General features: G+C 40.7%; 53 protein-coding genes, 1 pseudogene and 1 other annotated feature (2 of these 55 only partly in view). Of the genes and pseudogenes, 33 read left to right on the top strand and 21 right to left on the bottom strand.

Annotated features, from left to right (window positions below; all coding sequences use genetic code 11):
- The 6 genes from AA980_RS03815 to AA980_RS03840 form a co-directional block, all read left to right on the top strand.
- On the top strand, window positions 1-578 hold the end of the coding sequence (locus tag AA980_RS03815; protein ID WP_024030041.1) for a peptide ABC transporter substrate-binding protein. 1,063 nt of this gene lie to the left of the window's left edge; the window shows 578 of its 1,641 coding nt (coding positions 1,064-1,641); the start codon falls outside the window, past its left edge; it ends in the stop codon at window positions 576-578.
- 64 nt (window positions 579-642) lie between these two features.
- Entirely contained in the window at window positions 643-1,566 is a 924-nt protein-coding gene (locus AA980_RS03820; protein WP_024030042.1) for a S66 peptidase family protein, read from the top strand.
- A gap of 16 nt (window positions 1,567-1,582) precedes the next feature.
- Entirely contained in the window at window positions 1,583-2,683 is a 1,101-nt protein-coding gene (locus AA980_RS03825; protein WP_024030043.1) for a dipeptide epimerase, read from the top strand.
- On the top strand, window positions 2,676-3,593 hold the full coding sequence (locus AA980_RS03830) for a C40 family peptidase (protein ID WP_024030044.1): 918 nt from the start codon (window positions 2,676-2,678) through the stop codon (window positions 3,591-3,593). The genes AA980_RS03825 and AA980_RS03830 overlap by 8 nt, the downstream gene beginning before the upstream one ends.
- Before the next feature lie 2 nt (window positions 3,594-3,595).
- Window positions 3,596-4,600, top strand: coding sequence for an ABC transporter ATP-binding protein (locus tag AA980_RS03835; protein ID WP_024030045.1), 1,005 nt, complete (start codon window positions 3,596-3,598; stop codon window positions 4,598-4,600).
- Between the two features lie 3 nt (window positions 4,601-4,603).
- Window positions 4,604-5,377 carry a serine hydrolase gene (locus tag AA980_RS03840; RefSeq protein ID WP_024030046.1) on the top strand — a complete coding sequence of 258 codons (774 nt, stop codon included), beginning with the start codon at window positions 4,604-4,606 and terminating at the stop codon, window positions 5,375-5,377.
- A gap of 79 nt (window positions 5,378-5,456) precedes the next feature.
- Here the strand turns inward: AA980_RS03840 and AA980_RS03845 are convergent, their stop codons facing one another.
- The 3 genes from AA980_RS03845 to AA980_RS03855 form a co-directional block, all read right to left on the bottom strand.
- Window positions 5,457-6,914: an alanine/glycine:cation symporter family protein gene (locus AA980_RS03845; protein ID WP_024030047.1), complete on the bottom strand. Its 1,458-nt coding sequence runs from the start codon at window positions 6,912-6,914 to the stop codon at window positions 5,457-5,459.
- A 188-nt stretch (window positions 6,915-7,102) separates the two neighbouring features.
- Window positions 7,103-10,267, bottom strand: a complete 3,165-nt coding sequence (locus AA980_RS03850; protein ID WP_024030048.1) for an MMPL family transporter — start codon at window positions 10,265-10,267, stop codon at window positions 7,103-7,105.
- Window positions 10,268-10,271: 4 nt separating this feature from the next.
- Window positions 10,272-10,733, bottom strand: a complete 462-nt coding sequence (locus AA980_RS03855) for a MarR family winged helix-turn-helix transcriptional regulator (RefSeq protein WP_024030049.1) — start codon at window positions 10,731-10,733, stop codon at window positions 10,272-10,274.
- A gap of 192 nt (window positions 10,734-10,925) precedes the next feature.
- Between AA980_RS03855 and AA980_RS03860 the strand changes: the two genes are divergently transcribed.
- From AA980_RS03860 to AA980_RS03895, 8 genes are all read left to right on the top strand, one after another.
- Window positions 10,926-11,894, top strand: a complete 969-nt coding sequence (locus AA980_RS03860) for an efflux RND transporter periplasmic adaptor subunit (RefSeq protein ID WP_024030050.1) — start codon at window positions 10,926-10,928, stop codon at window positions 11,892-11,894.
- Window positions 11,894-12,604: an ABC transporter ATP-binding protein gene (locus tag AA980_RS03865; protein ID WP_024030051.1), complete on the top strand. Its 711-nt coding sequence runs from the start codon at window positions 11,894-11,896 to the stop codon at window positions 12,602-12,604. Before AA980_RS03860 ends, AA980_RS03865 begins: the two co-directional genes overlap by 1 nt.
- Window positions 12,582-13,748: an ABC transporter permease gene (locus AA980_RS03870; RefSeq protein ID WP_024030052.1), complete on the top strand. Its 1,167-nt coding sequence runs from the start codon at window positions 12,582-12,584 to the stop codon at window positions 13,746-13,748. Before AA980_RS03865 ends, AA980_RS03870 begins: the two co-directional genes overlap by 23 nt.
- Before the next feature lie 82 nt (window positions 13,749-13,830).
- Complete coding sequence (locus AA980_RS03875; protein WP_024030053.1) at window positions 13,831-14,502, top strand: response regulator transcription factor; 672 nt, start codon at window positions 13,831-13,833, stop codon at window positions 14,500-14,502.
- Window positions 14,503-14,513: 11 nt separating this feature from the next.
- Complete coding sequence (locus AA980_RS03880; RefSeq protein ID WP_024030054.1) at window positions 14,514-15,770, top strand: sensor histidine kinase; 1,257 nt, start codon at window positions 14,514-14,516, stop codon at window positions 15,768-15,770.
- A 112-nt stretch (window positions 15,771-15,882) separates the two neighbouring features.
- Window positions 15,883-16,413, top strand: a complete 531-nt coding sequence (locus AA980_RS03885; protein ID WP_024030055.1) for a PepSY-associated TM helix domain-containing protein — start codon at window positions 15,883-15,885, stop codon at window positions 16,411-16,413.
- A gap of 224 nt (window positions 16,414-16,637) precedes the next feature.
- A complete protein-coding gene (locus AA980_RS03890) occupies window positions 16,638-17,102 on the top strand; it encodes a DinB family protein (protein WP_024030056.1) in 465 nt (154 codons plus the stop codon).
- A gap of 387 nt (window positions 17,103-17,489) precedes the next feature.
- Window positions 17,490-18,626: a cadherin-like beta sandwich domain-containing protein gene (locus tag AA980_RS03895; RefSeq protein ID WP_024030057.1), complete on the top strand. Its 1,137-nt coding sequence runs from the start codon at window positions 17,490-17,492 to the stop codon at window positions 18,624-18,626.
- Window positions 18,627-18,715: 89 nt separating this feature from the next.
- Here the strand turns inward: AA980_RS03895 and AA980_RS25630 are convergent, their stop codons facing one another.
- Window positions 18,716-19,609 (bottom strand): cupredoxin domain-containing protein, encoded by an 894-nt coding sequence (locus AA980_RS25630; RefSeq protein ID WP_024030058.1) that lies wholly within the window; start codon window positions 19,607-19,609, stop codon window positions 18,716-18,718.
- Window positions 19,610-19,738: 129 nt separating this feature from the next.
- Window positions 19,739-19,867: a hypothetical protein gene (locus tag AA980_RS27990; protein ID WP_268926666.1), complete on the bottom strand. Its 129-nt coding sequence runs from the start codon at window positions 19,865-19,867 to the stop codon at window positions 19,739-19,741.
- 133 nt (window positions 19,868-20,000) lie between these two features.
- Window positions 20,001-20,216: a binding site (T-box leader), on the top strand.
- A gap of 81 nt (window positions 20,217-20,297) precedes the next feature.
- On the opposite strand from AA980_RS27990, the gene proS reads away from it, so the two are divergent.
- On the top strand, window positions 20,298-21,695 hold the full coding sequence (proS, locus tag AA980_RS03905) for a proline--tRNA ligase (protein ID WP_407937451.1): 1,398 nt from the start codon (window positions 20,298-20,300) through the stop codon (window positions 21,693-21,695).
- A gap of 340 nt (window positions 21,696-22,035) precedes the next feature.
- Here the strand turns inward: proS and AA980_RS03910 are convergent, their stop codons facing one another.
- Both AA980_RS03910 and AA980_RS03915 read right to left on the bottom strand, forming a co-directional pair.
- Window positions 22,036-22,623, bottom strand: coding sequence for a YdcF family protein (locus AA980_RS03910; protein WP_407937452.1), 588 nt, complete (start codon window positions 22,621-22,623; stop codon window positions 22,036-22,038).
- A gap of 135 nt (window positions 22,624-22,758) precedes the next feature.
- Window positions 22,759-23,610 carry a DegV family protein gene (locus AA980_RS03915; RefSeq protein ID WP_051427132.1) on the bottom strand — a complete coding sequence of 284 codons (852 nt, stop codon included), beginning with the start codon at window positions 23,608-23,610 and terminating at the stop codon, window positions 22,759-22,761.
- 272 nt (window positions 23,611-23,882) lie between these two features.
- Between AA980_RS03915 and hmpA the strand changes: the two genes are divergently transcribed.
- The 6 genes from hmpA to AA980_RS03945 all read left to right on the top strand — a co-directional run bounded on the left by hmpA (window position 23,883) and on the right by AA980_RS03945 (window position 29,308).
- Entirely contained in the window at window positions 23,883-25,097 is a 1,215-nt protein-coding gene (gene hmpA / locus AA980_RS03920) for an NO-inducible flavohemoprotein (RefSeq protein WP_024030062.1), read from the top strand.
- A gap of 263 nt (window positions 25,098-25,360) precedes the next feature.
- Window positions 25,361-26,002, top strand: a complete 642-nt coding sequence (locus tag AA980_RS03925) for a DedA family protein (protein ID WP_024030936.1) — start codon at window positions 25,361-25,363, stop codon at window positions 26,000-26,002.
- Window positions 25,995-26,771: an SGNH/GDSL hydrolase family protein gene (locus AA980_RS03930; protein ID WP_024030935.1), complete on the top strand. Its 777-nt coding sequence runs from the start codon at window positions 25,995-25,997 to the stop codon at window positions 26,769-26,771. The genes AA980_RS03925 and AA980_RS03930 overlap by 8 nt, the downstream gene beginning before the upstream one ends.
- A 13-nt stretch (window positions 26,772-26,784) precedes the next feature.
- A complete protein-coding gene (locus AA980_RS03935; protein WP_024030934.1) occupies window positions 26,785-27,699 on the top strand; it encodes an ABC transporter ATP-binding protein in 915 nt (304 codons plus the stop codon).
- The gene (locus AA980_RS03940) at window positions 27,692-28,672 is read left to right on the top strand and encodes an ABC transporter permease (RefSeq protein WP_024030933.1); all 981 of its coding nucleotides are present in this window, start codon (window positions 27,692-27,694) and stop codon (window positions 28,670-28,672) included. Before AA980_RS03935 ends, AA980_RS03940 begins: the two co-directional genes overlap by 8 nt.
- Window positions 28,673-28,939: 267 nt before the next feature.
- On the top strand, window positions 28,940-29,308 hold the full coding sequence (locus AA980_RS03945; protein WP_024030723.1) for a VOC family protein: 369 nt from the start codon (window positions 28,940-28,942) through the stop codon (window positions 29,306-29,308).
- Between the two features lie 144 nt (window positions 29,309-29,452).
- Here the strand turns inward: AA980_RS03945 and AA980_RS03950 are convergent, their stop codons facing one another.
- Entirely contained in the window at window positions 29,453-30,679 is a 1,227-nt protein-coding gene (locus tag AA980_RS03950; protein WP_047771256.1) for an NAD(P)/FAD-dependent oxidoreductase, read from the bottom strand.
- Between the two features lie 280 nt (window positions 30,680-30,959).
- On the opposite strand from AA980_RS03950, the gene AA980_RS25635 reads away from it, so the two are divergent.
- Window positions 30,960-31,532: a hypothetical protein gene (locus AA980_RS25635; protein ID WP_156351211.1), complete on the top strand. Its 573-nt coding sequence runs from the start codon at window positions 30,960-30,962 to the stop codon at window positions 31,530-31,532.
- Window positions 31,533-32,569: 1,037 nt separating this feature from the next.
- On the opposite strand, the gene AA980_RS03960 is transcribed toward AA980_RS25635, so the two are convergent.
- The 8 genes from AA980_RS03960 to corA all read right to left on the bottom strand — a co-directional run bounded on the left by AA980_RS03960 (window position 32,570) and on the right by corA (window position 39,501).
- Window positions 32,570-32,785: a twin-arginine translocase TatA/TatE family subunit gene (locus AA980_RS03960; RefSeq protein ID WP_024026906.1), complete on the bottom strand. Its 216-nt coding sequence runs from the start codon at window positions 32,783-32,785 to the stop codon at window positions 32,570-32,572.
- 79 nt (window positions 32,786-32,864) lie between these two features.
- On the bottom strand, window positions 32,865-34,061 hold the full coding sequence (gene dltD / locus AA980_RS03965; protein ID WP_024026905.1) for a D-alanyl-lipoteichoic acid biosynthesis protein DltD: 1,197 nt from the start codon (window positions 34,059-34,061) through the stop codon (window positions 32,865-32,867).
- The gene (dltC, locus tag AA980_RS03970) at window positions 34,058-34,294 is read right to left on the bottom strand and encodes a D-alanine--poly(phosphoribitol) ligase subunit 2 (RefSeq protein WP_024026904.1); all 237 of its coding nucleotides are present in this window, start codon (window positions 34,292-34,294) and stop codon (window positions 34,058-34,060) included. Before dltC ends, dltD begins: the two co-directional genes overlap by 4 nt.
- 5 nt (window positions 34,295-34,299) lie before the next feature.
- On the bottom strand, window positions 34,300-35,466 hold the full coding sequence (dltB, locus tag AA980_RS03975; RefSeq protein WP_024026903.1) for a D-alanyl-lipoteichoic acid biosynthesis protein DltB: 1,167 nt from the start codon (window positions 35,464-35,466) through the stop codon (window positions 34,300-34,302).
- On the bottom strand, window positions 35,463-36,980 hold the full coding sequence (gene dltA / locus AA980_RS03980; protein ID WP_024026902.1) for a D-alanine--poly(phosphoribitol) ligase subunit DltA: 1,518 nt from the start codon (window positions 36,978-36,980) through the stop codon (window positions 35,463-35,465). The genes dltB and dltA overlap by 4 nt, the downstream gene beginning before the upstream one ends.
- 16 nt (window positions 36,981-36,996) lie before the next feature.
- Window positions 36,997-37,146: a teichoic acid D-Ala incorporation-associated protein DltX gene (gene dltX, locus AA980_RS03985; protein WP_024026901.1), complete on the bottom strand. Its 150-nt coding sequence runs from the start codon at window positions 37,144-37,146 to the stop codon at window positions 36,997-36,999.
- A 298-nt stretch (window positions 37,147-37,444) separates the two neighbouring features.
- Window positions 37,445-38,500 carry a M42 family metallopeptidase gene (locus AA980_RS03990; RefSeq protein WP_024026900.1) on the bottom strand — a complete coding sequence of 352 codons (1,056 nt, stop codon included), beginning with the start codon at window positions 38,498-38,500 and terminating at the stop codon, window positions 37,445-37,447.
- 50 nt (window positions 38,501-38,550) lie between these two features.
- A complete protein-coding gene (gene corA / locus AA980_RS03995) occupies window positions 38,551-39,501 on the bottom strand; it encodes a magnesium/cobalt transporter CorA (RefSeq protein ID WP_024026899.1) in 951 nt (316 codons plus the stop codon).
- Window positions 39,502-39,705: 204 nt separating this feature from the next.
- On the opposite strand from corA, the gene AA980_RS04000 reads away from it, so the two are divergent.
- From AA980_RS04000 to AA980_RS04010, 3 genes are read left to right on the top strand one after another with little or no spacing between them, the layout of a single operon-like run.
- Window positions 39,706-41,040, top strand: a complete 1,335-nt coding sequence (locus tag AA980_RS04000) for a spore germination protein (protein WP_024026898.1) — start codon at window positions 39,706-39,708, stop codon at window positions 41,038-41,040.
- Window positions 41,041-41,063: 23 nt separating this feature from the next.
- Entirely contained in the window at window positions 41,064-42,137 is a 1,074-nt protein-coding gene (locus AA980_RS04005) for a GerAB/ArcD/ProY family transporter (protein ID WP_024026897.1), read from the top strand.
- Entirely contained in the window at window positions 42,134-43,234 is a 1,101-nt protein-coding gene (locus AA980_RS04010) for a Ger(x)C family spore germination protein (protein ID WP_024026896.1), read from the top strand. The genes AA980_RS04005 and AA980_RS04010 overlap by 4 nt, the downstream gene beginning before the upstream one ends.
- 223 nt (window positions 43,235-43,457) lie before the next feature.
- Here AA980_RS04010 and AA980_RS04015 read toward each other — a convergent pair whose 3' ends face one another.
- Entirely contained in the window at window positions 43,458-44,642 is a 1,185-nt protein-coding gene (locus tag AA980_RS04015; protein WP_024030680.1) for a TIGR04053 family radical SAM/SPASM domain-containing protein, read from the bottom strand.
- Between the two features lie 286 nt (window positions 44,643-44,928).
- On the opposite strand from AA980_RS04015, the gene AA980_RS04020 reads away from it, so the two are divergent.
- The 6 genes from AA980_RS04020 to AA980_RS04045 all read left to right on the top strand — a co-directional run bounded on the left by AA980_RS04020 (window position 44,929) and on the right by AA980_RS04045 (window position 51,117).
- The gene (locus AA980_RS04020; RefSeq protein ID WP_024030681.1) at window positions 44,929-45,549 is read left to right on the top strand and encodes a TVP38/TMEM64 family protein; all 621 of its coding nucleotides are present in this window, start codon (window positions 44,929-44,931) and stop codon (window positions 45,547-45,549) included.
- Window positions 45,550-45,911: 362 nt separating this feature from the next.
- The gene (trhA, locus tag AA980_RS04025; RefSeq protein WP_024030682.1) at window positions 45,912-46,559 is read left to right on the top strand and encodes a PAQR family membrane homeostasis protein TrhA; all 648 of its coding nucleotides are present in this window, start codon (window positions 45,912-45,914) and stop codon (window positions 46,557-46,559) included.
- 328 nt (window positions 46,560-46,887) lie between these two features.
- Entirely contained in the window at window positions 46,888-49,206 is a 2,319-nt protein-coding gene (locus AA980_RS04030) for a xanthine dehydrogenase family protein molybdopterin-binding subunit (protein ID WP_024030683.1), read from the top strand.
- Window positions 49,207-50,049 (top strand): FAD binding domain-containing protein, encoded by an 843-nt coding sequence (locus AA980_RS04035; RefSeq protein WP_024030684.1) that lies wholly within the window; start codon window positions 49,207-49,209, stop codon window positions 50,047-50,049.
- Window positions 50,050-50,072: 23 nt separating this feature from the next.
- Entirely contained in the window at window positions 50,073-50,528 is a 456-nt protein-coding gene (locus AA980_RS04040; RefSeq protein WP_024030685.1) for a (2Fe-2S)-binding protein, read from the top strand.
- A gap of 223 nt (window positions 50,529-50,751) precedes the next feature.
- Window positions 50,752-51,117: a hypothetical protein gene (locus AA980_RS04045; RefSeq protein ID WP_024030686.1), complete on the top strand. Its 366-nt coding sequence runs from the start codon at window positions 50,752-50,754 to the stop codon at window positions 51,115-51,117.
- Window positions 51,118-51,189: 72 nt separating this feature from the next.
- On the opposite strand, the gene AA980_RS04050 is transcribed toward AA980_RS04045, so the two are convergent.
- The 4 genes and pseudogenes from AA980_RS04050 to AA980_RS04060 all read right to left on the bottom strand — a co-directional run bounded on the left by AA980_RS04050 (window position 51,190) and on the right by AA980_RS04060 (window position 54,850).
- Window positions 51,190-51,672: a (2Fe-2S)-binding protein gene (locus AA980_RS04050; RefSeq protein ID WP_024030687.1), complete on the bottom strand. Its 483-nt coding sequence runs from the start codon at window positions 51,670-51,672 to the stop codon at window positions 51,190-51,192.
- Window positions 51,669-52,373, bottom strand: coding sequence for an FAD binding domain-containing protein (locus tag AA980_RS04055; protein ID WP_328586720.1), 705 nt, complete (start codon window positions 52,371-52,373; stop codon window positions 51,669-51,671). The genes AA980_RS04050 and AA980_RS04055 overlap by 4 nt, the downstream gene beginning before the upstream one ends.
- Complete coding sequence (locus AA980_RS27995) at window positions 52,374-52,508, bottom strand: hypothetical protein (protein ID WP_024030689.1); 135 nt, start codon at window positions 52,506-52,508, stop codon at window positions 52,374-52,376.
- Window positions 52,505-54,850, bottom strand: a pseudogene (locus tag AA980_RS04060) (xanthine dehydrogenase family protein molybdopterin-binding subunit). Before AA980_RS04060 ends, AA980_RS27995 begins: the two are co-directional and overlap by 4 nt.
- Before the next feature lie 423 nt (window positions 54,851-55,273).
- On the opposite strand from AA980_RS04060, the gene AA980_RS04065 reads away from it, so the two are divergent.
- The gene (locus AA980_RS04065) at window positions 55,274-56,797 is read left to right on the top strand and encodes a carboxypeptidase M32 (RefSeq protein WP_024030957.1); all 1,524 of its coding nucleotides are present in this window, start codon (window positions 55,274-55,276) and stop codon (window positions 56,795-56,797) included.
- 284 nt (window positions 56,798-57,081) lie between these two features.
- Window positions 57,082-57,671, top strand: the 5' portion of a protein-coding gene (locus tag AA980_RS04070) for a TerC family protein (RefSeq protein ID WP_047771260.1). Its footprint extends 199 nt past the window's final position; 590 of the gene's 789 nt are visible here — the first part of the coding sequence; the start codon lies at window positions 57,082-57,084; its stop codon lies off the right edge, out of view.

The raw sequence follows: 57,671 nt of genomic DNA on the forward strand, positions 1-57,671 counted from the left end.
ATGGCAATGACTTCCGTGAAAAGAGCGGCGACCTGATCAAAACCGATGTAGCAAAAGCGAAAGACCTGTTGAAAAAAGGGATGGAAGAGGAAAAGTACACCAAGCTTCCAGAAGTAACTTTAACCTATAGCACTAGTGATCAGCACAAGAAAATTGCTGAGGCTCTGCAGCAAATGTTTAAAGAAAATTTAGGTGTGGACGTGAAGCTTGCCAATATGGAAAGCAGTGTGTTTGCAACCGATCAAAAAGCGTTAAAATTCCAGTTCTCACGCAGCTCGTTCCTTGCAGACTATGCGGATCCAATCAACTTCATCGAAAACTTTATTACTGGCTCGCCGATGAACCGCACAGGCTGGAGCAATAAAGAATTTGATCAATTGATTAAAGATGCAAAGCTTGAAAAGGATGAAAAGAAACGATATGAGATGATGTATAAAGCGGAGAAAATTTTACTCGACGCGGCTCCAATTGTTCCAATTCACTTCTACAACCAAGTGTATTTACAAAATAAAAACGTAACAGGCATCGTCCGACATCCAGTTGGTTACTTAGAGTTAAAAGGCGCAGATAAAAAATAAAACTGGGAAAAGGGATGTTCGCTTGAACATCCCTTTTCTTAAAACCTGGAAGGGGGTTATTGTGATGAAGGTTGTAAAGCCAAATCGACTGCAAAAGGGTGATACTGTTGGAGTCATTGCACCAGCAAGCCCGCCAAACCTTGAAAATCTCGAAAGAGGCATTGAGTATTTGCAAGGGCTAGGGTTAAAGGTCAAAAAGGGAAGAAGTGTTAATGAAACTTACGGCTATTTAGCTGGTACAGATCAAGAAAGACTTGATGATCTTCATGAGATGTTTTTAGATAAAGAGGTAAAGGCAATCATTTGTGCCTGCGGGGGATATGGAACTGCAAGAATGGCCGATATGATTGACTACGAAATCGTTAGAAAAAATCCAAAAATCTTTTGGGGATATAGTGATATTACTTTTTTACATACTGCTTTTCGACAAGAAACAGGGCTCGTTACCTTCCATGGCCCGATGCTGGGATCTGATATCGGGAAGGAAGATACACATGCACTATCCCGGGATGGATTTTTGCAATTGTTTGATTCAGAAGCGTTGTCTTATACAGAGCAGCTCTCTCCATTAGAGGTAGTAGTTGCTGGTACAGCGAGCGGTCCGCTCATAGGCGGCAACCTGTCACTGTTAGTAAGTACACTCGGTACGAAATTTGAAATAGATACAAAAGGAAAACTATTGTTTATCGAAGATATCAATGAAGAGCCGCGTTCAGTAGACCGGATGCTTAATCAGCTTTATATGGCGGGTAAGCTTGATGAAGCAAGCGGGTTTTTGGTAGGAGACTTTTGTGATTGTACATCAAAAAGGGAGCTATCATTAACACTTGATGAGGTAATCAATCATTATCTCGAGCGTGCAAACAAGCCTGCTTTAAAGGGATTCCAAATCGGTCACTGTAATCCGCATATTTCTATACCACTAGGCGTGAATGCGACGATGAATACGATGGAAAAAACGCTGATTGTCGAAAGCGGCATTTTGTAAAGGAGTGATAAATATAATGAGGATTGAACGAATTGAAACGTTTAGGGTCGCGGTTCCACTTATTAAACCATTCAAAACAGCACTAAGAACCGTTACAACGGCAGAAGCTATTTTTGTAAAAATAACCTGTGATAATGGCATTGTCGGCTGGGGAGAAGCACCTCCTACCGTTGTGATTACCGGAGACAGTCTGTTAAGCATCGATTCGGCCATCAACCATGTCATCAAACCGTTTTTAGAAAAGAAAAGTCTGTTAAACTATGAATTGCTATTTCAGGGACTGAAGACAATTTTGGTCGGAAATTCGAGTGCAAAGGCAGCCGTCGATATGGCTCTTTATGACTGCTTAGCCCAATATTGCAAGCTGCCGCTTTATCAATTCCTTGGCGGGCATAAGCAGGAATTGGAGACTGATTTCACCGTTAGTGTCAATGGACCTGAAGAAATGGGCGACGACGCTGTTTCCTATATCCAACAAGGATTCAATGTGCTAAAAGTGAAGGTAGGCAAGGATGATATTGACACCGATTTCGACCGTATCCGCGAAGTGAGGAACCGGGTTGGGAACGAAATCAAAATCCGCCTCGATGCGAATCAAGGATGGACTGCAAAGGATGCCATCCGAGCCATCCGCAAAATGGAGGACAGCGGCTTGATGATTGAATTGGTCGAACAGCCTGTTAAAGCGGATGATATCGAAGGTCTAAAACAAGTAACGGACCATGTCGATACGCTGATCATGGCGGATGAAAGTGTGTTTACACCAAAACAGGCCTTTCAAGTATTGAAAACAAGAAGTGCCGATTTAATAAATATCAAGCTGATGAAAGCGGGAGGGATTTATCAGGCGCAGATTATTAATCAGCTTGCCGAAACATGCGGTGTCGAGTGCATGGTCGGCAGTATGATTGAAACCCGTCTTGGGATTTCTGCTGCCGCTCATTTTGCCGCAAGTAAGCAAAATATAACCCGCTATGATTTTGATGCCCCGCTGATGCTGGCGAAGGAAATTGTTGATGGGGGAATCCAATATAATGGCCGCTTGATCACAATGCCAAGCGAGCCAGGTCTAGGGATTAAAGGGGTTATTTTTGAAGGGGGAGTTTCTGTTGGATAAATGGCTTGTTAATGTTCCAGTTGCAACTATTTGGACATCTTTTGATTCGGCCCGGGAAATTGATTGGGATGCGGTCACAAATCCAATTGATATAAAATCATGGTTATCCGGCTTAACATACGAAACACGGTTAGGATTATGCGAAGACAACCTCGTTCAAACGCAGCTTTTATTCGGTCAAGAGGTTTTGCTCGTAGAGGAAAAAGAGGAGTGGGCACATATCCTTATTCCAGATCAGCCTTCTTCCAAAAATGAGAACGGCTATCCTGGCTGGGTACCGAAATGTCAATTAATGAAGCGTCATGAGGACTGGAATCTAGAAAATGGATCTGTGGCAGTGGTAACGAGACCGAAGGCCATCCTTTCGAAGGAGGGCGGTAATTTGGAATTATCGTTTCAAACTACGCTGCCGCTTTTGAAGGAAGAGGATTCGCAGGTAATAGTCAAAACTCCCGATGGTATTGGTGCATTAGGCTGGGAAAATATTGTTGTCTTCGAATCCTTAGCAGCACGTTACAAAGGGATGGGAAGCGATATTGTTTCCGCTGGAGAACAATTCCTTGGCCTGCCCTACCTTTGGGGAGGGATGAGCAGTTATGGCTATGATTGCTCTGGTTTCAGCTATTCCATGTGTAAGGCAAATGGCTATGTCATTCCCCGTGATGCTCATGATCAAGCAAGTGCAGGAAAACCAGTTGCCACAACAGATATTAAACCTGGGGATTTATTGTTCTTTGCCTATGAAGAAGGGAAAGGGAGTATCCATCACGTAGGTATTTATTACGGTGACGGGAAACTGCTCCACGCTCCGAACACCGGCAAAACGGTTGAAATTATTCCGCTTTCGGGAACCATTTACGAGCGGGAACTTTGTGCAGCAAGGCGTTACTGGAATGATACGGAGGCCTAATTATGGAAAAATTACTACAGGTAAATAACTTGAAAAAGTATTTCGATTTAGGGCATGGCGAAATCCTGAAAGCGGTTGACGGGGTAACATTTCATATTAATAAGGGTGAAACCTTTGGCATCGTTGGTGAATCGGGCTGTGGTAAATCTACGGCCGGCAGGACAATCATCGGCCTATATGACCGGACAGACGGGGAAGTGCTCTTTAACGGGAAAAACATTCACAACTTAAAATCGCGGGAACGGTTTGCCTTTCACCGGCAAATTCAAATGATTTTTCAAGACCCATATGCATCATTAAACCCGCGATCAACCGTAAGTGAAATTATTTCGGAGCCGATGGAAGTCCATGGCCTGTATCCTAATAAAAAGGACCGATTAAAGCGGGTCTATCAATTATTAGAGGATGTTGGCTTAAATAAAGACCATGCCAACCGCTATCCCCATGAGTTCAGCGGCGGTCAGCGCCAAAGGATTGGCATTGCCCGCGCACTGGCTCTGGACCCGGAATTTATTATTGCTGATGAACCGATTTCCGCTTTAGATGTGTCCATCCAAGCCCAAGTGGTAAACTTGTTGAAGCGGCTTCAAATGGAAAAGGGGCTAACCTACCTATTTATCGCTCATGACCTTTCCATGGTAAAACAAATCAGTGACCGGATCGGCGTCATGTATTTAGGGCAATTAGTTGAATTGACAACTAGCAACGAATTATATAAGAAACCTCTACATCCGTACACACAGGCCCTGCTGTCAGCAATTCCGATCCCTGATCCTGACATAGAGGACAGAAGAGAGCGGATTATTTTGAAAGGGGAACTGCCAAGTCCAATCAACCCGCCAAGCGGCTGCGTTTTTAGGACGCGCTGTCCAATGGCAATGGACATTTGCAGTGCCGAAAAACCGAAGTGGCAAGAAATGGATGCCAACCATTTTGTCGCTTGTCATTTATATGATAAAAACAGGACCGGCGGCCAGGATTATTCGCAAGTTGCCGCGACGAGATAAACGATGTTGACCTTAGAGGAGAAATTAAAGGGAGAAATTACCTGCTTTCAAGGGAGAATTGGGATTGCGGTTGAAATTGCGAATAAACGTATTTCTTTAAACAGTATGGAAGTCTTTCCATCCGCAAGTGTGATAAAGGTTCCGATATTAATTGAGGGACTCCGGCAGGCTGAAACGGGAAAAATAAACCTGAATGAGTTAACGACCATTGATAAAAGGGTTGGCGGATCAGGTGTCCTGCAGGCATTATCGGCAAAAGTATCAATGACGATAAAAGACCTAATGACCTTAATGATTACCGTTTCTGATAACACGACGACTAATTTATTAATAGATTTATTAGGAATGGACTCTATTAACAGCACTATTGAAAAATTATCGATGGAGCATACTAAACTCAGCCGAAAAATGATGGATTTTGAAGCCATTGAGCAAGGCTATAATAATTTTACAAGTCCATCGGATATGATCAAATGCTTGAAGGTAATTAATGAAGGGGATTTTTTATCAGAAGAAAGCCGCAAGCTTGCAGTAGAAATTATGCATTACCAACAGTTCCATGATAAGCTTACGGCAATGATGGACCTTGATCTGGTTTTTGCGGCAAGTAAAACAGGCGGGCTGCCGAATGTCGAGCATGATTGTGCGATCCTCAAGTACGGCGGGAAAACTGCGTATGCTGTAGTATTAACAGATCAATTGGATAACCACTTTGCAGCTAAGCATCTAATTAGTAAAATTGGTAAGCATTTATATGATCATTTAGTTGAAGAATAGTAGTATAAGAGCGTTTTATTCCTATTAAAAATAATGGACTGACTGTATCAATACAGTCAGTCTATTATAATTATTATGATCAACCAGTCTTTTCTTCTTCAATATAAGTATATTCTTTCTCCCAGAAATCTGCATCTTTTAGACCGATTTTAACCGGATCGAAAACTGGATCTTTTCCATCTTTCTTCTGTGCCTCATAATCTTTTAGAACTTTCAAGGCAGGTTTAGTTAAAAGCAGGATCGCAATGATATTTAGCCAAGCCATACTTCCAACACCAATATCTCCCATGGCCCAAGCAAGTTTTGCGGTTTTCACCGTTCCGTAGAACGTCATTCCTAAAAAGGCAATTTTTAAAACAAATTCTGTCCATACGCGTCTTGTTTTTTGATTAATATAGGCTAGATTTGTTTCTGCCATATAATAATAGGCCATGATCGTTGTAAAGGCAAAGAATAATAAGGCAATCGCAACGAATGGAGCACCGAAGCTTGGGAAGACAGATTCAACTGCTCTTTGCGTGAATATTGGCCCCGGTTCAACATCGCCAAGAGTATTGACAAGCACTGTATTTTCATCAGGTTTAACATTGTACATTCCGGTAATCAAAATCATAAATGCGGTTGCAGAGCAGACAAATAATGTATCGATATAGACTGAAAATGCTTGAACAATTCCTTGTTTTGCGGGATGTGATACTTCAGCAGCAGCGGCAGCATGAGGTGCCGTACCTTGGCCAGCTTCATTTGAATAGATTCCGCGTTTAACTCCCCAAGAAATCGCGGCCCCTAATATTCCTCCAAATGCTGCATCAGCTCCAAATGCACTCGAGAAGATTAATTTAATTACGCCTGGTAATGCTGAAATATTTATAAACGTAATGATAAGTGCCACAATGATGTATCCTAAAGCCATGAAAGGTACGACAAATTCAGCAACTCGAGCTATCCGTTTAACTCCACCAAAAATAATGATGGCTAAACAAACAATGATTACAAGCCCTGTTATCCAGGGTTTAATAGAGAAAGCGTTTTCAATTGCTGACGCAATACTATTGGCTTGAACACCTGGTAAAAGCACCCCTGTTGCAATGACGGTTACAATCGCAAACAACACTGCATACCACTTCAATTTTAATCCCTTTTCAATGTAATAGGCAGGGCCACCACGGAACTGACCGTTTTGTTTTACTTTATAAACCTGACCTAAGGCTGCTTCAACAAAGGCTGAACCTGCCCCTAAGAACGCAATTGCCCACATCCAGAAAACTGCACCAGGACCTCCAAAGGCAATTGCAGTAGCTACACCAGCAATATTACCGGTTCCAACCCGACCTGATAGTGCAAGGCTTAATGCTTGAAATGAGGAAATACCTGCTTCTGATTTTCCTCCTTTAAATATTAAAGGAATAATGTCTTTCATATGTCTCACTTGAAGAAATCTAGTTGCAATAGTGTAAAACAATCCTGTCCCTAAACATAAGTAAATAAGTGCGGGACTCCAAATGATATCATTGAGCCAGTTAACAAAATTCTCCATAAAATTCCCCCTTTGTCCTTAATCATTATTATTATATAACAGAATATTATGCGAATAAAAGGAATTTTTTCTATTTTTAAAATATTGCTTCATCGACTGTTGTCGCTCTATTATTAATAGGACATAATCGATGGGAACTTCCCCTATATAAAACGCACGCTGACCTTTATGACCAGCGTGCACGAATATTATTTCAAGTTATTTACATTATTATTGTTAAAAGGCCACCAGTTGGCTGCGCCAAAGGTTTTCACCATGACTGGTACAAACAATGGGAGCACAACGAGAGAATATAAGGCAAGACCGATTAAGAGAATCGTTGCAATTTCAAGCAATGATAAAACACCGGATGGCATCATCGCTGCAAAAGTACCGCCTAAAATGACTGCAGCTGAAATAATAACTGTACCCATCTTTTTCATTGCATGCAGGATGGCCTGTTCCACCGGCAAATCCCGGTATTCGTTGAACCGGTCCATTAAGAAAATACTGTAGTCAATTCCAAGCGCTACTAAAATAACAAAAGCAAAGAATGGGACTGCCCAGCTAATTCCTGAATAACCTAGCAAATGAACAAAAATCGCTTCCGATATCGCCATGGAAGTAAAGTAGGTTAGGATTAAGGAACCAATTAAGTATAGCGGCATAATGATAGAACGCAGTAAAATGATTAGGATGATACTAATCCCGATAAGCATTAATACCACTGTCCGGGAATAATCTGCCTTGGAAATGGTATCAAGGTCATAGTGCATACTTGATACACCGCCAACGGCCACTTTGGCATTTTCCAGCTTGGTATCCTTAACAGCCCGTTTGACCGCCTGCTTAATTTCTGGGATTCGATTAATCGCTGCATTGGAATAAGGATTTTTATTAAAGACAACATCAATCGTCATCACCTTGCGATCCGCTGACATATAAGCATTGAGTGCTTGCTCAAAGTCCTTACTATCGAGTACGTCCTGTGGAATGTAAAAACCATTCTGCTTCTGCTTGGCTACATCCGCCAAATAATCCTCAGCGGAGTTGAGCCCGTTTGAAACTTGATTCAAGCCATCCGCACTTTGGGTTAAACCATCTGATAGCTTAGTGATTTGACCGTTTATTTCCTGAAAACCAGTTAAGAATTGCTGCTGTCCTTTTTTCAGGCCATCCAAACCACTTGAAACAGGTGAGAGGCCTTGGTCAATAATTTTTCCTTGTCCGTCAGCCGCATCGGAAAGCCCTTTTTCAAGAGCACCGATTTTTGTAATAAACAGGTCCAATCCATCTACCAGCTGTTCTTGACCGGCAATTAATTTTTCAAATTGACCATTCGCCATATTGAGTCCGTTTTGGGCTCCTGTCAGTTGTTCATTTATTTGCTTCAAGCCGCCAGCTAATTGTTGAGTTGCCGCTTGTGCACCTGGAGCATACGGATTACCTGGAACACCTTTTATCACCTTTTTTATATTTTTATAGTTTTCACTTTGATCAATCGTAGGATATTCTTTTTCAAGACCAATGAAATATGAATCCATCTCTACTAGACTTTCGTTTAGTAAATCTATTTTCCCTAAAAGTTCATCATAATAACCTTTTAGTGTTCCGATGCCTATGCTGGCGGATTTATAGCCCTCAAGTAGTTGTTTGCTGCCATCACGGGCTTTTTCAGCCCCAGCCTTAATATCAACTAATCCGGCACGTGCCTGGGCAACATTAGTTGAACCATTTTTTAAACCATTTTGAATTTTAGACAGATTTTCTTCAATGGCACCGACCCCGGTTTTAAGGTCATTGGTCCCATTAATCAAAGTGTGAAGCCCATTTGTTGCCTCTTGCATTTTCGGCTGATTCGCTGCCATCTGGCTGCTTGCTTCGGCAAGACCGTCACTTATTTTCTTGATGCCGTCATTTCCTTGACCAAGTCCATCCCCAAGGCTTGCTACTTGTTTTGATAGATAAAAATCATCAATTGGTGAGCCTGTTGGCCGCGTTACGGAACGGACGGTTTTCACATCATTTACTTTATTCAGCTCCTGGCTGATTTTTTCCGTTATCGAGATATAATCCGATGTGCTCATCTTGTCATCGTTTTTAATGACAATTTGTGTTGGCATCGATTCACCAGGGCCGAATGAGTCAGCGATGATATTGAAACCTTTTATCGAAGGATAATCATCACTGATTTCCTCAAGTGAGTTAAATGATAATTGCCCCTTATAGGTGAATAAGAACGGCACCGAAATGATGGCGACAAGGATAAAGGCAATCAACGGACGCGCTAGGGCAAATTTGCCGGCAAAGCCCCAGAATGTGCTATCACCATGCTCAAGCTTGCCTTTAGAAGGCCAAAATAGTTTTTTTCCAAGCACGGCCATGAAAAAGGGCACGACAGTAAAAAGCGCGATTAAGAGAATGGCCACCCCAACAGCTACCGCAGCTGCCGATTTGTAAAGCTGAAAGGTTGAAAAACCGATCGATGCAAAGCCAATTAAAACCGCAATACCACTGAATAAAACAGTTTTTCCAGCTGTCCGATAAGTGGTAATAATCGCTTCATTCGCATGCTCACCCTTTGCCAGTTCTTCTTTAAAGCGGCTGAGGAGCAGGATGCAATAGTCAGTACCAATCCCAAACAAAACGGCGACTAAGAAAATCTGGGTAAAGGTTGACAATGGGAAGTTAAACTTATCCACTAATATTGAGACGATTGATTGCGCCGTAAGATAGCTGAAGCCTACGGTTACTAACGGAATAATCGGTGCAACTGCAGATCTAAACACAAGCAGGAGAACTATCAAAATGAAACCAACGGTGATTCCTTCTGTTTTTTTCAAGCCTTCTTGTGAGTTTGTAACAAGATCCTCGTTTATGACCCAGCTCCCTGTATAGAAATGAGTAAGCTTGGTCTGATCAAGCGCTTTATATAAATCTTTTGAAATATCTTTTGCTTCCCGGCCATTTGCGGTCACTTTTAGCGAAACAAGAATGGTTTTTCCATCTTTTGAGACAAGCTGATCCTTAAGCTGTTCTTGATTGAAATGTGTGAGGATTTCAGTAATTCCAAGTTCATTCTTATTGTTTTCGAGCTGTTTAACCGCTTTTTCTGCTGTCGAAAAATCATCCTTTGTTAATTTTTTATTACTATGGAAGACGAGAGCTGTTTGCAGATGACTGCCTTTGTTTTCACTCGACTGGACATCTTTGAGAATTTTTTCAGCAAGGGTCGATGAATAACCCGAAGGTACTTTAATTTGTCCTTTCTCGCGGACAAGCGCTTCCATATTTGGAGCGACCATAAAAAGAGCAGTGATAACAGCAATCCAGGCAACGAGAATGAACCATTTTCCGTTAATTATTGCTCTCACTTGTTTACTCCCCCAGTTCTTCTTTCTTCTTGTGGTCTAATATTTGGGCTAGTTTTTCATACGTGTTGATAAAATTCTTAATTTCTGACTCTTCAAATTGAGTAATAATGGATTCAACGAGAAATTGAATTTTTTCTTGGCAGTTCTGATAAAGAATATTGCCTTCATCCGTTAACGTTAAATATACTACTCTTCTGTCATTTTCATCACGAGTTCTTTGAATGAGGCCTTTATCGACCATTCGGTTGATAATCGCCGTGATGGCACTTTTATTCACTTCAAAAGCATCAGCCAATTCAGAGGAAGTGCATTCATCTGACTGAGAAATGTACCTTAATATGTAGTGCTGGTCATTGGTTAAATCATCGCCAATTTTCCCTTTGATTAATGACTCCGCCTTTTTATGAACTTGAAAAGAAACAGTCACGTATCGGTCGATTAATTCTTGAATAATCTTGTTAGTCACAATATTTTCCACCTCCTGAAACTAGTTCAACTATTTAACTATTCACCTGTTTAACTATAAAACAAACCAAAAGGAGTGTCAATTCAATTCATTATCTTTAAGGAAAAGTTAAGGAACGAAGATAATAATAGGCTTATTCCAATTAAAAAGTATTCTGGTATTTACCCAGGATTAGAAAAGGAGTATGAATCGATGAAAAAATGGATATTAATTGCAGTTGGCGTTCTGATTGTGGGATTTGTCGGCTACCAATGGGTCTCGGCAAAATCAAGTCCACAATCAGCAGTGGCACAAGAACGAACAGCAATAGTTCAAAAAGGAAAACTAGATGTTAAGATTAGTGGATCGGGAACTGTACAACCTGTTACGAGCGAGGATATTAAGTCGACAATTGATTCCAATGAAATAGATGAAGTGCTCGTTTCGACTGGGGAGGAAGTTGAAAAGGGAGCGATTTTAATGACCTATGTGGATGGCAGTGACCCGATTATCGCTCCTGCTGATGGGGTGATTACTACTATATCGATTCAAAACGGAGAACGAGTAAATAATGGACAAGTTGTAGCCCATTTAACGAACTATAAGGACCTACAAACAGTTGTTCAAATCGATGAGCTAGATATTCCGAAAATTAAAAACGATCAAACAGTTAACTTAAAAGTAAATGCGTATCCGGATCAGAGTTTCACTGGAAAAGTGTCTTCAGTTGCTGAGGAAGGAGATTCAGCAAACGGTGTTTCTACTTTTAATGTTACCATTCATATCGACAAACCTGATAATCTTAAAGTGGGCATGAGTACGGAGGCAAGCATTCTAACCGCATCAAAAGATAATGCTCTTTATGTTCCTCTTGATGCTGTTCATTCAGTCAATGGTGAAAAATTTGTTATTATAGCCTCAGCTGACTCAAATAATCAGAATTCAAGAACCGACCAAAAAACAGTCAAAACTGGGTTAGCAAATGAAGATTATGTAGAAATTACCGAAGGAGTCGCTGAAGGGGAAACCATCCAATTACCACAATTGGCTAAAGGAAATTCATCCAATAATTCTATTCGGATGATGCAAGGCGGTGGCTTTGGCGGCGGAATGGGGAACATGGGCGGCATGAATCGTAACTGGGGCGGACAAGGGAAAGTGGAAGTAAGGAGTGGGAACTAATGGGGAAACCAATTATTCAAATTAGTAACCTCATGAAAACCTACCGTCTTGGCGGCGAAACCGTCCACGCCTTAAATAATGTTTCTATTGAGATAGAAAAAGGAGAATTTATTGCGATTATTGGTCCCTCTGGTTCAGGGAAGTCAACGTTAATGAACATGATAGGCTGCCTAGATCAGCCACATTCAGGAACCTACCTTTTGGATGGTAAGGATATTGGGAAATTGAATGATAACCAGTTAGCGACAATTCGGAATCGAAAAATCGGGTTTATTTTTCAAAATTTCAACCTATTGACGAAATTAACGGCGCTCGAGAATGTGGAGCTGCCCTTGTTATATGCAGGTGTGTCAGCGAAAGAAAGGCGCGAACGGGCATTAGAAGGATTAAACAAAGTCGGGTTGAAGGAGCGGGCTGGTCATTTACCAACACAACTCTCTGGCGGCCAGCAGCAGCGGGTTGCGATTGCCAGAGCTTTAGCAGGCAATCCGGCAATTCTTCTTGCTGATGAACCAACAGGTGCCCTAGATAGTAAAACGAGTAAAGAAATCCTGCTGATTATGAAAGAACTAAATGAACTAGGGCATACGATAATCTTAATTACTCATGATTTAGCGATTGCCAAACAAGCAAATCGAATGGTCAGCATCCAGGACGGACAGCTGCAGGAGAACGGGGGGGAGCTCGTTGGGAATCTTCCAATCTATTAAAATGGCGCTAAAAAGTATAAAAAGTAATAAACTTAGATCAGCGTTAACGATGCTTGGTATGATTATCGGAGTTTCTTCGGTCATCATCCTTGTCTCGATTGCTCAAGGCTCAGCGGCAAATGTAACCAGCCAAATAAATCAACTGGGTACTAACCTATTAACAATTAATACGTTTGGAAGTGATTTAGCCTTAACAGAAGATAAAATTAAAGAGTTATCTAAATTGAATGGTGTTAAAGCCGTTTCACCCGTCGTGTCTGGACGTGTAAATGTAAAACAGGGCAGAACATCATCACAGGTAACATTAACAGGTACCAATGCTGAATATTCAACTGTCCGGGACACGAAGGTAAGTAATGGGAGATTTATTACTGACCTAGATCTCGAATACCGGCAGAAGATAGCGGTAATTGGCTCAGATACTGCTTCCACTTTCTTTGGAACTGAAAATCCGGTGGGGCAATACCTTCAAATCGACGGGACTTCCTTTAAAGTTGTTGGGGTATTAGTGTCGAAAGGGAGCTCAATGGGACAAAGCGGGGATAATGTTGTCATCGTCCCGCTCAGCACCGGACAGCGTTTAGTTAAGAGTACGACGATTAACCAAGTGTATTTACAAGGACAAAGTGAGGATCAAATGGATTTCGTAATGAACGAAGTGGAAATGGCACTTGCCTCGATGTATCCAAACAAAAGCGATTCTTATAGTGTAACGAACCAGCAGGATTTAATGGATACTATGAGTTCTGTCACGAATACGATGACAATGATGTTGGGCGGTATTGCCAGCATTTCCTTACTGGTTGGCGGCATCGGAATCATGAATATCATGCTCGTTTCTGTTTCAGAACGGACGAAGGAAATCGGGATTCGCAAAGCAATTGGAGCGAAACGGCGGGATGTACTTCTCCAATTCCTAATTGAAGCTGTTGTTCTAAGTGGTGTAGGGGGATTGATTGGGATATTAACCGGAGTAGGCTTAGGTAAGTTGGTATCGTCTATTTTAAGTTTGACCGTATCCTTTACTCCATCCGTGATGGTATTGTCCTTCTTATTCTCGTTGGCCGTCGGAGTTGTTTTTGGCGTTTTTCCTGCCAATAAAGCTTCGAAGTTAAATCCAATTCAGGCATTGCGCTACGAATAATGAATTTTCAAGCGGCTCGCTCCTGTTGCAGCCGCTATGTTTGCTATATAATAAAGCTAATTATGTTGGAGGAGCGGGAAAGATGCGTTTATTAGTTGTGGAAGATAACCTTCCTTTACTGGAGTCAATTGTTCAGTTGTTATCTGATGAGTTTGTGGTCGATCAGGCATCAAATGGGGAAGATGGGTTGTTTTTGGCGATGCAAAACATTCATGATGTGATTGTTTTAGACGTCATGCTTCCGGAAATCGATGGCTTTGAAGTATTACAAGCCATTAGGAAAGCGGGATTAAAGATACCCGTTCTTTTTCTTACAGCCAGAGATTCCTTAGAGGACCGTGTGAAGGGTTTAGACAGCGGCGGTGATGACTATTTGGTGAAGCCGTTTCAAGCGGCGGAGTTAAAGGCACGGATTCGCGCTTTATTGCGCCGAAGCGGCAGCTTAACGACTAGTAAAACGATCCAATATCGAGGGATTGAGCTGCAAGGGAAGGAAAGGGAGATTACCGTCAATAAGGAGCCGATTAAACTCACCTCCAAACAATATGAGCTTTTGGAGTTTTTGATTCAAAACAAGGGAGCAATCTTAACAAAAGAGCAAATTTATGATCGTGTCTGGGGCTTCGACTCTGATACAACCATCGCAATTGTGGAGGTATTCATGCACCATCTCCGCAAAAAATTAGAACCGTCTGGTTATCATGCCGATATAAAAACTATTCGTGGTGTCGGCTATATGCTGAATGAGGAGTAAGGGAGATTTGTATGTTTCGGCAAACACATATCCGGCTGACATTGTTGAATTCATTGGTGTTTATTATATTAATTAGCATTCTCGGAAGCATTATTTATATTTATACAGAAAAAAAACTCTATAAGGATGTTGACGAATCATTACTAGAATCAGTTGATATTTTTATTAACCAAACGCAGCAAAGGCAAGTGATAATTGGAGGAGTACCGGGACCAAGGATATTTCGGAGAGATCCAAGAATCATGACACTATTTTGGAATGAAGACAAGCAGCTTTTAGCAGAGCAGAACCGTGATTTCGAATTATTTAAGGATAATGAAAAGCAGATTCAACCGAAGATTTCTAACAAGGTGCAGGATGTTAAAGTCGGAGACTTTTCATTTAGATATATTGCTTTTCAAATTGAAGCTCCCAAAGTGGGAAAGCTAACCGTACAATATATTCGCAATGTCAATTCAGAGAAAGATTTATTAGACAGGCTATTGTTAATCATCCTAGTAGGTTGTGGAGTCGGGATGCTTTGTGCAGTTGCAACCGGTTACTTGTTAGCGGGGAGGGCTTTGGTTCCGATTACAAATGCTTGGCAGAAGCAACAGGAGTTCGTTTCCGATGCCTCACACGAGTTACGGACACCGTTAGCCGTCATTCAAGCAAAAACAGATTTACTATTTCGCTCACCAGGAGCGACAATACAAGAAAAAATTCTCGATGTTTCAACGATTTCCAATGAATCAAGGCGTTTGTCCAAACTGGTAACAAATTTGCTGACGCTTGCGAGATCGGATTCTGATCAAATCGAAATGAAAAAGTCAGACTTCCAACTTGATGAGCTTTTAAAGGAAATTATTCTACAATATGAAGAAATTGCTATTTATCAAGAAAAGTTCCTTAGGCTTGAAGTAGCTGAACCAGTTCATTTTTTTGCGGATAAAGAGAGAATTCACCAGCTAATCGTTATTTTATTGGACAACGCAATGAAATATACAAAAGAAGGCGGGGAAATCCTCCTTTCCTGCACGCAAAGCCACTCTTCGATTTTCTTTCAAGTGAAAGATAACGGTATTGGTATTCCTGAAACGGATATTCCGAAAATCTTTGACCGCTTTTTTCAGAGTGATAAGGCACGGACGGCTGCTGAAGGAACAGGGTTAGGATTATCGATCGCCAAATGGATTATTGAGAAGCATCATGGAAAAACGAAGGTTCAAAGTACCCAAGGAAAGGGTACAACAATTGAAGTTATTTTTCCAAAAGCCCAAAAAACATAAATTTTGGGCTTATTTTTTTAAGAAAAACTTAAGGATTTCCCTTCATAATATGTTTAGCAATGGTACAAGCACATTTTCGAGCGTATGTAGATTTGAAGGGAGATAAATTTTAATGAAAAAGACGAGAAGAGCACATTTATGGATCGGCTTAATTGCATCGGTATTCATTTTTATCGAGGCCCTTAGTGGGTTATTAATGAATGAGCCGTGGTTAATTGGTCAATCACAGCCCGTAATTGGGGGAGGGAATTTCCAGCCTGGGCAATTTAGACAAGGAATGCAAGATAATTTTGGTGCAAGTACTGGTCAAACAGATGGACAAGCTCCTAATCAAGGACAATCACAGTGGCAAGGAAGAGCAAATGGAAATGGGCAATTCCAAGGACGTCGTGGAATGGACGGAAATGGAAATTTTGTAACAGGATTTAGAAGGGAAGGCATGGGACAAGGTTCTGCCCTTAGCATCATCCGGGGTCTTCATGAAGGAAGAATTGGCAATACAAACATTAAGTGGCTAATAGACCTAGTTGCCCTTGCAATGATGTTCCTAACGGGAACAGGTATTTATTTATCGTTAAAAGTTCTTGGTGCCGAACGAAAGAGAAAAAAACAACATGATGAAAACATAACAGGTTCACTTTAGAGGTGCAAACAAGTAAAGCACAAGCGTAAACGCATTAGGATTCACCTACCATCAAAAGAAGAATGACATAATGCACAACTTGGAGTAACAGATAAGCAATTTACACTCAATGACATTATATATTTCAAATAAAATCACTCCTAAAAAAGGAGTGTTTTTTTAAGGATGTCTGAATTTTTATGATAATATGACTTTATGAAATAACATTAGAGATGAGTGATAAAATGACTTATGATATGCAGGGAAAGTTCCTATCGACCATTAAAAAGGTTGAAGACTATAAAAAATTACCCGAATCTGTACTTACCAAACCAATTAAAGAAAATAAATGGCCCATTCGTGAAATTATTGGACATTTGTTCTATTGGGATAAATATAACTTGGAAAATATGGTTCCGGAAATGACTAATCAAGCAATCTTGCCTTCATTTCCTAATCACGATTCGTATAATGCAGATGCAATCAATTATATAAATCGATTTGAATCCGCAGAAAAGGTTATAGAAGCCTTTGTTATTACAAGAAAAGAATTGACCTCTAAATTAAGGAATATAAATGCCAACATTACGTTTTCTATCCAGGGTGAACCAAAAATATTTAACATCAATAGTTTCGTAGAAATATTTCTAGAACACGATTTGCATCACCTTAATCAAATTGAAGTTTTTCTAGAACAAAATCAATTATGAACAAAGGCTTTGGGATAATAACCTTTCCAACAATTATTTTATTTGGTATCACGTTATGGAAGATGAAATTAATCACCGAGGGCAAATTAGGATGCTCAAAAAGATGTTTACAATAAAATGATAATACAAAAGAGCTTGGAGAAATTTTCTCAAGCTCTTTTTGATGTGATTTATATTGCGAATTTAATTGGTCATACAATGTGATTTCTGCTGTGATTTGATAAGTGTTTAATAATTTTGCACCTTAAAACTGAACCCATTAGATGAAAACATCGGTCTTTCTTAATCAAATTCCCATGAAAATTAAGCTAATCTTAAGCATTTAATGGTAAAGTTGGTCCATAATTCATTTTTTTACATGATAGTAAATAGGAGGACTGACAAATAATGAAAAGAAAGGTGCAAAAAAAAGGAATAAATCTATTACTAGCTTTATCTATGCTTGGTATGGTTTATGGATCATACATTTCAACGGCATACGCTGAAAGTAATCCCAATGTAAATCAAGAAAATCCAAGGACTAACACTCTTGCTAACTTGGAAATTACCGGGATTAAGCTGGAGCAGCCCTTTTCGTCAGATGTTAAGGAATACTCAGCGACTGTTGAAAATGAGGTTCAAACGTTTAAGTTACTTGTAGAAGGTAGTAATCCAGCATTGCCTATTTTAATTAATGGCCAAACAGTAACTAGTGGAAAAGAAGAAACATATTCGCTGCAAACGGGAATAAATACCTTTCTAATCACGGTGAGTGATGGCGGCCAAACAGCAATTACCTATACCTTAACGATTACAAGAAAACAAATTGGAAATAATCTATTGCAAAATATTAAACTATCTGCGGGAACACTCTCGCCGGCATTTTCTTCTGCCATAACTGATTATTCTGTTCAGGTAACAAATGATGTAAATGCTATCATGATTACACCTGCATCAATTGATAAGACAGCAACCATTGAAGTGAATGGAACTTTAGTCAAGGGGGAAGGTGTTTCCGTAAAACTCGCGGATGGAAAATCTGACATAGTAATTGCTGTTACAGCCGAAAATGGTGATAAGAGAACTTATACAATCCATGTTACCAAAGCTGCAGCCACCAGTTCGGGACCCAACAATTCATCACAGAATAATAATTCATCAAAGAATAATAATTTTTTACCGAATAACAATTCATCGCAGAATAACAGAAATAATTCATCCATGCCAACTGGGCTGCAGCAAACCTCAGCTGCGGAACAAAAAACAAGTAAGGCAACACTTTCTTCTCTTACTGTTTCCAATGGTACCTGGGGAAGTGATTTTAGCAAAAATAAATTTACCTACCATGTAGCCGTTTCAAATGATGTAAAAACGATTACCATTACCCCAACCGCTAGCTACAGTGCTTCTACTATCATGATTAATGGGGGTAGCAGCAAAACAATTCAGTTAGAAGATAATCAGAAAACGATTATTCCTATTGTAGTCACCTATGATGATGGTGACCGAAAAACCTATGTACTTGTGTTTGATAGAGAGGAATAAGATATGGCAAACGGCGAATTTGAATTGCTAGTAAGTGCTTTGTGAACGGGTAATACAAAAAAATGGCAAACCAATTGGTTTGCCGTTTTTTACTCAACAATTATCGTACCCTTAAACATCTTCATACCACAGCTAAAGGTATATTCTCCAGTTTTGTCAGGTGTAAATGTTAAATTCGTAGTGCCTTCAATTAGATTGACATTGTTTATATTAAAATCTGGAATCATAAAGGTGGATAAGCAGCTATTATTTTTGAGTGGATTTTCGATTTCTAGTTCAACCGCCACCCCTTTTTTCACCCGAATTACGTTAGGTGTGTAGCCTTTTTCCGTTACGAGCATTTTCACTTTTGGCGTGTCTTCGTTCGTCACATCGACTTCTGTTTTTCCGACCTCTAAATTGCTGGATGCTTGTAGAGATTGTGATTGAGTCGCTTCACTGTTACTAGGAATTTTCACAAAATCACTGCTATACATGAATAGGAATAAGAAAACAAACACGACTCCTGCCCCTAAAATGGCAAACGGGGAAAGCTCTTGGGTATCAATCGAAAACTTGTTGTTTGTGGCCACTTTAATATAAACAATTACAAAGCCAATGATAACAATATAAAAGCCTAATAAAATACCTAATAAAATGGTTGGGTTAATAAATTGGAGGAAGAGTCCGAGTATCGCGCCATTAATACTTCCGATCAAACCCGCAACAGATCCCATGAGAATAGCTAGAATTCCAACGGGGTGCCCGGCTAAAAAACCAACGAAAAAGCCAATGATCATGCTGACACCAACGACGAGAAACGCCTCACCTGAAAGAAAACCAATAATGCTGCCGGTAAGAACGCCTGTTATCACGGCAATTACCATGCTGATCATTACACCTGGCGTATTTGTCAGTTGGTTTTTATGAAGGTATATAAGTAAAATAGAATAACCGGTGCCAATTGCAACTACCGCAGCTGATATAATTGAAAAAATTGTCATTTTGGGTCTCCTCATATGTGGCTTTAAATAAACAACATAAGAGTATTATAAATGCAAATGATGGGCCTGAGGCGATAGGGGATATGAACGTTTTATGAAATTTTCTTATCCAAATGGAAAGTTGGGGAATTATTCTTTTTCATCTTCAGTTGCCTTTTTATAAATACGTTTAAGGACTTCATTCTGCATACGAATGTATTCAAGCAAAAATTCCTTTTCTTCTTCCTCCAGGTCAAGATCATCCTTGTCATCGTTCATGAAGTCACCCCATTTATTCTAATAGCTGCATTTTACCCCATTTAATTAGAAGTTTAAAGGTGAAAGTAAGAAAAATATTCCACGATAGAATTGACATTTGTGTGCGGGACAGATATAATTTTTAAAAAATACTATTGAAACATTGACGAGGATTAGTAATGTGAAGTGGTCTTACAAAGAGAGGAAACCATTGGTGTGAGGTTTCTTAAGACGGTCATTTGAACCTGCCTCCGAGTTCTGTATCGAATGAATTTGAAGATACAAGCGGATAAACTCCGTTATCATGGAAAGAGTATAAAGCAATTGCTTTATGAAGTTAGGGTGGTACCGCCAGGCCTTGGTCCCTTTTTAGGATCAAGGCCTTTTTGTATTTAAATTAATTAATGGGGTGTCAAAATTGGCAAAAGAATTTGTAAAAGATGTAACCAGTATGGATGACGATTTCGCCCAGTGGTATACAGATGTTGTCACGAAAGCAGATTTAATTGATTATTCAAGCGTGCGCGGTTCGATGATTATCCGCCCATACGGCTATGCGCTTTGGGATAATATCAAAAATGAATTAGATCGCCGCATCAAAGAGACTGGGCATGAAAATGTGTATATGCCATTATTTATTCCAGAAAGCCTGCTGCAGAAAGAGAAGGACCATGTTGAAGGATTTGCGCCTGAAGTAGCATGGGTTACACATGGCGGTTCTGAACCATTAGCAGAAAGATTAGTTGTCCGACCAACATCAGAGGTGCTTTTTTGCGAGCATTACAGTAAGATTATTCATTCTCATCGAGATTTACCAAAGCTATATAACCAATGGGCTAACGTTGTCCGCTGGGAAAAAACTACTCGTCCATTCCTCCGCACGTTAGAGTTTTTATGGCAGGAAGGCCATACAGCACATGCGACCGATGAGGACGCGATGGAAGAAACAATTAAGATGCTGAATGTGTATGCTGAGCTTTGTGAAACGGTTCTTGCGATTCCAGTTGTAAAAGGGCAAAAGACGGAGAAGGAAAAATTCGCCGGTGCTAAAGCCACTTTCACGATTGAAAGCTTAATGCATGACGGAAAAGCCTTGCAGTCAGGAACTTCGCACCATTTTGGCACAGGCTTTGCTGAAGCATTTAACATTCAATACACGGACAAAGAAGGAAAGCTGCAATATGTGCATCAAACATCATGGGGCTTTACGACAAGGATTATCGGCGCACTAATCATGGTACACGGCGATGACCGCGGACTTGTGATTCCACCAAAAGCTGCACCAACTCAGGTTATGATTGTACCGATTGCACAGCATAAAGAAGGTGTGCTTGATTTTGCCTACGATTTGAAAAAATCGCTTTCGGCTGTTGCTCGTGTTGATATCGATGCCAGCGATAAGAAGCCAGGCTGGAAATTCAATGAGTACGAAATGAAGGGGATTCCAGTTCGTCTTGAAGTGGGACCAAAAGACATTGAAAATAAGCAAGTTGTTTTAGTAAGACGCGATACGTTAGAAAAAGTAATTGTTCCTTTAGCGGAGTTAGAAACAAAGCTTGTTGAATTACTTGATGACATTCAATCCAATTTATATAACAAAGCATTGAACCACCGTGAAGATCGAACTTCGGTTGCTTTAACCCTTCCTGAATTACAGGAATCACTTGAAGCGAAACCAGGTTTTATCAAAGCAATGTGGTGTGGCGAATTAGACTGTGAGGAAAAAATCAAAGAAGAAGCAGGCGCAACCTCCCGCTGTATCCCATTTGAACAAGAACAGCTTTCAGATTCATGCGTTTGCTGCGGAAAAGAAGCGAAACAAATGGTCTATTGGGCAAAAGCGTACTAAAAATTGCTCTATGAGAGGCTCTTCCATTACGGGAGGGTCTTTTTTTCGAAAAAAAGGGTCTTTGCCTAGCGGTTTAGAGGCGAAAAATAATTCAATGGGCGAATTTGGAGGTTTTATGGGCGAATCTGTGTGTTCAATGGGCGAATTTCGGGTTTCTATGGGCGAATTTCGCCATTCAATGGGCGAATCTTTGCATTCAACGAGGAATCTCACCACTCAATGGGGCACCTCCCGATTCAATCAGCGAATTTCACGATTCAATCAGCGAATTTCATTTCGCCCTTATTTTCTTGCAAAAATACAGTAAATGAAAAAACTCGACTGCTAAAGTCGAGTTTTTTCAATTAATAATATACCTCTTTAAATAAAACTTGGTAATCGCCAAATATTCACGGCTATAGGATTTAAACAACGCCTTTAATGGAGTCTTCGCCGGAAGGCCCTGCACTTCCAAACCTTGGCCATGGGCAATAGAGATTGATCGGTATAGATGAAAGGTATTCGTCACCACAATTCCAAGCTTTGCATCTTTGGGAATGAGTTTTTTCGAAAAATCAATATTTTCATATGTATTAGTGGACCGATCTTCTAAAATAATCCGCGATTCACTAATGCCTTGCTTTACCAGCTCTCTTTTGATAGATTCAGCTTCGGAAATATCTTCTCCTGGACCCTTTCCACCTGAAGCGATGACAACTGTATCCTTATTTTCTTGTAAATATTTCGCTGCAGCATTAATTCGACTCGCAAAGGCCAATGAAGGGACCGTCCCTCTAACACTTGCCCCAAGGACGATTACATAATCTGCATTTTTTGGCGCCTCCATATTGCTGTACTGGCTAATCTTAAATTGCAAGAAGCCAATATAGAGTACTCCTAAAGCTGCTAAAACTCCCACTAGTAAAATCATTCTTTTCTTTTTTTTCATCATTTCCAATCCATTTCTACATGTTAATAGTACTATCAATAGTTTGATAGTACCATAAAATAACATTTTTTGATATTTTATATTACAAAAAAGACGTATGAAATAAATTTCATGCGCCTCTCTATAATCTGTCATTCATTCACAAACCCAAGAAAGCCCAATTGTCCCGACCCCAGTATGAACACCTGCAACCGTTATCAGCATTAATATTTCTGTTTCGATTGTTGGAAATGTTTCGTTTAGATAGATTTCGAGTGCAGTTGCCCTGTTCAAATCGTTAGCATGGACAATCGCTATTTTGCGAACCGATTTTGTTTCAAGGTCTTCCTTTAGTTTATTTACTAGCCAAGCGAGGGCTTTTTTATCAGTTCGAACCTTATCTTTAATCTTTGCGGCCCCTTCCTCTATCGATAAAATCGGCTTGATATTAAAAAGCGAAGCGATTAATTTTTGGCTGCCGGAAACCCTGCCGCTTTTGTGCAGCTGATCGAGATTGGATGGGACTAAATACAAACGAGTGTGGTCACGTAAGGCATTTAATTGTCGAACCACTTCACTGGCTTCAATCCCTTGTTCTGTTAGTTCTATGCCTTTTTTTATTAAATAAGAGAGAGGATAGGAACCCGTCTGCGAATCAATCGCAAACAATTTAAAGTCTTCCATTTCCGCTGCCATCACCGATGCTTGGTAAGTTCCAGTTAATAGACTCGAAGCGTGAATGGCAATCCCAAAATCATAGTTTTCCTTTAACTCCTTGTAAAGGTCCACAAAGTCGCAGATCGCTGTTTGCGAGGTTTGAAATTTCCCATCTTCATTTTTCATACGGTCATAAAATTCCTGTTCAGAAATATCAATCGTCTCTTTGTAGAATTGATCATTAATAACAACATGAAGGGGTATAACATGTATATGGTGCTGCTCAATAAACTCTTTACTAAGAGATGCCGTCGTATCAGTAATCCATGCAATTTTTGCTTGATTCATCATAATCCTCTTCCTTTAGTAGAATTCTTCCAAAAACACCCATTATTGTTGAATCAATGAATGGTAGCGTTTTATCTTCATAACTAGGGTTAACGATACAAGAATAAATACTATCCAACTAGTTATATTTGTCATGTTAAAAAGTGAACACTTTGTGAAGTTTTTATAAAAAAGTTATTCAACAATAACGAATTGTGATTTAAATCACTTAATAGATGTGAATATATTCATATAATCACTATGGATATAGGGAAAACAATTAAGGAGTGTTTGTAATGTTAAATCAAAAAACAATTGAAATCATTAAATCAACGGTACCAGTATTAGAACAACATGGAGAAACGATTACTACCCGATTTTACCAATTGATGTTTGCGAACCATCCTGAATTATTAAATATCTTTAATCATGCCAACCAAAAACAAGGGAGACAGCAGAAAGCACTTGCTGGAACGGTATATGCTGCTGCCATGTATATTGATAATCTTGAAGCGATTCTGCCGGTAGTGAAGCAAATTGCTCATAAACACAGAAGCCTTGGAATTAAACCGGACCATTATCCAATTGTCGGAAAATACCTGTTATTAGCGATTAAGGATGTGTTGGGGGATGCAGCAACGGATGAAATTATCGATGCCTGGGCTGAAGCGTACAATGTAATTGCCGATGCCTTTATCAGTATCGAAGCAGAAATGTACGATGAAGCAGCCAGTCAACAAGGCGGCTGGGATGGCTTCCGTAACTTCATTGTTGCCCGCAAAGTGGTTGAAAGTGATGTCATTACCTCTTTCTATTTAAAACCGGAAGATAACGGCGGGATTGCAGGCTATCTTCCAGGACAATATATTAGTATTAAACTAGAAATAGACGGCGAGAAATTTACACATATTCGTCAGTACAGCCTTTCTGATTCTCCGGGTAAAGACTATTACCGAATTAGTGTAAAACGCGAAGCAGGAACCGCTAATCCAGATGGTATGGTATCTAATTACCTGCATTCCGGTGTAAACGAAGGAGATATTCTCAATGTAAGTGCACCAGCGGGTGATTTTTTTCTTGAAACTGAAAAAAATACACCTGTTGTGTTACTTAGCGGTGGTGTTGGTCTAACACCAATGATGAGCATGTTAAAGACGGTTGTGGAATTACAGCCTGAACGGAAGGTCACATTCATTCATGCGGCTGCTAATGGAAAGGTCCATGCTCTTAGGGAAGAAGTAGAGGAATTGTCGAAGCTTGAACATGTAACCTCCTATGTCTTCTATGATTCACCGACTGAAGAGGACCGCAGGAACAATCGCTTTGATGTTGAAGGCTATGTAACACGTGATTGGTTGAAAGATAAAATCGCTGTCGAGGAAGCAGATTTTTACTTCTGTGGACCAGTTCCTTTTATGAAAGCAATTAATCGTTCATTAAAAGACTTAGGAGTTAAGGAAGAGAGAATTCACTTTGAATTCTTTGGACCAAAGGGAAGTTTAGAAGACTAATCAGAACGAAGCCGATTTCCTCGAAGGAAGTCGGCTTATTTTTTTGGCTAATAGGAAAGTATAAATTTTTTTCAAAATTTACACTTTCCTATGTCGCATAAGTGCAACTACGCCTCTGTCTTCGCCTAACGGCTCGCCAATCGTCGAGTTTTCTTTATAGTAAATAAATCTAAATCATTTACTATATTGGTGAAGTATGGATAAAATACTAATAGGACGATAAAGTAAAAAATGTCCATGTTTGGAAGAGGGGGAAAGCATCCTTGCAATTTTTAACAACATTTATGAATGAGTATGGCTACCTTGTCTTGTTTCTCTCCTTAACTCTGGGGATTATGGCGCTTCCACTGCCAATTGAAACGATGATGTGTTATGCAGGCTTCCTATCTTTTCAGGGTCAGCTTAACTGGATTGGATGTGTGTTTTCTGCTGCGGCAGGTTGTATATTGGGGATATTTCTATCCTATTGGATTGGTAAAAAACTTGGCATGCCCTTCTTTGAAAAATACGGCAGGCGGATCCACTTAGGACCCGACCGCCTTGATTCAACATCAGCATGGTTTGAAAAATACGGAAACAAACTGATAATCGCCTCATTATTTATCCCTGGTGTCAGGCACCTTACCGGCTATTTTGCCGGAATTACCCGCCTGAATTTCAGGATTTTTTCTATATACTCTTTTCTTGGGTCGATGATTTGGGTCGCTACCTTTATTCTTTTAGGTAAAATGCTTGGTCCAAGATGGGAGACTTTTCACGAGATTATTAAGAATTATTTGATCGCCTCGGGCATCGTATTGGCTTTCGTTATCATTCTTTATTATTTGCTGAAAAAATATCGAGTTGAAATTTTTCGAGCATCGATAAAGTCTTGGAAAACTAGAAAGGATGATAGATATGAATAAGAATGTCATACGCTCGATTACTGTCATAGCGGTATTCTTTTGCCTCGTCTGGCTAATTGGGCTTGGCTGGGCAGTAGGGGAATACTATGCCGGCAAACCGGAAAAGGTTCCCGAAGTAAATTCTGTTTCCAAGAAAGCCGAAAATAAAAAAGGGTTAACCATTGTGGCATTAGGTGACTCATTAACTAGAGGAACGGGTGATGAGACAGGAAAAGGCTACGTAGGCGTTTTAATCGATGAAATCAAGGAAAAAACAAAGCGTCCAGTCCAGCTCACCAACCTTGGCATCAATGGGCAAACATCCGCGCAGCTAAGGAAGCAGGTGCAGCAAACCGAAATTGGCAGGCAAATAGAAAAAGCAGACATGGTATTGGTAACGATTGGCGGCAACGATTTGTTTAGGGGCGGGCAAGGATTAGCAGACTTTGATACAGGTGAGATAGCCGCAATCGAAAAGAAATACCTGGAAAATCTAAAGTTTATTCTTGAAGAAATTCGCAAGAACAATCACAATGCAAATGTATTTTTCATTGGACTGTATAATCCATTTATTGATTTAGATCAAGGGAAGGAGATGTCGAAAGTAGTTCGTCACTGGAATTATGACAGTGCTGAAGTAAGTGCGGCATTCCCGAAAATTGTCTTTGTGCCAACCTTCGACCTGTTTGAGTTAAAGGTGAACGATTATCTGTATTCCGACAAGTTTCATCCAAATACAAAAGGGTACCGTTTAATTGCTGAACGTGTAGCCTCACTGCTCACGTGGTAAGGAGAGTTTGGTCATGGAGAAAAATATCACTTTGTCCGTTAAGGACTTAAAAAAAGAAATCGGGAAAAGAGAAATTATCAAGGGATTGACCTTCGATTTGCGCGAAGGAGAAGTATTTGGGTTCCTTGGACCAAATGGAGCCGGAAAAACAACGACTATCCGGATGCTTGTCGGTCTGATTAAACCGACATCAGGAAGTGTCCGGATTTGCGGGTACAATATTGAAGAAAATTTTCAGGAAGCGATGAATAAACTAGGCTGCATCGTTGAAAATCCTGAACTTTATCCGTATCTATCTGGCTATAATAATCTGCTTCATTTTGCGAGGATGATTGAGGGCATTGGGGAAAAGCGGATAAGAGAAGTAACGGAGCTTGTGGGCTTAACAGAAAGAATCCACGATAAGGTGAAGACCTATTCTCTTGGTATGAGACAGCGACTCGGAATTGCCCAAGCACTACTAGGTGAGCCAAAGGTATTGATTCTTGATGAACCGACGAATGGTCTGGATCCTGCCGGAATCCGTGAAATGAGGCAATTTATTCGCTATCTGGCAGAAAAAGAAGGCCTAAGTGTCCTTGTTTCAAGTCATTTATTGAGTGAGATCCAATTACTTTGTGACCGGGTAGCGATTATTTCAAAAGGGGCGATAATTCGGGTCGATACCGTCGAGCACCTGCTTGCAAATCGGGAACGTGTGGCTTGGCGTATTTCTCCCCTAGAAAAGGGAAAACAACTATTAAGTTCTTTAACGACGATTGAAGAAAAAGAAGACGGTACCATCTTAACCGAGTTTAATGAACAGAAGACACCAGAATGGAATAGACAGCTGGTTGAAGCGGGTGTTTCTGTCACTGAAATCAATCGAAAGATGCCGGTGCTTGAAGAGTTGTTCCTCGAACTAACGGGGGGTGACACGATTGAATAAATTGATTCAAAATGAAATGATGAAGCTGATTGCCAAGAAGCGGCTTATAGTGATTGCGATTATTATCGGCGTGCTCGTTATGTTATTTACATATGCCCAATATAAACAAGTTCAAACACAACGCGAAAAATTAGGCACAAGTGATTGGCGCACCATTTTACAACAGCAGATAATCGATACGACGAACCGCTTGAGCAGCAGTCGAATGCAGGACGAATGGAAGAAGCAGCTGCAAATATCCCTGAAGCAGCAGCAATATTATCTTGACCATGATATCAATCCGGCAGAGCCAGGTGCCCCAACGTTCATGAGAATCTTTTTGGAAAACTCAATCGATTTATTTCTTCCATTAATGGTCATGGTCATTGCCAGCGACTTGGTTTCCTCGGAGCATAGTTTAGGTTCAATTAAGCTATTGCTGACGAGGCCTGTCAAGAGGTGGAAGGTGCTATTGAGTAAATATATTACCCTTTGTTTAGCGATTTCACTGATCATTGCGATGGCTGGAATCCTTTCTTATTTAATATCCGGGTCGGTATTTGGCTATAAGGGCTGGGGGGCACCAATCTTAACCGGGTTTAATGTGACGGAAACGGGGTTAAATACCTCTGAAGTGAAACTACTTAGCCTGTGGAAGTTTTTATTGATGGATTTCGGACTTGTTTGGTTTGTCTCGATTGTCGTGGGGACATTATCGTTTATGCTGTCTGTTTTGATTCGCAGTACAGCGGCAGGAATGGGTGTAATGCTCGCGGCACTCATTTCAGGAGCCATCCTAACGAATATGGTATCTTCATGGGAAACGGCAAAATACCTTTTTATGGTCAATCTGCGGTTAACTGACTATATGAAAGGAACGGCGCCGCCGATTGAAGGAATGAATCTCTCCTTCTCCATTATGGTCCTATTCGTTTGGTGGGCTGCCGCAGTATTTGTTTCATTTTTTGTCTTTACTAAAAAAGATGTCTATTAATAAGAAAAGCGCAAGCGCCCTGTTCAGCGGCGTATGGCCTGGAGCGCTCCAACTGAGATAAAGGAAACACGGTGAGCTTCGCTGCCCGATGNTAGCCGCTAGTGGAGCTGGACAATTCTCAAAGTCGAAATTTATACATTCTTATTTCTATGAAAGCTATTTCCGTTTAGTCGGAATAGCTTTTTTAATTGGTCTGATTTGATGGAAAATTAGATTTTTTGTAAAATAATAAAGGAAGGTAAGAATGGAATAAATGGGGGAATCATGATGTCGTTTGTAATTAAAAAAATCGATCATGTCCAGCTTGCTGCACCGAAGGGCTGTGAAATGGCGGCGAGAGAATTTTTTGGAGAAATCCTCGGATTAACTGAAGTTGAAAAGCCAGAGGAATTAAAGAAACGCGGCGGGGTTTGGTTTGAATTTGGAGCATTTCAAATCCATATTGGAGTGGAAGAACCATTTACACCGGCTAAGAAAGCTCACCCAGCATTTGTTGTAGAAAACATTGAAGAGTTAAAAAAGCGCCTTCAGGAGAAGGCTGTTGCATTTACGGAAGACGATAATCTCCCGGGAGCGAGCAGAATTCATGTTCATGACCCATTTGGGAATCGTCTTGAGTTTTTAGAGTGGATTTAATAGTTCAGCCCCATTTCAGATAATTGAAATGGGGCTGTCAGCCTTAAATTGGGGGATTGAAGGCTGATGTCATTTATCTAATCAATTGGCAAGCAGGGGAGGGAACCCTGCTGCCAGGGAAAATAAGCATGTTAATTAGTTCTATTACTGTTTTGCCGTTACCTTTACAGGTTCACGACTGACGCCAAAGTGCTGCTTAATGATTAGGGCCGGGCCGCCAAGGTTAAATAAATAGCGGGCTTCAATCACCTGTTTCATAAATGCTCCAAATAAACCGGATAAGCGGAAGTTACCTACTTTACCAACGGCAGCCATCAGTCCAAGTGAAGCGACTGAGCCTTTATGGTGATATTCAAACGGTTTTAATGTTTCTCCCCGCAATGTGGCGACAATGTTTTTCGCACATACAGGTGCTTGTTGCAATGCTACTTGAGCGGTTGGCGGTAATGCATTTTTCTCATCCTTCATGAATAAGGAGCAGTCACCGATACTAAAGACGTTTTTCATGTTTTTTACGCGAAGGCAAGCGTCTACTGGTATTTTTCCTTTTTCAATCGGTAGTCCCCAATTTTGAACGATGGTATTTCCTTTTACACCGCAAGACCAAATTAACGTCCGAGTTGGGATATCGATGTTATTTTCAAGACGAATTTTTTCAGGCGTGCATTCCAGCATTTTCCGTCCTGTTATTAACTCAATATTGCGTTTTTCTAACACCAATGTTGTATATAGGATCGATTGCTTAGGGAAAAACGGTATAACAGATGGTGCAGCCTCAACAGCGACAATCCGGATCTTTTCAAATGGAATATCATGCTGCTTACACAGTTTAGGTAGACCGTCTGCTAATTCCCCAAGCATCTCAATTCCAGTAAAGCCGCCGCCAGCGACAACAAAGGTTAATCGAGAAGGGTCGTGATCTTCTTTATAAAGATTAAATTGTTTAATGATATGATGGTAAATCGCTTTTGAACTTCTAAAACTGCGAATTTCAAAGGCATTTTCTTTCACACCAGGAACCCCAAATGTATCCACTTCAAATCCCAGTGCGATTAATAAATAATCATATGGAACTGTATTCCCGTCTTCGAGGTGGACCTCTTGTTTCTTAATATCAACTGTAGACACAGCTGCTTTAAGAAAATGTGTTTTGCTAGAATTGATTAGCTCGGGAATTGAGAGAGCAATTTGCCGGTCTGCAGCTGTTCCTGCTCCAGTTTTAATAAGCTGTGTTGTCAGGTAATGATAATCATGTTTATTAATTAAGGTAACATCTGCTTCGCCTGATTTTAATAATTTTTCTAGGCTTTTACTTGTGATGAGTCCGCCATATCCTGCTCCTAGGATTACGATTTTTGGTCTTGTCATCATTCTCCACTCCTTACACCCATTAATAGATTTTTTTCTCTTTTTAATTGTGAAATATTTCACAATTAACTTTAAAAAAATAAGCAAATGTTCTTATATGTATTGTGAAATATTTCACATATCCTCTATATGCTTAGAATACAATATTTTTAATGATTTCTCAAGAGTATTATCACTAAATTTATGTCAAATTGGTAAATTTTTTTCAACAAATTGGGAATGCTAAATCCGTGCCGGAAAAAACTGGTTATATTTTTTAAATATGGAAGTACGAAAGGAGAAAATGATGAAACTGAAAATGTTATGTTTGACCTTAGGGTTAGTATTAACTATTCCGAGTTTCGCTGCGGCAAACGGTAAGGTGCCTGACACCAAGGGGGAACAACGGGAAGATTCACCATGTGATTGCCAAGAAGGGAAGGAGCATCATCACCATATGATGCACCGGGATTGGCATGCCCATATGGCGGAAAAAGAGCAGAAGCTGCTTACATGGGTGGACAAATATACACCGGATAAGAAGAGTGAATGGACAAAAGTTCTTGCGGAAAAGAAGACTCTTCGGAACGAATGGTTGAGCCCAGAAAATGCCGAAAAGCGGGAACGGTGGAAAAAAGAGAAGATGGCCAAAATGGAAGAGCTTAAAAAGCAATTCGATGAAGGCAAGTTAACGAAAGAGGAATTTATCAAAAAGGCACATGGAGAAAAACATTTGGGACATTGGAAAACGTTCCATGAATTAAGACTTGCAGTAGAGAAAAAGGATGATAAGAAAGCAGCAGTCCTTCTCAATCAACTACTTGATCAAGCCAAACAGCATAACCTTAAGATAAAGGAAATGTTGAAAAGGGAATAAATACAACTAAAAAAATCCCAGATTGTCGAGAAAGTATATATTTCTCGGCAATTTTTTATTAATTGATGATCCCTGCAAATCGGCCTGTTGATTTCCACTCCTGGCACTCGCTTTCCGCGGGGAGGTCCGGGAGCCTCCTCGGCGCTTTGGCGCCTGCGGGGTCTCCCGTGACCTCTCAATCCCGCAGGAGTCGAGTGCCCTCCGCTCCAATCAACAGGGATCCATATCAACTTAAAGTTTTGCAACACACTTATAACCTTGCTATGTGAGTTGCAATATGCACGGTGTTAGCAAGTTTAATTTGTAGTATTGTCTGGATTATTTTACAACTTTTTGCTGCCTTGGGGTATGTTGCTTTTTTCTCGGTATCTACTCTTGAAATGCAATAATATCTGTGGATAAATAATAACAACTAAAAAAAGAGCGCATTTTGTGCTCTTTTTTAGCTGTTATTATTGGTAATTATTTTGTGATTAATGTTTCAGAATTCGTGTGATTTTTAATGCAACTTTTGCACGTGAAGGAAACCCGTTAGGATCAGATTTTCGGCCGTTATCCTCACTATATTAAGGGTGATCTTTTTAAAGAAGAAATAAAAACTCAATATTTTTGTCAATTTAACAAAGAAGCTGAACAATTGGAACCAATTCATCAATAGACACAAATTCAAATTCATTTTGGGTAGACTCTCTTGGTTAAAGCATTTATTTCACCATTTTTTATTTATTGAATGTGTGTAGGATCTTTATTGTTTAACTCTGTTGATTGGAGCGGAAGGCGGCGAAGACTCCTGCGGGAGTACGGGGCAGGGGAGACCCCGCAGGCGCTTTAGCGCCGAGGAGGCTCCCCGGCACGCCCGCGGAAAGCGAAGCCGCCTGGAGCGGAGATCAACAGACAATTTGCATAGACCCAATAAAAGTATTATAACAAAATTAACGGGGTAAACTTTTAAAGTAATTGGATAAAATAAAAGGCTGACGAGGGTTTCTCGACAGCCTGATCCTCTGATACTATAACAGAGGATTTTTAATAATAGGTTACTTTTTTAAGTTGATATCTTCTTGTTTCGCTTCTTTGATATCTGCTTTTAATTCTTCCTTAATATCTTCCGCAATCCCATCGGTGGCTTTTTTAAATTCACGGATTGATTTGCCAAAGGCACGTCCAATCTCAGGTAATTTATTCGGTCCAAAGATCACTAAAGCAACAGTTAGAATCAGAATTAATCCTGGAACACCAATATTTGAAAACATTTCTTCATCTCCCGGCGCTGGGTATTTTGATCAAGAACATTATAACTCTAAATAGACGTGTTTTCTAGTAATATCCCATCTATTGATTCAGCTTTGTTGATATTTCCTTACCTTCGTAAAATTCTTTTATTGCTTTATCTGTATAAACCCAGCCTTTCCAGCCAATATGAATCGTATCCTTCATGAAATAAGGATCATATTCATGGTCGGAGAAATCGGCAATTTGAAAGCCTTCTGACTCAATTTGTTTCTTAATCCGTTCGTAATACGAGGTGCGGCCTTCCTTTGGAAAACCTGTATAGTCGTACCAATTTCCGTTTACCGGAACAGAAATAAACAAAGGCTGTGCCCCAGATTCCTTTAGAAGATCGAGTACGAGTTGAAAGTCATCATATTCAGGGGACTTCCCATAGGAAGCCTTACCTTTCTTATCTTTTAAAGAAGGGACCATTTTTTTTATTTTGTCATATTGGTAGTCACTTACATAGAATGGGTTGTTTGTTGATTTTCTTTTCCCAACCTGTTCGGCCTGAACTGCTAATTGTTCCCATGACATATTATTTACCTTCGAGCTAATTTCACGATTCCGGGAAGTTCCGCCTGCCAAGGTGTAATAGAGATCCTTTTTCACCATTAAATCACGGTAGGCACTGGCGAAGGGACGAACGATAGCTGCCCCTCGTTTGGTCCAAGGGTCATTCGTTATCTCCGCTTTAAACATAATTGATAACATCGGATCGTTTTTGATTGGTGAGAAAGTTAATAGACGTTGAATCGCCATTTTCTTTACAGTCGGATTGACTTTTTTATTAAAAGCAAGATCGTATCCTTGAAGGGAAGAATAATTGGGCGCAAAGTGTGATTCGTCTGTCCCATTTGGCTGAAACCACTGCGGTGACAAAACGAACACGATTTTCTTTCCTTTAAGCTGATCGGTATGCTCCGAAAAATTCAAAAAATGAATTAAGGATTCAGTCCCGCCGCGGCCAACGAGAAATGGTGTAAAATCTTCTCCTGTTTCTTTGAAATAATTGACCGGATGGAACCGGTCAAGCCGTGCAAGCTCAGAGGAACCATAGATTGGCAAAAAATGTTTATCCTCGAGCATTTTTTGTTGGACATACTTTCCTTGAAACATAAATGGATTTAATTCTGTTGATGCTTGATCAATTCTATTTTCGGGAATCATGCCTTCAATCCATTTATTCGGCAGCAAAACCAAGATTACCAGCACAAGAAATGCCAGCATCATTGGTGTGAATAAAGCTTTTTTCATTTCATATCAGCCAGCTGAATGGCGATGTTGTTTGGTGTATTCCAAACATCGCGATCGAACTCGGTAATTGGTACGAGAATGCCAAAGCGTTCTTCGACCTGTACAAGCAATTCAACTGTTCCAAAAGAATCTAATAAACCGGCATCAAATAAATCGATATCTGGATTTTCCTTTACAACATCGTCTTGACAAATTTCCGCTAATAATGAAATAACCTCATTTTTGAAATCCATAGTGATCAAACCCCTTTATGAAATAATTGTCCTGAGAAAATATAAAAACCAAAGCAAATAACATGGAAGGTAATAATAATCGCCACAATATGGGTGACTTTGTTTTGCGGCCACCATTTGTGCTTCTTATTAAACCGTTCGAACGAATTGTAAGCAACCATTAACAAGGCATGGTATGCTCCATAAATGATATATTGCAGTGCCAATCCATGCCATACCCCCATTAATAAAAACAATAAAATATAGCCAAGATTGGAAAGGAGGTTACGATTTTTAATCCATTTCTTCTTCGTCATCCAAAAGATAAACCGCATATATACATAGTCTCTGAACCAAAAGGAAAGACTCATGTGCCAGCGATTCCAGAAGTCTTTAATATTGCGGCTTAGGAATGGCTTATTAAAGTTTTCCGGGGATTTGACCCCCATAATATAACTAACACCAATTGCAAAAGCACTATATCCCGCAAAATCAAAAAAGAGATATAAGCTATATGAATACATATAGTATAGGTGATTCTGAAATTCGCTATGAGAGATAAACCTTAATTGGCTGATAAAAAAGTGATTAATTGAATAGCCGATAATATATTTATATAAAAAGCCCAAAAAGATTTTATTAAGCCCTTCATAGAGTAAAAGTTTATATTGCTCCGCGCTAATGTCGAGTGCTAATTCTTTCTCAAAGCGGCGGTAACGGTCAATCGGACCAGATGAAATGGTCGGGAAGAACAAAATAAAATAGAGGAGGCGGGGGAGTGGCAGATTAGACTTTATCAGGCCATCCCGTGTCTCCATTATTAATTGTGTCCCCTTAAAGGTCAGATAAGAAATTCCAAGAAAACCAATCAAGTTCATCGTGGAAAAATATGGCATTACCTTTGATAGAATCAAAGGCAGAATTGAGAGAATGACTGCTAAGTAAAAAATAGAATCACGATTGGCTTTTTTTCGATAGGCGAGATAGGACTTAATTAACACTACTTGCCAAATTGTAAATAAGCATAAGGCGATTGCTTGATTAAGTGACGATGAGAATATTACGGCTAAGGCAATAACCGTCACAAATAAATTATAGCTTTGAAATCTTTTTCCCTGTAAACCAAGTATAATGGTTGGTGCTAATAGAACAGCAAGGATGAAAAAGAAAGTAAAAGAACCATATGGTGTCATTGTAATACCATTTCCCTAAATTTTTTTCGATCCATCTTTCCGTTAGGTGTCATCGGAAGATCTTCATAGTAAGAGAACTTTCTTGGAATCATATAAGCAGGGATTACCTCAGCAAGTTCTTTTTTTATTGCACTCGTTAATTGATAGTCTTTTTCGAAATCATGGCTGGCAGGGATAATCGCTGCCAATAAATACTCGATTTTATCATTTTGATAGATTGGGACTACCGCTGCTGATTTCACATATTTTGAATTGGCAATATGATATTCAATCTCCTCTAATTCCATGCGGTAGCCGTGAAGTTTAATTTGAAAATCGATCCGGCCTTTATACATAATGAGCCCTTCCTGATTTTCATAGGCTGCATCGCCTGTGCGATAGGCCTGTTCCCCTTCAAATTTAAAAAAGGACTTTTCAGTCAGCTCCTGCTCACCTAAATAGCCTTTGCTTACACTAGGACCGACAATGATCATTTCGCCTTTTTCTCCCTGCTGGACTTGAGCGCCATTTTCGTCAAGAAATACGATCCGTGTATCTGCTTTTGGCTTACCGATCGGGAGATTCTGATATTGGTCCAGCATCTCAGCGGTAACCTCAATCGACGTGACGGCGACTGTCGCTTCCGTTGGACCATAGGTGTTAAATATTTTTGCATTAGGGAATCGCTCTAACAGCTGCCGGCAAATCTCACCAGGGAGAATTTCCCCGCAAAATAAAAATACTCTTAGTTCAGGAAGCAGTTCTTGTGTAAATGATGGATCCATTAAACACATCTGAACAAAAGAAGGAGTTGAAGTCCAGACCTGTGTTTCAGATGTTTTCAATGCTTGAAATAACAGTTTTGGTCTTGCAATCATTTCTTTTGTAATCGCAAAAATAGTTCCCCCGCTGGCAAGCGCCGGATAAATATCCATCACGGACAAATCAAAAGAATAGGGTGCTTGATTTAAAAAGCGAAGCTGGCCATTGATTGGAAAGTCTTCAACCATCCAATCGACAAAGCTTTGCAAATTATTAGCGGAAATTTGCACTCCCTTAGGATTACCCGTACTTCCAGATGTATAAATAATATAGAAATTTTCTTCGCCTGCGACCCACCCTTTGGGGTCAATTGGCACTATAGAAGCATCTTCTGAGATGATTTTATCGTAATCGACAACTGTGTTCGAAAAAGCGTCAAGCTCCATCACTTGCCCTGAAACATTGATGACCAATTCTGTTTGGGCACTATTAATGATATGGATAACCCGTTCCATTGGAATCGAAGTATCAACAGGTATATATGAATGCCCAGCTTTTACACTGCCTAGGAAGGCAGTGATCATCGATGGTTCCATATGACCGTAAACTAAAATAGGTGTATGTTTTTTAATATTTTGTTGTAACAAAAATGCAGCCACTTGTTCAGATTGCCGCCAAAGTTCGCTATAGGTGATTTCCGATTCTGGAGAAATATAGGCAATTGTTTCTGGCTGTTTCTGTGCATAATCTCTAATCGTGTTTAACATATTCATAGTTGGCTGCCCCTCCTTAAAAATCGTTGTAAATATAGGAACCTGCACTTGCATCATTAAATCCGTACATAAAGAATAATAAAAGCAGGATCAATAAATAGTAAACAAACCGGCCAAGCCACTTTAGCTTTTGGTTTGTCATAAAGTCTTTAAATCTTTCAAACATGGCGGATTTGCCCCCAAATGTAAATATTATTAACAGGAAAAATTCCTTTATTTGTGAAATGTCAGAGTAGTAGTTCGGAAGAATGGATGTCTTTTCCCATTTCTTTTCCTAATAACTGACTTTATTATCATAATGTGCTTTTTTGTTAGATGCAATAAAAATTTGATTAGAAATTAATTAAAATTACATTATTGTTACATTTTCATTTCAACAATTGAACAAAAAAAGACCGGATTTATTATATTTCCGGTCTTTTCGTATAAAAAATAATTTATGGAAAAAGAGGGATTTTGAACTACTAATTATTAGCAACTAAATTGGATTGTACATAATGATATAAGAGCTTTGCTGTATTTTCAATTGATGATTTGTGTGTCCGTTCAAAGGCATGGGATGAATCAATCCCCGGGCCAATTAAACCGTGGACAATGTCGTGGCCAGAACGAATGGCGGCTGACGCATCAGAACCGTAGAATGGGTAAAGATCCAGTTTATATTCGATCTTATTTTCTTCGGCAAGGCGAACTAAATGTTTACGTAATTCATAGTGGTACGGTCCGCTTGCATCCTTTGCACAAATGGAAACCGTGTATTCATCCGTTGACTGCCCGTCACCCATGGCCCCCATATCGACGGCTAAATATTCCACCGTTTCCGGGCTAATATTCGAGTTTCCTCCATAGCCAATTTCTTCATTGTTCGAAATTAAAATGTGTGTCGTATATGGCAATGTAATTTTTTCCGTTTTAAGCTGTTTGATTAGTTGCAGAAGGATGGCGACACTTGCTTTATCATCCAAGTGACGGGATTTAACGTAGCCGCTCGGAGTCACTTCCACCCTCGGGTCGAACGAAACAAAATCACCTACTTCAATTCCCAGTGCACGAACTTGTTCAGCAGTATGTACTTTTTCATCGATTCGAATTTCGATATTTTCCTGATTGCGTTCTGCTTTGCCTGCATCCTTATATACATGGACCGAGGTTTGGTGCATGAGGATTGTGCCTGTATAAATTTTTCCGCTGCTTGTTTCAATCTGACAGTATTCGCCTTCGATGGAATTGTATTTAAATCCGCCGATCAAATCGATTTTTAATCTGCCGCTTGGTTTAATTTCCTTCACCATTGCCCCAAGTGTATCAACATGTGCAGTCAGCATCCGTTGTCTGCTTGAATCACTACCTTCAATCGTGGCAATTAAACCGCCTTTTCGATTCCTTTTCGTTTCAATAGCAAGTTCGGCAAAGAACTTCTCAACAAAAGTAATGACCTCATTTGTGTTGCCGGACGGGCTTGGAATTGACACTAGATCTGTCAGTAATTTTATTGTTTCTTCTGTATTGATACTAGCCATTTCGTATTCCCCTTTCTAAATTTTCATACTTTCCTATTATACACTTTTCGCTATTTAAACCATCCTTTTTTTATAAACCATAGAGTCATCCCGGCTGCAATTAAAACCATCAGGCCAAGCGCGCCGAAATAGCCATACTTCCAATTTAATTCAGGCATGTTTGTAAAGTTCATTCCATAAACACCGACGATAAAGGTGAGCGGCATGAAGATGGTCGTGATGACCGTCAAGACCTTCATGACATGGTTTGTTTCATTCGAATTAATCGAAATATAGCTGTCGCGTATGTCGGTGGTAAGTTCCCGGCTGGCTTCAATCATTTCCGTTAATTTTAGCAAATGATCATAAATATCAGAGAAATAGGCTCTTTTTTCTATGACACTAGTTAGGCGCTGCGAATTAAGAATCCGGTACAAAAGATCTCTCATAGGGGAAATGGTATGTCTTAACGAGAGAAGATCATGTCTTGTTTCAAATAAATCCTTGAGCAGCGCCTCCATCGATCTTCCTTTTGAATTCTCATCAATTTCATTTAACGTATCATCAATTTGATTAACTAACGGAAAATAATTGTCAACCATTTTATCAAAAACATGATAGAGAACGTGGGAGGGGTCCCATTGCTCTATGTTTGTCGATTGACTAAAACGATTCCAAACATCGTCAATTTCTCCTGATGGTTCATGATGAAAGGTTACGATATAGTTTCGACTGAGAAAGAGGTTAACCTCTTCTCTCGTTATCGTTTTTTGGTTCAATGCTTGGGCCACAAAAAAGTCATAGTCATCATAATAATCAAGCTTTGGTCTTTGGAGATGGTGTATACAATCTTCAATCGCCAAAGGATGGAAGGAGAGTGGACTCCGTAAAAAATCAATTTCTTCTTTATCTGGCTGCTGAAAATCAATCCAGTACCATTTAAAATCCCCAGACACTAACTCAGTTATTTCCAAATCTTTAATTAATTCATTATTTTTTTTGACTGCAATCGTTCTAAACACAATCGTATTCCTTTCAATAAAAAAATATCGAAAACCGCCATTGCTGAGCTAATTAAATCATGCCCCGATAAAAAATTTTTCCTATAGCTATTAAAACATATTATCCTATTCGTGCGTAATTTTTAGCGGATAAATATATTTAGAATAAAATACCAATCATTGTGGAAAATTAGGTTGAAAGTAGTTTGTTAAAGAGGTAGATAAATGGCAATTAATCAAGTCCAATCCATCAAAGACAGTCTCAAAAATAAAATTCGCCCGGCAGAAGATGTTGTATTTAAGGAATTTCATACAAAAGAAAAGTATATTGAAGCTTTATATATAAAAACGATTAGCGACGAAACGATTATTCAAGATAAATTGCTTAAACCTTTTTTTGAAATATCTAGTCCAGATTTATTTTTAGATTATCTTCAATCGAGCCCGTTAGTAATATCATTTGAAAGCGAACAGAAATCCCTTGATGAGGTAATAAAAGGTACGGCGATTCTTTTTTATCAGAATTCCATATTTTTATTTGATAGTAAAGTGGACCGTAATAACTCCGTTTTAGATACAACTGTGGAGACGACGATTCAAGGCCCGCAATCGGGGTTTAGTGAAAGCTTGCCGACAAACCTAGGGCTCATTCGCAAGCGTTACCCGCAAACTTCATTAAATGTCGAGTCAACAACGGTTGGAACCGTTTCAAAGACAGATGTGATGATTATTCATGATGCAATGCGCGCTGACCCGGATACAGTAACTAGAATTAAACAATTTTTAGCTTCCATTGATGTACATATGTTTCAAACCGGCGAGCAGTTGTTAGATATTATTAAAAAAAGCAATAGGGCCCTCGTCCCCGTTATGCTTGTGACGGAAAGACCTGATAGGGTAGCGGTGAATTTAGCAGCCGGGAAAATTATTATCCTCGTCAGCGGCTCGCCGTTTGCGGTTGTTTTGCCAACTGTTATGAAAGATTTTATGTCTTCCATGGAAGATATCTATCAAACCTATTGGGTGACAAAATTCTTACAAATACTCAGGTATATCGGCTTTTTGACCAGCCTTGTTCTCCCAGGGTTATATGTTGCCGTCACCAGCTATAATCCAGAGTTATTCAGGGTTCAATTAGCCTTAAGCATTGCTGGCAGCCGGATGAGTGTTCCATATCCATCATTTATAGAAGTGTTACTAATGTTATTTATGATGGAAATGCTGACGGAAGCAAGTATACGCTTGCCAAAAGCCATCGGACCTACAGCAACGACCGTAGGCGGCTTGATTTTAGGACAGGCGGCAACGGAAGCCGGTCTGGTCAGTAATATTATGATTATCATTACCTCGTCAGTAGCCATTTCTAATTTTGTCATTCCTATTAACGCATTCAGCTTTACGCTAAGGATCATGAAATACTTTGTCTTAGCACTAGGGACGTTATTCGGACTAGTTGGTGTTGTCGTGGGGTTCTTCATGCTGATCGCCTATATGGTTAAACTTGACAGCTTCGGCGAGCCATTTCTTACGTTAATTCAAAGTAAACCAAGTAAAGAATAGGTAACTGTTTGGAGGGGAGGGTATTGAATCGTTATTATTTATATTTGGTTTTATTGAACATGCTCGCTAATGTGATTATTTTTGTGCCAAAAATTTTGATTGAATATCGCTATAAGGGTGCTGTAATGGGTATATTAATCGCCGTTCCGATAGGGATTGTCCTTAATTATTTTTACACCAAGACAATTACCAAGTTCCCGGAACAAGGTTTGCCTGAGATAACTGCCGATTCTAAGCATAGATGGTTGAAAATACTCCACCTTGGCGGCTTTCAAATTATCTGGTTCTCAGCCGGATTAATTACCCTGATTGGCTTTATCGATATTTTAAGCCGATTTGTAAATCCGGAAATGCCAAAGTTATCATTGCTTGCGATTTATTTGGCGGCGATTTTTCTCATCATTCAGCTTCCAACAGATCGGGTCATGTATATTCTAGAAATAGTCTTATTCCTCAATCTCCCATTAATTGGATTTATTATTTTTAAAGCTTTTACAAATGAATTTCTAAGCTGGGACTCAATACTAGAGGTTGGAACGCATATATTTGAAAGACCAAGCCTCAAGTCGATAGCTGCTGCCACCTATTGTTTTTCCGGTTATGCAAACCTAATTATTTTTAATCGCGTCATAAAGGGAAAATTAAAGAATTGGAATTTAATTGTCATCTTTTTTCTTGGCTTGGTAAATTTATTTACTACTTTCCTCATTCCGATTGGTTTTCATGGATCAGATGGAGCACAGCAATATCTTTATCCATGGATATCGACATCAGACTCACTTAGGTTGACATATAGTCCGATCGAACGGGTCATCTTCTTATTTCTAATGTTCTACATGAGCATTACGCTTATTAGTGTCTCGGTTCATTGGCATATTGCTTTCGAATTATTGAAGGGAACGTTTAAAGAAAAAGTGAGCAACAAAAAGAATTGGCTCGTCCTCGCCTCCTTTGCTGGGTGTTCGATTGTCGGAGTTATTTTTCTAAATGCGCTCCTCTTAGATAAACTCACGGTTTATTGGATGATCGTTCGTCTCGGGTTCGAAATCATTCTTGTCGGTTCATTCTTCTTTTGGGCTAGGAGGCGGACTACTTGAAATTATTCGGCAAATGGGGATGGATGGTCATCATTCTTCTCTCAATATTCTTATTAAACGGATGCGGCTTTAAAGACATCGATAAGCGATTTTTTGTTGTCAGTATTGGTGTGGATATTGCGAAGAATAGTCCCAAAAAATACCTTGTCAGTCTAAAGTTTGCTGTTCCAAGTCCATCAAAAGATAATCCGAATGAGTTCGCTATTGTCTCAGAAAGTGCAGACTCCATGTCAGAAGCGGTTAGAATCATCAAGACAAAAGTGGATAAAGAAGTTGATTTCAGTCATGCAAAAGTCATTGTGTTAAGTGAAGATGTCGTCAAAGAAAAGGGAAATGCAGGTATCTATTATTGGTTTTCAAGAAGAAGAGATATTCAGGGGATTGCCTGGACAGCCATTGCAAAACCAAGTGCCCTGGCTGTTTTAAAGGTGAATCCTAAAGGAGAAAGTATGCCGTCAAATGCCTTGCTTCTTTCATTAGGGAAAGAGGGGTCAGAAACACCTTATGTCATCTCGGAATTCATATTTGATATGAAATATAAATTAATCGAAAGGGGCATCGATCCAATCCTGCCAATTATTGAAGCGAAAAAGGATCATTTTGAAATTAATACGGTCGGACTTTTTAATAAAAGCCGTATGATGTTGACACTAAATCCCGAAGAAACCAAAATCCTTAATTTTTTAAGAGGGCGGGAGGAAAAGAGTGCAAGTAAAGTTACGAAAGGAAACACAACGATCGTCATCGACACACACAAAGTTAAAACGAAATATAAAATTCATACACCTAGAGGAAAAGCTCCGTTTATAAAGGTAAATGTTTCGGTAGAGGGCACATTGGAGGAAGCGACCCGACGTGTACCTAACGAAAATTTATCAACCTATGAGAAAGCCACCGAAAAGTCGTTAAATCGGGAAGTAGAAAAGGTACTTGTAAAAATTCAAAAAGCGAATCTCGACCCGATAGGCTTTGGCCTCCGCTACCGTTCCCGTCATTTCAATAATGACGATTGGGAACAATGGAAGCGGATTTATCCTGCTATCACCTTTAAGGTCAAAACAAAAGTTCAAATTGCTGATACGGGGTTAATTGAATAAGAAAAGCGCAAGCGCCCTGTTCGGCGGCGTATGGCCTGGAGCGCTCCAACTGAGATAAAGGAAACACGGTGAGCGGAGCGAACCGATGTTGACTTATCGTAGGGCGGAGAGCGAAGGACATTAGCCGCTAGGGCGCTGGAGCTGGACAATTCTCGAAGTCGAAATAATATAAATTCTTATAATATGAATAAGAGGCATTCCACTTGATGGAATGCCTCTTTTATTACACGGTTGGCGCCGTTTCTTTATTGCGCAGTGCCTGTGGAATATACACGCAGAAAGGTTCACTTTCCAAATAGTCACCTGTTACGGCGTAGGTTCTTGAGCGTGAACCGCCGCAAATTTTGTTATATTCGCAGACACCGCATTTGCCTTTGTAGTTGTCAGGCTGACGCAGTTCTTTAAACACTTTTGCCTCACGATAAATTTCTGCGAGCGGAGTATCGCGAATATTCCCGCCGACAATTGGAAGCAAGCCGCTTGGCATGACATCTCCGATATGCGAAACGAAGGCAAAGCCGTTTCCATCGTTTACCCCTTTAGGAGCACGCTTCAAGCCGTCATGCATTGAGGCAAAATCAGTTGTAATCGTATCTTCGTAATGAATTTCACCTTTATCAATTAAATGGTCACGGGTTTTCTGCTGCAGAACGACTCTGCGGTAATGCTGTGCCGCTGTTGTTTTAATATCGTATGGAGCGGTTTTGCTTAGTTCATATAACCAGCGGAATACCTTTTCATGTTCAGCTGGTGTAATGCAGGCATCTAATTGCCCGCGGCCAGTCGGTACAAGCAGGAAGATGTACCACATGACGGCCCCCAGCTCCCCAACCAATTTCGACATTTCTTCAAGGGAGTCATAATTATAACGGGAAATGACCGTATTAATTTGCAGCGGCATTTCCAATTCATTTAAATATTTTATTTTTTCACGGGTTAACTCGAATGAACCTGGTGTTCCGCGGAAATGGTCATGGATTTCCGGAGTAGGACCGTCGAGGCTGAAGCCCCACCGTGAAAGACCTACTTCTTTTGCTTGTTTCATTTTTTCCTTTGTTACGTTTGCGGTAGCACTCGGTGTCATCGAAACACGCATCCCTTTTTTGATTGCATAATCTGCTAGTTCAAAAAGGTCGTCCCGCATCATGCAATCCCCGCCTGTGAATACAAGCATCGGATTATCCATTTCATAGATTTGATCGATGAGATTGATTCCCTCTTCGTGTGACAGCTCCCGTGGATCTGGAGTCAGCTGTGCATCAGCGCGGCAGTGGACGCACTTTAGCTGACAAGCTCTCGTTACCTCCCAGATGACAATAAATGGGTTAACGTCATAATCAATGCCTCCCATTCCCTTTCCATGAGGGTGTCCCATCGCATGGGGATGGCCTTTTCCAATTCCTTGCATCTTCATCACCAAAATTCATTATTATTTTTAAAACCTTATAAAATGTTTCTATAGGTTTATTATAATTTTGTCAGATTCCAGTGCATGGGAGGTTTGTTACAATATTTCTACATTCTTAGCAAGAATTTTTGAACAAATGGCAGGAATAAATCGATAAAACTACTTTTTGAAAAATCAAAAAAGTGTTTATGAATGATTGTTTTCTCGATATACTTAAATGGGTAATAATAGAGTAGTGAAAATGCTCACGGTTTAATTATTTTAATAATATTTTAGGAGCGTATCGATGTTTAAGAAATTCATGAGTATATCAATTGTGCTTTTAATAATTGCGATTGGTTTTTTTCAAAAGGATGAATTGATTGCTCTAATTAAGCAAGGTGGAAGCTTATCCATTCTTCTTAGCATGCTATTAATGGCGATTTGTGTCTTTTTTCCGATTATCCCGTTCCCCATTTTAGCGGGAATCATCGGTGCTGTTTTTGGTCTGGCACAAGGAGCGGCTATTTCATTAGCGGGAGCTATGATAGGAACGATGGGGTTCTTCTTTTTAAGCCGCTATGGTTTTCGGGATTATGCCCAGGAAAAATTAAAGAAATATCCGAAGGTCCAGGAATACGAGGGGTATTTGAATCGCCATTCCTTTTTGGCGATTTTGACCTGCAGGTTGATTCCGGTTATTCCTGCTCCGGTTGTCAATCTTATTTGCGGTTTAAGTAATGCCAGATGGCTCACTTTTTTCACCGCGTCGACCATCGGGAAGATCCCTAATATTCTTATTTTGTCCTTTGCTGGAGCGTCATTTAGCAGCAACAAAATGTTTTCGTTTGGATTATATGGACTTTACTTGCTCATCATTTTCTTGATTAACTTAGTTATTGTGTATCGAAGGGCGCGAAAAAATTAGGTTGACTAAAATAAACACATTTTGTTTATGGGCACACTCTGCTCCTTTTTTTGCGCAAAAAAATTACCCGGCAGCTTGTACCGGGCATTCACACTAATCTATATTAAGGGGGGCGGAGGTTAAAGGTTCATCTGTGAACCTATTTCTATCTTAACGAAGAAATATGAACAAACTATGAAAGAAAGATTAATAGTTTAAGAAAGGTGACTAATATAAAAAACGAATTAGTCCTTTTTTATGGATATGATAAATGTCCATTGCTTCCAATTTATCACCGTGTTATTTTCATGAATATCATTTAAATTGATTTGGAAGTCTATCTTTTAGGTAGATTCTTGTAACATTTGAAAGGGGAATTATCAGTGGCTGCGACACACACATTTTCAAAGCATGAGGAAATGGCTAATTCGATTACCCATGGAATTGGGGCATTACTGAGCATTTCTGCCTTAGTTATCTTAATTGTTTATTCATCTCTATACGGGAACGTCTGGCATGTGGTTAGCTTCACGATTTTTGGGGGAACGATGTTTATTCTGTATATGTCGTCAACTTTGCTTCATAGCTTCCCAGAAGGCAGGGCGAAAGATGTTTTTGAAATTTTGGATCACTCGTCCATTTATTTTTTTATTGCAGGAACCTATACACCGTTTTTATTAATAGTGATTAAAGGGACAATGGGCTGGACATTATTTGGCATCGTTTGGGGCATTGCAATCGCCGGTACTGTTTTTAAATGCTTTTTTGTCAAAAAGTATCTTGTTACCTCAACGGCGCTCTATGTCGTCATGGGCTGGTTAATTGTTTTCGCCTGGAAACCGTTAGTAAAAAATCTTTCTTCTGATGGGATGATGTATTTAGTGATAGGCGGCGCCCTCTATACGCTCGGAGCCATTTTCTATGTTTGGCGGGGCTTTAAGTACCATCACGCAGTCTGGCACTTGTTTGTGATTGGCGGCAGTGCGGCACATTTCTTTTGTGTGTTATTTTATGTTTTGCCGATTAAATGAATAAAACAGCACTCAAACGTTGAAGAGTTTGGGAGTGAACACCTATTAAGGATAGTATTCGCATTTTTATCCTGAGTTTTGTCCTTCATAAAGCCGATGAAGGACTTTTCGGTGTGGAAAAGAGGAAGTTTAGTCCTTCATAAAGCTGGGATGGAAATGATTAACGAGTTTTAGCCTTCCTTTATTTAACAAATATTCCCTTTCGCGTGGGAATATTATCCTTTCTCCGACAGGTCCACTAAAGATAAATTAAGCATTCTAGGAATAGCTTACCTCTTAATATAAATAAGGTAGGAATGTATGTGTCTGAAGTGTGGGAGGGTTGAACATGGAGGTAATTGGGAAGAGTGTCATTCGCAAAGAAGCGGTTGATAAGGTAACCGGCCGTGCGAAATACACGCATGATTATCAAAAAATACCCCTGCTGTCAGGGAAAATGGTCATTAGTCCGTATGGTCATGCGAAAATAGTGAATATTGACACGTCTGAAGCTTGGAAAGTACCTGGAGTTAGGGCGATTCTTGCTGGAAAACAGTATCCGTTAACCGGGGAGGCAATTCGTGACCGACCGCCGATTGCGGTTGACAAGGTCCGGTATCATGGCGAACCTGTTGCTCTTGTTGTCGCCGATACCCCTGCACAGGCAAAAACAGCTGCTGACCTTATTAAGGTGCAATATGAATTGCTGCCGGTAGTAAATTCACCTACGCAAGCATTTCAAAAGGATGCACCGCTCGTCCACGAGCGTTTAGGTGAATATAAAAAAGAGGCAGATTCCCATCCGGTGCCTGACACCAATATTGCGACGCTGATTAAAATCCGCAAGGGGAATATTGAAAAAGGCTGGGCGGAAAGTGATACGGTTGTGGAGGCGAGTTTTTCCTTTGCTCCTTCCGACCATGTGGCATTGGAAACGCGTTGTGCGACGGCGGAGATATTGCCAGATGGAAACATCATCATCATGACCTCATCGCAGGCACCATTTATGGTCAAAAGATTAATCGCCGATTACTTCGGTGAGGATATGGGGAAAATTATCGTTCGTACCCCGCTAGTTGGCGGTGCCTATGGCGGCAAAGCTCCCGTTCAGCTTGAAGTGCTCGCCTATTTGGCATCGAAGGAAGTCGGCGGGAAACCAGTGAAAATATTAAACACAAGAGAAGAAGATATTTTAACCTCACCATGTCACATTGGCTTGGATGCAACGGTTAAATTTGGAGCAAATCGGAGCGGGAAAATCACGGTGGCTGAAATCCTATATTTGTGGGATGGCGGCGCTTACTCTGATAAAGCAATTGATTTAACGAGATCGGGTGCGACAGATTGCACCGGGCCTTATAATATTGAAAATCTCTGGTGCAATTCTTACTGCATGTATACGAATCATCCGTATGCCGCACCATTTAGGGGTTTTAGCCATTCCGAGCTTTCCTTTGCGATTGAACGGACGATGGACTTGCTTGCGCAAAAATTAAACATCGACCCGCTTGAACTCAGGTATATCAATGCCATTATGCCTGGAAATACAACACCAACAAGGGTTAGGCTGAATAAAAGTAATGTCGGAAACTTGCAAAAATGTATTGAAAAAGTCAGGGGATTAATCAAGTGGGATGAAGGGCCAGTAACTGTATTGAACGACCGCTTTATACGGGTAAAGGGGGTCAGCTGCAGCTGGAAGACATCGACGATTGATACGGATGCCCCATCTGGTGTGATTTTAACATTTAATCGTGATGGAAGTATTAATTTAATGTCTGGCGTTGTTGAAATTGGTACTGGAACGAAAACAATCTTAGCGCAAATTCTTGCCGAACGGCTGAAAATGGATGTGAATAAAATTCATGTCCGCATGGAAGTGGATACACAGACAACACCCGAGCATTGGAAAACGGTTGCAAGCCGGGGAACGTTTATGGGTGGCAGAGCTGTTTTAAAGGCCGCAGAGGATGTCATTCATCAATTGAAAGAACTGGCCGCCTGTGTATTAAGATCCCCGAAGGAAGATCTCGAAATTGCGAACAGCAGGGTGTTTTTAAGGGACGATCCTGCCATCGGGCTCCATTTTAAAGAGATTGGCTACGGCTATAAATATCCCAATGGGAATACAGTCGGAGGACAAATCATCGGCAGGGGGAGTTATATTTTACGCCATCTTACACCTTTGGACCCGGAGACTGGTGCAGGAAAACCTGGTCCGGAATGGACCGTGGCCGCTTATGGAGTTGAAATTGAATTTGATAAAAGGGATTTCACGTACCGGCTGGTGAAGGCAGCCACAGTTGTTGATATTGGCAGAGTGATGAATGAAAAAGCTGCTATAGGCCAGGTCATGGGTGCGATGAGCATGGGATTGGCATTTGCAGGGCGGGAAACGTTTTATTTTGATGAGCTGGGCAGGGTCTTGAATCCCCAGCTTCGGACGTACCGGCCCTTACGATATGGGGAAAACCCTGAATACCTGGTCGGGTTTGTAGAAACCCCACAGATTGACGGACCGTACGGGGCTCGTGGTGTCGGGGAGCACGGCTTAATGGGGATGCCTGGGGCGCTAGGGAATGCGTTGTCAACTGCAGCTGGTGTTTCGCTTCATAATCTGCCGCTGATTCCAGAATTGATTTGGAAAGCAAAGGAGGCAAACAAGTAAATGCTTCCGTTTGATTTTGATTATTATAAGCCGGAAACGCTGCAAGAGGCAGTCGAACTCTATCAATATTTAGATCAACAGGGCAAACAGCCAATGGTTTTTTCCGGTGGGACGGAATTAATTACCCTTGGCAGGATAGATTTAGCTTATACCGAGGCAGTTATTGATATAAAGTGGATTGCTGAATGCAAAGTGATGCAGGTAAGCGGGGATCACTTACTGTTAGGGAGCACGCTTACCCTCACTCAAATCGAAGAAGCAAATCTATTTCCGTTATTAACAAAAACAGCAAGCGAAGTAGCTGACCATTCTGCTCGTGGAAAAATTACCTTGGGCGGTAATATATGTGCCCGTATTTTTTACCGTGAAGCTGTTCTGCCGTTTTTACTCGCAGATAGCCAAGTGGTTATCGCCGGACCAGATGGGGGAAAAGTGGCAGCAATCCATGATGTTTTTCATGAGGAGCTGAAGCTTAAGAGAGGGGAATTTCTCGTTCAAACAGCGACAGAAAGCCGGTTTATCAGGGCGCCGTTTTTTAGCGTCAAACGGCGCCAGCAATGGGAGACCGGCTATCCGTTAATTACAGTTGCCGCGTTAAAAATAGATCAAGAATTGCGTGTGGCTATTAGTGGATTATGTCCGTTCCCATTTCGTTCCAAGGAAATCGAGGCCGCCATAAACAAAAGCGGTCAATCGGCCACGGTAAGGGTAGACGGGGCACTGGCGGTGCTGCCAAAGCCTATCCTCAATGATGTCGAAGGGTCGGCGGAATACCGGTTGTTCGTCTTAAGGAATTTGTTAATAGATGTATTGGCAGCCTTGGATGGTGCGAGGTTTAGGTAGTTTGGGAAAGGGAGGAATCAAACTTGCAATCCCACACAATTACGTTAAATATTAATGAGGAAAGCCATATTGTCACGGTCAGGGCGGCGGATACGCTTTTGTATACACTAAGAGGTAAGCTCGGTCTGACAGGTGCAAAGCCCGGCTGTTTGAATGGTGACTGCGGTGCGTGCACGGTGAATGTTGATGGCTGGCCGATGAAGTCATGTTTGATGCTTGCAGTAGAGGCTGTTGGGAAAAAAGTGACCACGATTGAGGGACTGAAGAAGGCTCCTATTCAACAAGCATTTATCGAAAACTTTGCCTTTCAATGCGGCTATTGCACACCCGGTTTTATTATGAACTGTCATTCGTTAATTGAGCAGCATCCGGATGCCGATGATCGAACGATTAAAGAGTGGCTTGAGTCGAATATTTGCCGCTGCACGAGCTATATTGAGATAGAACAGGCTGTGAAATCTGTGTTAAAAAAGAAATGACCAACGTCCGGTTGAAATACTGGGCGTTTTTTCTTCCTATTTAATTGAAGATAGGCACACCAACGCCCAACATGCGCCAATTCAATCATGTTATATTTTTTTATCCTTTTTGTCCTCATGAACCTTTCATGAGGACAGTTTTCTAGATTTTTATAATGGATAGAAATGCGTTATTTTATCAAAACTAAAGATAGTTTTATTCGTAGCGAAAGGAGGAGGACTCATGGATATGCAAAACCAACAACAAATGCAATCGCAAAGTTTTAAACAACAACAGATGCAGCAACAGGAAATAGCGCAGCAGCAAAATCAGCCAATGGCGGAGCAGACATTTCAGACCGGGAAGCAGCAAGCGCTCCAATCGCTGCAGCAGGCAGCAACTGCCATTCAACAAAGCAGCTCGATGGAAAATCCACAGGCGCTGCAACAAGCTGCGCAGCAGCTTGGACAGGCAGCAGGCATGCTAAACCAAATGCAGGGGCTTGCGGTTACCCAATCGCAAACGGCACAGCAGCAACAATTAGAACAGACTCAGCAGCAAATTGAACAGGCGGCGCAAACACTTAGCCTGGTTGAATCCTTAAATTAGGGAAATTACAGCTTCAAAAAAGGGTAAAAGGTATCTCCCCAGTCTTTCCAAGTCTGGGGCATTATATTTTGCTCAAATTTTGTTTGTCTTTTCTTGTAAAACCGTCTTTACCGCTTCTTTAATTTCCTGGTAGCCTGTGCAGCGGCAAAGATTGGACTGCATCCACTCTTCGATGACTTCATCGGTTGCGTTCGGTTCTGTTTCCGCTAGTGCATGGCAATTTAAGATAAAACCTGGGGTACAATAGCCGCATTGAATCGCCCATTTTTCGACAAAGGTTTTTTGAATCGGAGAATTCATTAGACCTTCAATGGTCGTGATTGGCTGGTTGATGGCTTCGATGGCCAGTGACAAACAAGAATGCATTGGTTCGCCATCTACTAGGACTGTACAGGCGCCGCAATCGCCATTTTCACAAGCCCGCTTAACACCGCTTAAACCAAGCTGATCTCTTAATGTATAAATAAGCGTGTCAGCGGAACGAATGGTTACCTCATGACTATCTCCATTTACATGTAATTTTACGACTGTTTTAGATGAACCATTTTTGATCATTTAATCGCCCCTTTCAAAGTGTCCATCGCATCCATTAGTGTATTAATTAACACAAATTCGCGGTAATCTCGAGAAGCCTGAATATCATCTATTATTGGTGCAGGAAGGGAGCGCACTGCTTGTTCAATCCGCCTTTCAATTGAACGGGAAGAATCGTTTAACACCGCTTCCATTTGAGTAGATCTAAATGAATACGCACAGACTCCGCTAAATGCCGCCCGGATCTGGTTGTCTTTTGCGATTGCTGCAAGGGAGACAACTGGATACCCCACTTTAGAAGCTTTAGTTTTCTTAAGGCTGACATACTGATAGGCGCTGTAGGCTTTTTCTACTAAAATTTGCACAAGGAACTGCCCTGATTCCATTTTCATTTCTTGCTGAAAAATATCTTTCAAATCAATAATTTGTTCGCCATCTTTGCCAGCAATTTTAACTTGTGCGTCCGCCAAAAGCAGCGGAAGAGCCGCTTCGCGATAGATTAACCGGCTATGGAGATTGCCGCCTATTGTAATCTTGTTTCTTGATGTATGGTCAGCTATTTGTTTGACTGCTTGACCAAGAAGCGGAAATAAATTGGACGCGGTAATTTTATTTAATGAAACGGCGGAACCGATAACCAGTTGGTTTTCTGAGGCTTCCAATACTTGGCACTCAGGAATCCCTTTCAGGTCAATAATGGCATCAGCATACAGTTTATTTATTCACGAAAAAGTAATAAATTCTGTCCCGCCGCTATAATAGATGACCTCTTTCCCCTGACTCTCAATTTCCTGAAACGTCTGAATTGCATCAGTAATGGTATTGGGTTTGTAATATTCAAAGTCAAACGGAATCATTTCAAGTGCTCCTTCTTTGTCTTCCAGATTAACTCAGGAATTAATGGCAAATGATTCAATTCTACTTGTGCAGCCGTGGAAAGACTGTTGGCAAGTGCCCCTGCCATGCCAATTACCCCATATTCGCCGATTCCGCGCGCCCCGTACGGCCCGTCAGCAGCAGGGGATTCAATAAACTCTACTAGGTATTCCATGGGCTGTTCGCCAAATCTGATAATTTGATATGTCCGTAATTGCGGGTTTTGAACAATTCCTTTTTCATCAAAAAGAAACTCTTCGCTGCTGGCAAAGCTAAGGCCCAAATACATTCCGCCTCTCATTTGCTGGGTTGCGGTTGCCGGGTTAATGATGGTGCCGCCGTCAAGCACTGTTACAGCTTTTAAAATTTTGTATGTATAATCCCTTGTATCCCATTCGACTTCAATTGCTTGTGTCCCGACAGACCACCATGGTCCAGGTTTACCAAATCCGGTTTCCTTATCCATTGGAGTTAGATGCCTTTGAATGTACTTTCCGTGACCAACTACCTGACCTTCCACCGCATGCCCATTTGGGAATTGATAACCTAAAGCAATATCCTTGATTTGGACACCATATTCGGGATTTGGTTTTAAATATACGCGGCCGCCGCCCACCTCTAAGTCCTCCTCAGAACATTGTAAGGCAATTGCGGCTGTTCTTTTTAGCTGCGAAATCGCATCATCGCAGGCGGCCAAAACGGCTCTTCCTCCTAAATAGGTCGTACTGCTGGCAACCGTTCGCCATTGATGCGGGTCATAGGAGGAATTGACTTCCATCGTGATATGAATCATATTCATTTCCATTTTTAATCTTTCAGCGATGATTTGCGCTAAAATGGTTTTTGTCCCTTGCCCTAATTCAATCGCCGCACAGCTCAAATTTACACTGCCGTCTGCTTAAAACTTTAGAATTGCCCCTGACTGTGCATTCGTCGCTGTTGTTGATGTTTTCCAAAATGTACTGATACCCTTTGCTCTTATTTTATTTTTGCTGATTTCGACTCGCTGACCCGCATCCCAATGGATGAGTTCCTTTGCCCTTTCTAGGCATTTCAAGGTATCACCAATATTATTTGCGGTAATGACAGACTGTGTTGGTGAAGTGTCTCCAGGTTGAATCACATTCATTTTTCGGAGCTCGATCGGATCAATCGTTAATTTTTTGGCAAGCTGGTCCATGGTCCGCTCTACGGCAAAGGTAAGTTCCGGATGGGCGTATCCCCTGAAAGAGGTAGCATAGGGGTGATTGGTATACATGCAGTACGAATCACACCAAACATTCGGGACATTATAGGGTCCCGTGCAATCCAAGGCCATTGCTCGCGTAATTCCAGCTGCTTGGTCCGTGTAGGCACCTGAATCAATCAAGAACGTGTATTGCCCTGCGATGATTTTTCCGTCTTGATTCGTTCCAAGCGCAATCGTCGCTTCTACGCCAATATGGCAGGGAGCCGTAATCAGATCTTCTTCGCGCTCATAATCCAATTTCACCATTTTTCCGCCAACTGCTTTTGACGCCAAATAGGCGAGTGGTTCCAGTTGGACCGTGCCTTTCCCGCCAAATGCACCGCCGACAATTGTCGTATGGACAATGATATTGCCCAGTTCAATATTAAAGAATTGATTCATGACTTTTTTTATCGTAAAAGGCGATTGCGTCGTGGTATGAATAATCACCTTGCCGGAAGATTTTATTTCTACCCTTGTACTTCTCGTCTCAAGGGCTGCATGATCGGAAAGGCTAAAAGAGTAGGTTTCTTTCACCTTTGTCGTGCAGGCTTCCCACGTCTTGATGAAATCACCCTTGCGAATCTTAATATGGCTGCCAATATTTGTTCCCTGAACGGGGTAGACGTTGTCAATGATCTTCATGTATTGACCAGAATTTTCATGGACTAAGGGAGCACCTGATTGAAAGGCATCCCGTACGGAATTGACCACCGGTAATGGTTCGTAGTCGACCTTAACGAGGGCGGCAGCTCTTTTTGCTTGGTATTCATGGTCAGCAACAACAATGGCAACCGGTACGCCGTAATAGCGAACCTTGTCAATTGCCAAAGGAGGCCGGTCTGCGAGGATCGGGCCAATATGAAACGGAAACATTTTTCCTGTGATAATCGCACGGACTCCTGGTACCTTCCATGCCTCCGTTAAGTCAATCGAGTTTATCTTGGCATGGGCATAGCTGCTCTTAACTAGTTTCGCGTAGGCCAAGCCGGGTAACGTATAGTCGTCTATGTAACGAACTGTTCCTGCTGCTTTTTCAACGGCATCAATTCTTTGTATCGGCTTTCCAACTGCCGTTCCTGTTATGTCCTGCATAAAATAACGGCCTCCTAAATACGTTATCGACTAAGCATAAGATTTTACTTCATTAGAGCTTAGTTTTTCCTTTTATATGTTAAATTTATACAGGTTTAAAATTTAACCTGATTCATTAACAAGTGGAATTTAATATCCAAAATGAATTTTTTGTCAATGAAAAAGTTATCTAATTTTCCCCCTTGTTTGAATTTTTGAATTATAATAAGAAAAGCGGAAGCGCCCTGGTCAGCGGCGTATGGCCTGGAGCGCTCCAACTGAGATAAAGGAAACACGCGATAGCGCATTCGTGCTTGACTTATCGTAGGGCGGAGAGCGAAGGACAATAGCCGCTAGGGCGCTGGAGCTGGACATTTCTCAAAGTCTAGTGTTTTTGCAACTGCCATTCATTAAGAAAAAGAATTATGTTTAGGGGGTCTACATATGGAACAGAAAGTGATGGATCAAGAGTTACAGACCGCATTGGAACAATTTAGGGTATTAGATGAAAAAATTACTCATTTTTCAAGTATTATTGGTCTGACTGACTGGGATTCAAAGGTTATGGCTCCAAAAAAAGGGCGAAATGTGTTTGCGAAAGCTATCGGAACATTACGGACGGAAGTGTTTAAACTTTCCGTTTCAGAGGAAATGGGCAATTTGTTAGAAAAATTATCAGCAGTAAATGATTTGGATGCTGTGACAAAAGCAAAGGTTCGAGAATATAGAGAGTACTATCAAAAATCGAAAAGGATCCCGGCAGACCTTTTTCAGGAATACAGCATCTTAACAGGCCAAGCCAATGATGCCTGGGAGGAGGCGAGAGCCAACAATGATTTCGCCCACTACCTTCCGTATTTAGAGAAAATAGTTCAATTTAGGCGGAAGTTTGCGGATATTTATGGCTATGAGGAGCATCCGTACGATGCGCTCCTAGATGAATTTGAACCGGGTTTAACGGTGAAAAGACTAGACCCGTTATTTGCTAAACTTAGAGAATCAAGCGTTAAATTACTAGAGCGGATTCAAAAACATGGAAAGCCAACAGCTGTCGAGGTTTTTGATCAATCATTTGATATTGAGACACAAAAAGCATTTAACCGCTATATTCTGCCGATTATTGGCTTTGATATGGATGCCGGCAGACTGGATGAAACTGTTCATCCCTTCGCGCAAACGGTTACGATTGGCGATGTCCGCTTAACCACACGCTACCTAGAAAAAAATGTCCGCTCAGCCCTATTCGGGACGATTCATGAAGCAGGGCATGGCATTTATGAGCAGCATGTAAATCCTGATTATGAGGAGTCTGTTCTTCAGAGCGGGGCATCGTTTGGAATTCATGAATCGCAATCAAGATTTTTAGAAAATATGGTCGGACGCAGCAGGGAATTCTGGTATTATTTTTACCCGCAGCTGCAAGCCCATTTTCCTGCACAGCTTGAAAATGTTAGTGTCGATGAATTCTATCGTGCCGTTAACACTGTCCAGCCGTCGTTTATTCGTGTGGAGGCAGATGAGTTAATGTATAATCTGCATATCATGCTGCGGTACGAAATTGAAAAAGACCTGATTGCAGGGGTAATTGAAGCGAAGGACCTGCCGGCCATTTGGAACCAGAAAATGCAGGATTACCTTGGGGTTACACCAAGTACGGACACGGAGGGTGTCCTTCAGGATGTTCATTGGTCCTTTGGCGGAATTGGCTATTTCCCGTCCTATTCATTAGGGAATCTTTATGCAGCGCAAATTCTTCGGACTATCCAAAAAGACTTGCCGGATTTCTATAACCTAATTGAAAATGGCCGCTTTGACCTGCTTCAAGAATGGTTAAAGGAAAACATTCACCAGTACGGTAAGCTTTACACACCGAATGAATTGATTGTAAAAGTAACCGGTGAGGAATTAAATGCCGACTACCTTGTCCAATATCTTGAGCAAAAATACTGTGAGGTATATGGTTTGTAATCGTTCCACAGCTTCACATTGACAATCACTTAAAAGTATACTATATTAATAGTAATAAAATATTTCCTTTTTAAAGGGGAGTAGCTGCTACAATAAAGTCGTCACTTCGAGAAATCCATCTCCGGCTTTATTGGCAACATGGACGTTGTTAGCAAGACCTTTACTTTACGGTAAAGGTCTTTTTCTGTTTTCTTTAGGCCTTTACTGTCATCAGTAAAGGCCTATTTTTATTGGCGAGAGGGAACAATTTTAGAAAGAAACTTACTTTAGAGGAGGCACGATTCATGGATTTTAGTTTGTTACTGGAGTACAGCTGGGTGTTAGTTATTTTGGTGGGATTGGAAGGGCTTTTGGCAGCAGATAATGCCTTAGTCCTGGCAATTATGGTAAAAGATCTTCCGGAAGAAAAGCGAAAAAAGGCCTTATTTTATGGCTTGGCGGGAGCGTTTGTGTTCCGTTTCGCTTCACTATTCGCGATTTCGTTTCTTGTGGATGTGTGGCAGGTTCAAGCGATTGGCGCGTTATATTTATTATTTATGGCGGGGAATCATATTTTCCGCAAAGTTGTGAAAGGGAAAGCGGACCAGCCTGATAAACAGGAGGTTTCCAAAAAAAGCAGCGGTTTCTGGGTTACGGTCTTAAAGGTTGAATTAGCGGATATTGCCTTTGCTGTTGACTCGATTCTTGCTGCTGTAGCGATGGCAGTTGTTCTCCCGGATACTCCGCTGCCAAATATCGGCGGCCTTGACGGAGGTAAATTCTTGGTTATTTTTGCAGGTGGAATAATTGGTTTAGTGATTATGCGCTTTGCCGCTAATCAATTTGTGAAGCTGTTAGAAAGAAGGCCAGGTTTGGAAATTGCTGCCTTTGCGAT

Source organism: Neobacillus vireti (assembly GCF_001026695.1).
Classification (GTDB): Bacteria; Bacillota; Bacilli; order Bacillales; family Cytobacillaceae; genus Neobacillus; species Neobacillus vireti.

Coding starts and splice junctions, on each gene's coding strand:
- AA980_RS03835 (WP_024030045.1), top strand. CDS start 3,596: ATGGAAAAATTACTACAGGTAAATAACTTGAAAAAGTATTTCGATTTA.
- AA980_RS04050 (WP_024030687.1), bottom strand. CDS start 51,672: ATGATCAAAAATGGTTCATCTAAAACAGTCGTAAAATTACATGTAAAT.
- AA980_RS03825 (WP_024030043.1), top strand. CDS start 1,583: ATGAGGATTGAACGAATTGAAACGTTTAGGGTCGCGGTTCCACTTATT.
- AA980_RS04030 (WP_024030683.1), top strand. CDS start 46,888: ATGGAGGTAATTGGGAAGAGTGTCATTCGCAAAGAAGCGGTTGATAAG.
- AA980_RS03890 (WP_024030056.1), top strand. CDS start 16,638: ATGACTTATGATATGCAGGGAAAGTTCCTATCGACCATTAAAAAGGTT.
- AA980_RS25630 (WP_024030058.1), bottom strand. CDS start 19,609: ATGACAATTTTTTCAATTATATCAGCTGCGGTAGTTGCAATTGGCACC.
- AA980_RS03885 (WP_024030055.1), top strand. CDS start 15,883: ATGAAAAAGACGAGAAGAGCACATTTATGGATCGGCTTAATTGCATCG.
- AA980_RS03820 (WP_024030042.1), top strand. CDS start 643: ATGAAGGTTGTAAAGCCAAATCGACTGCAAAAGGGTGATACTGTTGGA.
- AA980_RS03950 (WP_047771256.1), bottom strand. CDS start 30,679: ATGATGACAAGACCAAAAATCGTAATCCTAGGAGCAGGATATGGCGGA.
- AA980_RS03880 (WP_024030054.1), top strand. CDS start 14,514: ATGTTTCGGCAAACACATATCCGGCTGACATTGTTGAATTCATTGGTG.
- AA980_RS04045 (WP_024030686.1), top strand. CDS start 50,752: ATGGATATGCAAAACCAACAACAAATGCAATCGCAAAGTTTTAAACAA.
- AA980_RS04065 (WP_024030957.1), top strand. CDS start 55,274: ATGGAACAGAAAGTGATGGATCAAGAGTTACAGACCGCATTGGAACAA.
- AA980_RS03865 (WP_024030051.1), top strand. CDS start 11,894: ATGGGGAAACCAATTATTCAAATTAGTAACCTCATGAAAACCTACCGT.
- AA980_RS04015 (WP_024030680.1), bottom strand. CDS start 44,642: ATGCAAGGAATTGGAAAAGGCCATCCCCATGCGATGGGACACCCTCAT.
- AA980_RS03960 (WP_024026906.1), bottom strand. CDS start 32,785: ATGTTTTCAAATATTGGTGTTCCAGGATTAATTCTGATTCTAACTGTT.
- dltB (WP_024026903.1), bottom strand. CDS start 35,466: ATGACACCATATGGTTCTTTTACTTTCTTTTTCATCCTTGCTGTTCTA.
- AA980_RS04000 (WP_024026898.1), top strand. CDS start 39,706: ATGGCAATTAATCAAGTCCAATCCATCAAAGACAGTCTCAAAAATAAA.
- proS (WP_407937451.1), top strand. CDS start 20,298: ATGGATGACGATTTCGCCCAGTGGTATACAGATGTTGTCACGAAAGCA.
- AA980_RS03910 (WP_407937452.1), bottom strand. CDS start 22,623: ATGAAAAAAAAGAAAAGAATGATTTTACTAGTGGGAGTTTTAGCAGCT.
- AA980_RS03930 (WP_024030935.1), top strand. CDS start 25,995: ATGAATAAGAATGTCATACGCTCGATTACTGTCATAGCGGTATTCTTT.
- AA980_RS03915 (WP_051427132.1), bottom strand. CDS start 23,610: ATGATGAATCAAGCAAAAATTGCATGGATTACTGATACGACGGCATCT.
- dltC (WP_024026904.1), bottom strand. CDS start 34,294: ATGGATTTCAAAAATGAGGTTATTTCATTATTAGCGGAAATTTGTCAA.
- AA980_RS27995 (WP_024030689.1), bottom strand. CDS start 52,508: ATGATTCCGTTTGACTTTGAATATTACAAACCCAATACCATTACTGAT.
- dltD (WP_024026905.1), bottom strand. CDS start 34,061: ATGAAAAAAGCTTTATTCACACCAATGATGCTGGCATTTCTTGTGCTG.
- hmpA (WP_024030062.1), top strand. CDS start 23,883: ATGTTAAATCAAAAAACAATTGAAATCATTAAATCAACGGTACCAGTA.
- AA980_RS25635 (WP_156351211.1), top strand. CDS start 30,960: ATGATGAAACTGAAAATGTTATGTTTGACCTTAGGGTTAGTATTAACT.
- AA980_RS03945 (WP_024030723.1), top strand. CDS start 28,940: ATGTCGTTTGTAATTAAAAAAATCGATCATGTCCAGCTTGCTGCACCG.
- AA980_RS03860 (WP_024030050.1), top strand. CDS start 10,926: ATGAAAAAATGGATATTAATTGCAGTTGGCGTTCTGATTGTGGGATTT.
- AA980_RS03895 (WP_024030057.1), top strand. CDS start 17,490: ATGAAAAGAAAGGTGCAAAAAAAAGGAATAAATCTATTACTAGCTTTA.
- AA980_RS04020 (WP_024030681.1), top strand. CDS start 44,929: ATGTTTAAGAAATTCATGAGTATATCAATTGTGCTTTTAATAATTGCG.
- AA980_RS03840 (WP_024030046.1), top strand. CDS start 4,604: ATGTTGACCTTAGAGGAGAAATTAAAGGGAGAAATTACCTGCTTTCAA.
- AA980_RS03935 (WP_024030934.1), top strand. CDS start 26,785: ATGGAGAAAAATATCACTTTGTCCGTTAAGGACTTAAAAAAAGAAATC.
- AA980_RS04035 (WP_024030684.1), top strand. CDS start 49,207: ATGCTTCCGTTTGATTTTGATTATTATAAGCCGGAAACGCTGCAAGAG.
- AA980_RS03845 (WP_024030047.1), bottom strand. CDS start 6,914: ATGGAGAATTTTGTTAACTGGCTCAATGATATCATTTGGAGTCCCGCA.
- AA980_RS03875 (WP_024030053.1), top strand. CDS start 13,831: ATGCGTTTATTAGTTGTGGAAGATAACCTTCCTTTACTGGAGTCAATT.
- AA980_RS03990 (WP_024026900.1), bottom strand. CDS start 38,500: ATGGCTAGTATCAATACAGAAGAAACAATAAAATTACTGACAGATCTA.
- dltA (WP_024026902.1), bottom strand. CDS start 36,980: ATGAATATGTTAAACACGATTAGAGATTATGCACAGAAACAGCCAGAA.
- dltX (WP_024026901.1), bottom strand. CDS start 37,146: ATGTTTGAAAGATTTAAAGACTTTATGACAAACCAAAAGCTAAAGTGG.
- AA980_RS27990 (WP_268926666.1), bottom strand. CDS start 19,867: ATGAACGATGACAAGGATGATCTTGACCTGGAGGAAGAAGAAAAGGAA.